The organism is Kitasatospora sp. NPDC048715, assembly GCF_043198905.1.
Taxonomy (GTDB): Bacteria; Actinomycetota; Actinomycetes; order Streptomycetales; family Streptomycetaceae; genus Kitasatospora; species Kitasatospora lactacystinica.
The window spans coordinates 518,591-576,261 of the sequence record NZ_JBICVH010000002.1 but is presented as its reverse complement, the minus strand read 5'-3'; the positions used below and the strand labels follow the sequence as shown (position 1 = coordinate 576,261).

General features: G+C 75.0%; 34 protein-coding genes and 1 pseudogene (2 of these 35 running past the window's edge). 19 read left to right on the top strand and 16 right to left on the bottom strand.

All coding sequences use genetic code 11. The features are described from left to right. Positions 1–1,057, bottom strand: partial view of a radical SAM protein gene (locus ACGFSC_RS06220; protein WP_359898409.1) — the 5' portion only. It extends 62 nt beyond the left edge of the window; only the first 1,057 of its 1,119 coding nucleotides appear in the window; its start codon is at positions 1,055–1,057; the stop codon falls past the left edge of the window. Positions 1,058–1,105: 48 nt separating this feature from the next. After that, a complete protein-coding gene (locus tag ACGFSC_RS06215; RefSeq protein WP_359898408.1) occupies positions 1,106–1,825 on the bottom strand; it encodes a Phenylacetic acid catabolic protein in 720 nt (239 codons plus the stop codon). 397 nt (positions 1,826–2,222) lie between these two features. Between ACGFSC_RS06215 and ACGFSC_RS06210 the strand changes: the two genes are divergently transcribed. The 5 genes from ACGFSC_RS06210 (at position 2,223) to ACGFSC_RS06190 (ending at position 19,523) form a co-directional block, all read left to right on the top strand. Then, positions 2,223–2,681, top strand: a complete 459-nt coding sequence (locus ACGFSC_RS06210) for a PaaI family thioesterase (protein ID WP_359898407.1) — start codon at positions 2,223–2,225, stop codon at positions 2,679–2,681. 229 nt (positions 2,682–2,910) lie between these two features. Next, complete coding sequence (locus ACGFSC_RS06205) at positions 2,911–3,078, top strand: hypothetical protein (protein WP_359898406.1); 168 nt, start codon at positions 2,911–2,913, stop codon at positions 3,076–3,078. A gap of 216 nt (positions 3,079–3,294) precedes the next feature. After that, positions 3,295–4,545 (top strand): MFS transporter, encoded by a 1,251-nt coding sequence (locus ACGFSC_RS06200; RefSeq protein ID WP_359898405.1) that lies wholly within the window; start codon positions 3,295–3,297, stop codon positions 4,543–4,545. A gap of 270 nt (positions 4,546–4,815) precedes the next feature. Further along, on the top strand, positions 4,816–18,021 hold the full coding sequence (locus ACGFSC_RS06195) for a non-ribosomal peptide synthetase/type I polyketide synthase (protein ID WP_359898404.1): 13,206 nt from the start codon (positions 4,816–4,818) through the stop codon (positions 18,019–18,021). Beyond that, a complete protein-coding gene (locus tag ACGFSC_RS06190; RefSeq protein ID WP_359898403.1) occupies positions 18,018–19,523 on the top strand; it encodes a condensation domain-containing protein in 1,506 nt (501 codons plus the stop codon). The genes ACGFSC_RS06195 and ACGFSC_RS06190 overlap by 4 nt, the downstream gene beginning before the upstream one ends. 78 nt (positions 19,524–19,601) lie before the next feature. Here the strand turns inward: ACGFSC_RS06190 and ACGFSC_RS06185 are convergent, their stop codons facing one another. From ACGFSC_RS06185 to ACGFSC_RS06175, 3 genes are all read right to left on the bottom strand, one after another. Then, on the bottom strand, positions 19,602–19,730 hold the full coding sequence (locus tag ACGFSC_RS06185) for a hypothetical protein (protein ID WP_359898402.1): 129 nt from the start codon (positions 19,728–19,730) through the stop codon (positions 19,602–19,604). 341 nt (positions 19,731–20,071) lie between these two features. Continuing rightward, positions 20,072–20,455 carry a hypothetical protein gene (locus ACGFSC_RS06180; RefSeq protein WP_359898401.1) on the bottom strand — a complete coding sequence of 128 codons (384 nt, stop codon included), beginning with the start codon at positions 20,453–20,455 and terminating at the stop codon, positions 20,072–20,074. A 134-nt stretch (positions 20,456–20,589) separates the two neighbouring features. Then, positions 20,590–20,895, bottom strand: coding sequence for a hypothetical protein (locus ACGFSC_RS06175; protein ID WP_359898400.1), 306 nt, complete (start codon positions 20,893–20,895; stop codon positions 20,590–20,592). A 176-nt stretch (positions 20,896–21,071) separates the two neighbouring features. Here ACGFSC_RS06175 and ACGFSC_RS06170 point away from each other — a divergent pair, with 176 nt between their 5' ends. Then, entirely contained in the window at positions 21,072–21,410 is a 339-nt protein-coding gene (locus tag ACGFSC_RS06170; RefSeq protein WP_359898399.1) for a hypothetical protein, read from the top strand. Between the two features lie 172 nt (positions 21,411–21,582). Here the strand turns inward: ACGFSC_RS06170 and ACGFSC_RS06165 are convergent, their stop codons facing one another. Then, a complete protein-coding gene (locus ACGFSC_RS06165) occupies positions 21,583–22,800 on the bottom strand; it encodes a hypothetical protein (protein WP_359898398.1) in 1,218 nt (405 codons plus the stop codon). A 268-nt stretch (positions 22,801–23,068) separates the two neighbouring features. On the opposite strand from ACGFSC_RS06165, the gene ACGFSC_RS06160 reads away from it, so the two are divergent. The 3 genes from ACGFSC_RS06160 (at position 23,069) to ACGFSC_RS06150 (ending at position 27,567) form a co-directional block, all read left to right on the top strand. Next, positions 23,069–23,599, top strand: coding sequence for a GNAT family protein (locus ACGFSC_RS06160; RefSeq protein WP_359898397.1), 531 nt, complete (start codon positions 23,069–23,071; stop codon positions 23,597–23,599). Then, positions 23,596–24,306 (top strand): phosphotransferase, encoded by a 711-nt coding sequence (locus ACGFSC_RS06155; RefSeq protein ID WP_359898396.1) that lies wholly within the window; start codon positions 23,596–23,598, stop codon positions 24,304–24,306. The genes ACGFSC_RS06160 and ACGFSC_RS06155 overlap by 4 nt, the downstream gene beginning before the upstream one ends. Before the next feature lie 99 nt (positions 24,307–24,405). Continuing rightward, a complete protein-coding gene (locus tag ACGFSC_RS06150; RefSeq protein ID WP_392862611.1) occupies positions 24,406–27,567 on the top strand; it encodes an AMP-binding protein in 3,162 nt (1,053 codons plus the stop codon). Positions 27,568–27,664: 97 nt separating this feature from the next. On the opposite strand, the gene ACGFSC_RS06145 is transcribed toward ACGFSC_RS06150, so the two are convergent. The 4 genes from ACGFSC_RS06145 to ACGFSC_RS06130 form a co-directional block, all read right to left on the bottom strand. Next, positions 27,665–30,817, bottom strand: a complete 3,153-nt coding sequence (locus ACGFSC_RS06145; RefSeq protein ID WP_359898395.1) for an amino acid adenylation domain-containing protein — start codon at positions 30,815–30,817, stop codon at positions 27,665–27,667. Continuing rightward, positions 30,814–36,381, bottom strand: coding sequence for an amino acid adenylation domain-containing protein (locus ACGFSC_RS06140; RefSeq protein ID WP_359898394.1), 5,568 nt, complete (start codon positions 36,379–36,381; stop codon positions 30,814–30,816). Before ACGFSC_RS06140 ends, ACGFSC_RS06145 begins: the two co-directional genes overlap by 4 nt. 55 nt (positions 36,382–36,436) lie before the next feature. Next, positions 36,437–39,481: an amino acid adenylation domain-containing protein gene (locus ACGFSC_RS06135; protein ID WP_359898393.1), complete on the bottom strand. Its 3,045-nt coding sequence runs from the start codon at positions 39,479–39,481 to the stop codon at positions 36,437–36,439. A 511-nt stretch (positions 39,482–39,992) separates the two neighbouring features. After that, a complete protein-coding gene (locus ACGFSC_RS06130; protein ID WP_359898392.1) occupies positions 39,993–41,903 on the bottom strand; it encodes a cellulase family glycosylhydrolase in 1,911 nt (636 codons plus the stop codon). Positions 41,904–42,378: 475 nt separating this feature from the next. Between ACGFSC_RS06130 and ACGFSC_RS06125 the strand changes: the two genes are divergently transcribed. Next, entirely contained in the window at positions 42,379–43,926 is a 1,548-nt protein-coding gene (locus tag ACGFSC_RS06125; RefSeq protein WP_359898391.1) for a hypothetical protein, read from the top strand. A 32-nt stretch (positions 43,927–43,958) separates the two neighbouring features. Here ACGFSC_RS06125 and ACGFSC_RS06120 read toward each other — a convergent pair whose 3' ends face one another. Both ACGFSC_RS06120 and ACGFSC_RS06115 read right to left on the bottom strand, forming a co-directional pair. After that, the gene (locus ACGFSC_RS06120; protein WP_359898443.1) at positions 43,959–44,759 is read right to left on the bottom strand and encodes a siderophore-interacting protein; all 801 of its coding nucleotides are present in this window, start codon (positions 44,757–44,759) and stop codon (positions 43,959–43,961) included. Between the two features lie 180 nt (positions 44,760–44,939). After that, entirely contained in the window at positions 44,940–46,913 is a 1,974-nt protein-coding gene (locus ACGFSC_RS06115; protein WP_359898390.1) for a heavy metal translocating P-type ATPase, read from the bottom strand. Between the two features lie 107 nt (positions 46,914–47,020). On the opposite strand from ACGFSC_RS06115, the gene ACGFSC_RS06110 reads away from it, so the two are divergent. Continuing rightward, positions 47,021–47,434, top strand: a complete 414-nt coding sequence (locus ACGFSC_RS06110; RefSeq protein ID WP_359898389.1) for a metalloregulator ArsR/SmtB family transcription factor — start codon at positions 47,021–47,023, stop codon at positions 47,432–47,434. Positions 47,435–47,490: 56 nt separating this feature from the next. Here the strand turns inward: ACGFSC_RS06110 and ACGFSC_RS06105 are convergent, their stop codons facing one another. Continuing rightward, entirely contained in the window at positions 47,491–48,423 is a 933-nt protein-coding gene (locus ACGFSC_RS06105; RefSeq protein WP_359898388.1) for a LysR family transcriptional regulator, read from the bottom strand. A 130-nt stretch (positions 48,424–48,553) separates the two neighbouring features. On the opposite strand from ACGFSC_RS06105, the gene ACGFSC_RS06100 reads away from it, so the two are divergent. After that, positions 48,554–49,279, top strand: a complete 726-nt coding sequence (locus ACGFSC_RS06100) for an SDR family oxidoreductase (RefSeq protein ID WP_359898387.1) — start codon at positions 48,554–48,556, stop codon at positions 49,277–49,279. A 154-nt stretch (positions 49,280–49,433) separates the two neighbouring features. After that, positions 49,434–50,042, top strand: a complete 609-nt coding sequence (locus ACGFSC_RS06095) for an ester cyclase (RefSeq protein ID WP_359898386.1) — start codon at positions 49,434–49,436, stop codon at positions 50,040–50,042. Between the two features lie 310 nt (positions 50,043–50,352). Here ACGFSC_RS06095 and ACGFSC_RS06090 read toward each other — a convergent pair. Next, positions 50,353–50,529: pseudogene (locus ACGFSC_RS06090) on the bottom strand (putative quinol monooxygenase); the annotation flags it as partial. 36 nt (positions 50,530–50,565) lie between these two features. Next, positions 50,566–51,141 (bottom strand): AraC family transcriptional regulator, encoded by a 576-nt coding sequence (locus ACGFSC_RS06085; RefSeq protein ID WP_359898385.1) that lies wholly within the window; start codon positions 51,139–51,141, stop codon positions 50,566–50,568. A gap of 430 nt (positions 51,142–51,571) precedes the next feature. On the opposite strand from ACGFSC_RS06085, the gene ACGFSC_RS06080 reads away from it, so the two are divergent. The 4 genes from ACGFSC_RS06080 (at position 51,572) to ACGFSC_RS06065 (ending at position 54,600) form a co-directional block, all read left to right on the top strand. Further along, positions 51,572–52,009 (top strand): universal stress protein, encoded by a 438-nt coding sequence (locus ACGFSC_RS06080; RefSeq protein ID WP_359898384.1) that lies wholly within the window; start codon positions 51,572–51,574, stop codon positions 52,007–52,009. Between the two features lie 20 nt (positions 52,010–52,029). Beyond that, entirely contained in the window at positions 52,030–52,866 is an 837-nt protein-coding gene (locus tag ACGFSC_RS06075) for an alpha/beta hydrolase (protein ID WP_359898383.1), read from the top strand. Positions 52,867–52,965: 99 nt separating this feature from the next. Beyond that, positions 52,966–53,439, top strand: coding sequence for a nucleoside deaminase (locus tag ACGFSC_RS06070; protein WP_359898382.1), 474 nt, complete (start codon positions 52,966–52,968; stop codon positions 53,437–53,439). A 120-nt stretch (positions 53,440–53,559) separates the two neighbouring features. Continuing rightward, complete coding sequence (locus tag ACGFSC_RS06065) at positions 53,560–54,600, top strand: zinc-binding alcohol dehydrogenase family protein (RefSeq protein ID WP_359898381.1); 1,041 nt, start codon at positions 53,560–53,562, stop codon at positions 54,598–54,600. A gap of 97 nt (positions 54,601–54,697) precedes the next feature. Here the strand turns inward: ACGFSC_RS06065 and ACGFSC_RS06060 are convergent, their stop codons facing one another. Further along, positions 54,698–56,488 carry a S8 family serine peptidase gene (locus tag ACGFSC_RS06060; RefSeq protein ID WP_392862608.1) on the bottom strand — a complete coding sequence of 597 codons (1,791 nt, stop codon included), beginning with the start codon at positions 56,486–56,488 and terminating at the stop codon, positions 54,698–54,700. Positions 56,489–56,926: 438 nt separating this feature from the next. Here ACGFSC_RS06060 and ACGFSC_RS06055 point away from each other — a divergent pair, with 438 nt between their 5' ends. Both ACGFSC_RS06055 and ACGFSC_RS06050 read left to right on the top strand, forming a co-directional pair. Beyond that, positions 56,927–57,178: a hypothetical protein gene (locus tag ACGFSC_RS06055; RefSeq protein WP_359898379.1), complete on the top strand. Its 252-nt coding sequence runs from the start codon at positions 56,927–56,929 to the stop codon at positions 57,176–57,178. A 337-nt stretch (positions 57,179–57,515) separates the two neighbouring features. After that, positions 57,516–57,671: the start of an Ig-like domain repeat protein gene (locus ACGFSC_RS06050; protein ID WP_359898378.1), read on the top strand. It continues 1,035 nt past the right edge of the window; the window shows 156 of its 1,191 coding nt (coding positions 1–156); its start codon is at positions 57,516–57,518; its stop codon lies beyond the right edge, outside the window.

The following is a 57,671-nucleotide window of genomic DNA, read 5'->3' as shown; positions in this document are numbered from 1 at the left end:
TCTCGGCGATGTCCAGCCACTGCTCCAGCCGGGCCGCGTCGTCCAGGAAGCGGTTGGCGCTGACCACCAGCCAGCTGTAGACGGCCTGGCTGTCCCGGCAGCCGCCGCAGTCGCCGGAGGTGCAGCAGAACTGGAGCGACTCGTAGTCGGCGCCCCAGACGTTGAAGCCGGGGATGACCGGGTTGCCGTTGGCGACGCGGTCCTCGTGCTCGGGGGCGTCGACGCTGAGGCTGGGGCAGACGTCGTAGCCGAAGCGGCCGCCCCAGTGCGTCCGGCCGGTCACCAGGGTCCGGATGAAGTACGGGTGGCTCACCACCGCGTGCGGGTAGAGGTCCTTGACCCGCTGCGCCTCGTCCAGCACCCGCTGCTCGTTGGCGATCTTCAGCGGGGTCTCGGTGCCGTGCTCGCTGTAGAAGTTGAAGGTGACGATGTTGCCGTTCTCGGCGATCTTCCGCACGGTGGGCTCGATGTGCTCGACCCCGGCCTCGGAGAGCGCGTAGATGAACAGCACCCGCTGGTCCTCGCGGTAGTGCTTGAGCGCGGTGTCGAACAGGCCGGTGAACTTGGAGCCGTTGACCCGGATCGCGCGCAGGTCGTCGTCGAGCGGGCCGCCGCCGAAGATGCTGACCGCGATGGCGATCTTCTCGAAGCCCTGCTTGGGCATCGGGCGCAGGCCGTTGGTGGAGATGGTGATGTACGGCAGCTGTTCGACGAAGGCCTCGACCCGGCGCGGGACGAGGGTGGGCTCGCCGCCGATCAGGGTGGCCTGGTTGACGCCGTCGTCGGCCAGCTTGCGGGCGAAGGCCCGGATGCGGTCCAGGTCGGAGAGTTCCTTGACGGCCGTGTCGAAGCCGCCCTCGAAGTACCAGCAGCCCTTGCAGCGGATGTTGCAGGTGTTGGTGAGGTGGACCTCGCAGGACCGGACCTCGCGCCCCAGCCGGCGCAGCCGGTGCAGGCGTTCGGCCAGGTCGGGCCGGTCGGCGAGGAGTTCGGCGGTTCGCGCCTTGGCCTCGCGCCGGCTCAGCGGGCGCTGTTCGATGGTGACGGGTGTTGCCATGGCGGTGGGCTCCTCGGGAGTCGCGGGATCGGCGTGCTGCTGCGACTGCTACTCCGGGAGGCGCAGACCCAGGTTCTTGATGCGCGGGGTGACCTTCTCCCGCCACAGGTCGCAGGCCTGGCCGTTGGTGGTCTGTCGCAGGCCGAAGCGGACGGCCAGCCTGGCGCGCTCGGAGCGCGGGCTGCCGAAGATCCGGACGAAGGTCGGCCACAGCCGGTCCAGGGCCTGCTGGAGCTGCTCGCGGCCGTCGTCGGTGGCGGCGAGGTTGCGGCACACCCGGGCGCCGTGGGCGATGTGCACCTTCTCGTCGAGGATGATGGTGCGCACCGCGTCGGCCCAGGGGCGGTAGCTGCTCTGCGCGAACTCGGAGATCATCACCATGGCCGTCTCCTCCCCGATGTAGGAGAAGATCCCGCGCTCGGCCCAGGTGGTGCAGTTGTGGAACTCCTGGGCCCGGAACAGGTTGCGCTCGGCCAGGGTCTGCTTCTCCATGTAGCCGGTGTCCACGCCGATCTCGGCGAGGACCCGCTTGCCGATCTTGTAGTGGTCGTACTCCTCGGCGGCGCGCTCGGCGCAGACCTGCCGCTCCTCCGCGTCGGGGGCCAGCGGCAGGAAGACCTGCACGTAGTCGTCGCCGCCGGAGAGCTCGCCCTCGGTGTTGACCACCATGCCGCGGATCGCGATCTCCCGGTACTCCTCCGGCATCGCGAGGAACTCGTCGGGCGTGCGGACCACCACCGCCTCGTCGTCCAGAATGGAAATCCCCATGGCACAACACCCCGTCTCTGAAGCAGGAATCCGAAGCAGGACATGGTCGGGTGGGAGCGGCCGGGGCGGTTTCCACCGAGGCTCTCGATGACGACCACAAGGAAAAGGACGCCGCCCCCCAGCGGCCGGCGGAGCCCCGTGGCGGCTCCGCTGAACTTCCTCGGAGCGTAGGTGCTGCATTTTGGGCCGAACAAGGTCCCTCACGAATCGTGCCGAACGGATTCGGCCACCCGACACCGTCGGAGGGACTGTTCCGGCCATCGCGACACCGGCGCGACATGCGCAATTATCGTTCCCGCAACGGATCTTGGCGGTTGACCACGGAAAACGAAGCTGGCCGGAAGCAGGCCTGGACCACTCCGGGCGTACCGCCGGGCCGACGGTTACGCTGACCCCCATGACCACCGACTCGAACACGGGGGTCGCCACCGTCGACGTCCTCCTGGGCCCCGACCGGCTCAATGAGCTGATCACCGACCAGTTCCCCGACTACGCCGCCTGCCGGGTGACCGACGTGGACGGCCACGCCCTGACCATGGCGGTGGACGGCGACCGGCTGCGCACCCGCCCGGGCGGCACCGTCTCGGGCCCGGAGCAGGCCGGGCTGTGCGACCTGGCCGCGTTCCTCCTGATCAACGCCCGGCTCGGGCCCACCCTGATGGCGCTGACCAGCTCGCTGCAGATCAGCTTCCTCAACCGGCCGCACCCCGGGGCACTGCGCGTGCACGCCAGGACGGCCAAGTTCGGGCGCCGGCTGTGCGTGGTCCTGGCCGAGCTGCTGGACGCCGACGGCGTCCTGGTGGCCAGCGCCACGCTGACCTACGCGATTCCGCAGGCCCGGCCCGGGACGGCCTGACAGCCCCCTCCTCGGCGCCCCTTCTCGGCGCACTCCTTCTCCGCACGCCGGTTCCCCGCGCTCCGACCCTCCGCACTCCGACGCCCCGCCACGCCGGCTCTCCTCGCACCGGTTTCGCCCTGCCGCCGTTCCGGCCCCGGCGGCCGGACGAATCCGACATTACGAATACGGGGTGGGGTATATTGACAGGGCGGCCCCACCCCTGGGGGCCCGGAGAACGGAGAACGAGATGTGCCGACGAGTCGCCTGCCGCACCTGCGGGAAGCCGACCTTCGCCGGGTGCGGGATGCACGTGGAGCAGGTCCTGGCCGGGGTGCCCGCGTCCGCCCGCTGCGACTGCGCCGCCCGGGGCAGCGCGGGCAAGGGCTGGTTCGGCAGGCTCTTCGGCCGCCGCTGACCCCCGCGTCGACCATCCCGCCCGTCTGTCCGTACGCCAACAACTGGCCAGAGTGGCGCGAAAGATGACAGTAAGTCGGCCGAGTGCGCGATCTTTTGGACAGGAAATGATCTAAGCATTGATCTGGAACCCGTTCACCCTCTAGGTTGCGGTGCAATGTCACACTGAACCGCCATATATGGCGTGCCCGGGGGGACCACGGTGCCGGACACCGCATTGGAAGCAACGCACCAGACCGCGAGCAAGCTGCCCCGGGTCTTCTACCGGCTGGCCGCGGGCGACGCCCTGAACATGTACGGGAGCCAGCTCGACCTGGTCGCGCTGAGCCTGTTCGCCTACGAGGCCGCCGGCAACGCCCTCGGCACGGCCGGGTACCTGGTCCTGCGACTGGGCGGCGGCCTCGTCGGCGGGCTGGTCGCCGGACGGCTGGTGGCCCGGCTGGAGCGACGGCGGCTGATGACGGGCTGCGCCCTGGCCCAGGCGCTGGCACTGGTCGTCGTCGCCCTCGTCCCGGCCTCGATGCGCATCCCCGTGCTCTACCCGCTCGCCCTGGTCCTCGGCGGCGCCGCCGCGGTGGCCTCCGTCGCGCTGCGGACCAGCATCCCCGAGATGGTCGGTGCCGAGCGCCGCGCCCGGGCCAACAGCCTGATGGCGAGCTGCCGTTCGACGGCGATGGTGCTCGGCTTCGCCTCCGCGGGCGTGGTGGTGGCCTGGGCCGGATTCCGGGCCGCGCTGCTCATCGACGCGGCCAGCTTCGTCCTGTTCGGGGCGCTGGTGGTCCGGCTGCCCCTGCCCACCCGGGCCGCCCCGGCGGAGGAGCCCGAGACCCGGCCGGAGGAACCCGCCCCGGCAGCCGGGAAGCGCGGCCCCCGGTGGCAGGCACTGGTCGTCCTGCGGGCCGCTCCGGTGGTGGGTGCCATGGCGGGGATCCGACTGCTGGACGCCTTCGGCTCCGCGGCCCACAACATCAGCCTGCCGGTCTTCGCCAACCTGTCCTCCCCCGACAACCCGGCCGCACTGCTCGGCACCTTCTGGGCCACCTGGGCGATCGGCAACCTCGGCGCCCAGCAGCTGGTCTCCCGGTTCATGCTGCGCCGGGGCATCGAGCCCGGCGAGCGCGGCTTCGCGCTGGGCACCTGCCTGATGTCCGCCTGCTTCATCCTGGTCTTCACCGACCTCCCGACCCCGCTCTTCCTGCTGGTCGCGATCGGCGCCGGCCTCGGCGACGGCTTCACCGAGATCTCCTACACCACCCGGATCCAGGCCCTCGCCGACGAGCGGCGCGGCGAGGCCTTCGGCATCCTCGCGTCCGCCGAGAACGTCGGCATGGGCACCGGGATGCTGCTGAGCGGCTCACTGCTGGCGGTGGTCAGCCCGCTGACCGTGGTCGGGGTCTCGCACGCCGTCCCCATCGTGCTGGCGCTCGCCTTCCTCGTCCTGGTCGCCCGCACCCGCCGCCGCCGCTGAGCGGCCCGCCCGCCGGCCCCCGCCACCACCCCGGCGTCCCGCGCCGTACGCGACACCGGCCCGACGCACCACTTCCGCGACACCCCCACGCCGCACGCGACACCGCTCCTTCGCACCACCCTCCGGCGCCCGCGCCGTAGGCGACACCGAGCTTTCCCTCGCACTCCCCGGCGCCCCCGCGCCGTACGCGCCACCCGTCTCCGCTCCCCTCCCTGACCCGGGGCGGCCCACACCCGCGCCCCGGCACCGATCCGAAAGGTGCCGAACGTCATGAGCCCCACCGGTCCCGACCACGGCCGGCTGCGAACCCTGGAAGCCCGACTGCTGCTGCGCCCCGAGATCGCGGACTGCGCGCTGCTGCCCGTCGAGCACGGGAACGGCCGCCCAGGCCTGCGGGCCTACCTGGTGCCCGCCGTCGACGGCGATCCCGAGGCCCTGCGCCGCCGAGCCGCCGCGGCGCTGCTGGACGCCGACCCGAGCGCCGAGGTGCACCTCCTGGACGGCATCGTCCGCACCCCCGAGGGCGAACCCGACGCCGCCGCCCTGGCCGCGGCGCTCACCCGGGCGCCGGCCGCGCCCGGACCCGCCCTGCGCCACCTGCGTGAACTCACCGACCGCTGGCGGCCGTTCGGGGAGGCGTCGGCGACGGCCGGCACCGCCCCGACAGAGCCGGCCGCCTCGCCCGCGGGCCCCGGGACGGAGGCCGTCGGCGCCCCGCTGCCCGCACCCGCACCGGACGCGCCCCGGACGCTGCCCGAGGCACTGCTGCGCGCCGCCGAGCTGCACCCCGACCGGGGGCTGCACCTGGTCCGGGCGGGCGGCGAGGCGACCCGGCTGACCTACCGTCAACTCCTCACCCGGTCGCGCGAGATCCTCACCACCCTGGCCTCCGCCGGAGTGCGGGCCGGGGACCGGGTGATCCTCCAGGTCCCGGACCCGGAGCTCTACTTCCCCACCCTGTGGGCCTGCCTGCTGGGCGGGGTCCAGCCGGTGACGGTGGCACGCCCGCCGGACTACCACGAGCGCAACCCCGTCCTGGAGAAGCTCTGGCACGCCTGGCAGACCCTGGAGGAGCCGCCGGTGCTCGCCTGCGGGCCGGCGGTGGACGGCCTGGAGCGGCTCGGGGAGCTGTACCCGGCGCCGGGCCTGCGGGTGATCGCCGTCGACCGGCCCGCCGACCGGCCCGTCGACGGCGACCGGCCGGCGGCCGCCGAACACGCCCCCGCCCCCGGCGACGTCGCGATCCTCCAGCTGTCCTCCGGCAGCACCGGGCGGTCCAAGGCGGTGCAGATCACCCACCGCGGCATCCTGGAGTACACCGCCGGCGCCGTCGCGAACGGCTGCGATCCGGCCGACACCACGGTCAACTGGCTGCCCCTGGACCACGTCGCCGGACTGCTGATGTTCCACCTGCGCGACGTGGTGCTGGCCGCCGACCAGGTGCAGGTGCCCACCGAACTCGTCCTCGCCGACCCGCTGGTCTGGCTGGACGCGCTGGAGCGCTACCGGGGTGCGCACTCCTGGTCGCCCAACTTCGGCTACCGGCTGGTCGCCGAGGCCGTCCGGGCCGCCGGGCCCGGACGCCACTGGGACCTGTCCGCGGTCAAGTCGCTGATCAACGCCGGCGAGCAGTGCACCGAGGCGGTGCTGGACGAGTTCCTGGCCGCCACCGCCCCGTTCGGCGTCCGCCCCGAGCACCTGCTGCTGGGCTGGGGCATGGCCGAGACCTGCACGGTGATCACCTACAAGCGCTACCACGAGGACGGTTCCCGCCGGCTGGTGCGCACCGACTCGCTCAGCGGCCGGCTGGAGCCCGCCGACCCGGACTCGGCCGAGCGCGGCACCGGCTTCCTCAGCATGGGACGGCCCGCGCCCGGCACCCGGATGCGGGTCACCGACGACAACGGGCGGGCGCTGCCCGAGCACTGGGTCGGCCGGCTCCAGGTCCGCTCCGGCCGGGTGACGCCGGGGTACCTGAACAACCCGGCCGCCAACCAGGAGGCCTTCGTCGGCGACGACTGGTTCGACACCGGGGACCTCGCCTTCCTGACCGACGGCGAGGTGGTGCTCACCGGCCGTCGCAAGGAGATCATCATCGTCAACGGCGTGCACTACTTCTGCCACGAGCTGGAGGACGTGGTGGCCTCCGTGGCGGGGGTGCGCTCCGGCCACGTCGCGGCCTTCGGGGTGCCGGACGAACGCACCGGCACCGAGCAGTTGGTGATCGCCTACGTCCAGAGCGACCCGCAGGCCCCCGCGCCGCCCGTCGCCGCCGAGGTGCGGCAGCTGCTGGCGGCCCGCCGACAGCCCGCGCCCGCCCTGGTGCTCCCCGTCCCGGCGGCCGAGTTCCCCCGCACCACCAGCGGCAAGATCCAGCGCACCGCGCTGCGCCGCCGGCTGCTGGACGGCGAACTCGACGACCACGTCGTGGCGCTGGACCTGGCCGAGGCCAACTCCCGGACGCTGCCGGACTGCGTGCGGCGGCTCGGCTGGGAGCCCCGCCCGGTTCCGCAGGCCGTGGCCGCTCCGCTGGCGGACGAAACGATCCTGCTGCTCGGCCCGTCCGGCCCCGGCACCCTCACCGAGGCCCTGGCCGCCGCCCTGCCGAACGCCCTGGTGGTGGACCGGCCGCCTACCACCGACCCCGAGGACTGGCTGCGGGCCCTCGGGGACCGGACGGCCGACCGGCTGGTCTACCTCTGGAGCGCGACGGCCGACGGACCGGACCGGCCGGACGAGGCACTGCTCGCCCTGCTCCGGGCGCTCCCGGCCCGGCCGCCGCTCCGCGAACTGGTCTCCGTCAGCGCCGGGCTGCACGCCGTACTCCCCGGAGAACTCCCCGGGCCCGCGGCCGCGTTGACCGCGGCGCTGACCGCCGGGGCGCGGGCCGAACAACTGGTGCCCGCCGCCCGGCACCTCGACCTGCCGGGCGAGGCACCGGCCGCGGACCAGGCCGCCGCCCTGCTCGCCCTGCTCACCGATCCCCGGCCCGAACCCGAATCCGCCTGGCGCGCCGGCCGCCCCTGGGTCCCCCGGCTGGAGACGGCCGAGGCCGCCTCCGAGCCGTCCGGGGCAGGCTGCTCGCTGCTCACCCCCGGCGCCCGCTACCTCGTCACCGGCGGCCTCGGCGGGATCGCCGCCGAGCTGCTGCCCGGGCTGCTGCGCGAGTACGGCTCCCGACTGCTGATCGTCGGCCGCAGCGACCTGGACGCCCCGACCGCGGAGGCCGCCGAACGCCGGGCCGCACTGCGCCGACTGGCCGCCCAGGGCGGTCAGGTCGGCTACCGCCAGGCCGATGTGACGGACCGTCAGCAGTTGGCGGAGGCCGTCGCCGAGGCCGAACGGGAGTGGCAGGCGCCGCTGGACGGCGTGCTCCACCTGGCCGGCGGCTACCGGCTCGCGCTCCTCGCCGACACCGGCACCGAGGGCTGGCGGGAGGCCGTCCGGACCAAGGCCGAGGGCACCGACCACCTCATCGAGCTGGTCAAGGAGCGGCCCGGAGCACAGTTCGTCGCCTTCTCCTCGATGATCGGCCTCCAGGAGGCGGTCGGCTCCACCGGCTACGCCGCCGCCAACCGCTACCTGGAGAGCACCGTCGAGCGGCTGCGCCGCGAGAGCGGCACCCCGGCCTGGACGATCTCCTGGGGCCTGTGGCGCGGGATCGGCATGAACCGCGACACGGAGAACGAGCAGGCCGCCACCGGCCGGGGCATCGCCGTGCTGAGCGCCGCCCACGGGCGCCGACTGGCCGCCCTGCTGCTGGCCGGCGCCCCGGGCCACCGGTACGCCGGTCCGGACCCGAGCTCCCCCGCCGCCCGGCGCCGGCTGCGCGCCACCGCGCCCCGCCCGGTGACCGCGGCCGCCCCGGCGCCGTCCACCTCGGCCCCGGGCACCGCGGCAGCGTCCACCGCGGCAGCGGACGGCCGGCCCGCCGCACAGCCCGTCCCGGGCACCGGCCGGACCGCACCGTCCGGGCTGCGCCGACTCGTCCTGGACGCCTTCGAGTCCGTCCTGGACACCCCGCTGGACCCCGGTCGCCCGCTCGCCGAACTCGGCATCGGCTCCCTCCAGTTGATGCGGGTGCACGGCGCGCTCAGCGCCGTGCTGCCCACGCCCCCGGCGCCCACCGAGCTGTTCCGCCACCCCACCGTGGACGCCCTGATCGAGCACCTGGCCGCCGAACCGGCCGCACCCGCCGCTGCGCTCCGCTCCCCCGCCGCCGGCACCGACGCCGGGCCGGGCGACGACCGCCGGGTGGCGATCGTCGGCCTGGCGCTGCGCCTGCCGGGCGCCGACACCCCCGAGCAGTACTGGCGGAACATCGTCGAGGGCGTCCGCAGCACCACCCGGTTCACCGAGGAGGAGCTGGCGGCCGCCGGACTGCGCCCGGAGGAGTACCGCCACCCCGACTTCGTCCCGGTCACCGGGGCGCTCACCGACGTCGACCACTTCGACGCCGAGGCGTTCGGCATCAGCGGCACCGAGGCCGCGCTGATGGACCCGCAGCAGCGCCTGCTGCTGGAGATCTGCCGCCAGGCCCTGGAGGACGGCGGCTACGACGCGCCGGACCCGGAGCGCCGCGTCGGGGTCTTCGCCGGCACCGGGATGACCCTGTACGCGCTGCGCAACTACTACCAGCACACCCTGGCCGCCACCGCCGACCCGGCCGAACCGGTGGCCGCCCTGCAGACCGCGATCGGCAACCAGGCGGACTTCGCCGCCACCCGGGTCGCCTACCGGCTGGGCCTCACCGGTCCGGCGATCGGCGTGCAGACGGCCTGCTCCACCTCGCTGGTCGCGGTGCACCTGGCCGTGCAGTCCCTGCTCGCGGGCGACTGCGAGCTCGCCCTCGCCGGGGCCGCCGCCCTGCACATCCCGCAGGCCGCCGGCTACCGCTACGAGGAGGGGTCGATCCTCTCCCCCGACGGCGCCTGCCGGGCCTTCGACGCCGACGCGGGCGGCACGGTCGGCGGCAACGGCGTCGCCGCCGTCCTGCTCAAGCGCCTCGACCGGGCGCTCGCCGACGGCGACACCGTGCACGGGGTGATCCTCGGCTCGGCCGTCAACAACGACGGCGGACGGAAGGTCGGCTACACCGCGCCCAGCGTGGACGGGCAGGCGGCCGTGGTCGGCCGGGCCCTGGACCTCGCGGGCGTACCGGCCGAGAGCATCGGCTACATCGAGGCCCACGGCACCGGCACCCCGCTCGGCGACCCGATCGAGTTCCGGGCGCTGGCCCAGGCGTTCCGGGCCCGGACCGAGGCCGCCGGGTTCTGCTCGCTCGGCTCGGTCAAGCCCAACATCGGCCACCTGGACACCTGCGCCGGAATGGCGGGCCTGATCAAGGCGCTGCTGGTGCTGCGGCACGGCACCGTCCCGCCACTGGTGAACTTCACCAGCCCCAACCCCGCGCTGGAGCTGGCCGGCAGCCCGTTCCGGCTCGCCGCCGAGCGCCGGGACTGGCCGGACGGCCCCACCCCGCGCCGGGCCGGGGTCAGCGCCCTGGGCGTCGGCGGCACCAACGCCCACCTGGTGCTGGAGCAGGCCCCGCCCGCCGCCGCGGTGCCCGCGCCGCGGCCGGCCCCGACCGTGCTGCCGCTCTCGGCCCGCACCGCCCAGGGCCTCACCGAGCTGGCCGGACTGCTCCGCGACCGGCTGGACGCCGAACCCGCCCTGGCACCCGGCGACCTGCCGCTCACCCTCGGCGCCGGCCGGCGCGCGCTGCGCCACCGGCTGGCCGTCACCGGCCCCGACCCGGCCGCCCTGCGCAAGGGCCTGGACGCCTTCCTGGCCGGCCGGCCCACCGCCGGCGCGGCCCACCGCGAGACCGGGCGCGGCGAGGTCCGGCCGGTGCTGCTCTTCACCGGCCAGGGCTCCCAGTACCGGGGCATGGCCGCCGAACTGCACGCCGCCTTCCCGGTCTTCCGCGCCGTCCTGGAGGAGTGCGACCGGCTGCACCGCGCGGCCTGGGACGAGCCGCTGCTGCCGCTGCTGCTCGACCCCGCCGCGCAGGGCACCGAGGACACCTGGACCACCGAGGCGGCGCAGCCCGCGCTGTTCGCCCTCCAAGCGGCCTACCTGCGGCTCTGGCAGGAGCTCGGCGTGCGTCCCGCCGCGGTCGCCGGGCACAGCGCCGGGGAGTACGCGGCCTTCCACGCGGCCGGCGCGCTCGACCTGGCCGACGGGATGTTCCTGACGGCGCTGCGCGGCCGGCTGATGCACCGGCTGACCGAACCGGGCGCCATGACGGTGGTCTCGGCCGGCCCGGACCGGCTGGCCGGGCTCGGCGACTGGCTGCCCGGGGTGGACCTGGCCGTGGTCAACGGCAAGGGCCAGTGCGTGCTGGCCGGCCCGCCGCGCGAGATCGCCGCCGCCGAGGCCGTACTGGCCGCCGACGGGGTGACCACCGAACGCCTGGCCACCGACCGGGCGTTCCACTCCCGCCTGCTCGACCCGATGCTCGACCCGTTCCGCGACCAGCTGGCCCGGCTGCGCCTGCGGCCGCTGGCCGTCCCGCTGGTCAGCAACCTCGGCGGCGAGGTGCTGGCCCCCGGGACCGTCCCGACGCCCGAGTACTTCCTGCGGCAGACCCGGGAGACCGCCCGGTTCGACCAGGTGCTCGCCGCGCTGGACGGACTGGACCACGAGCTGTTCCTGGAGCTCGGCCCGCACCCGACGCTGACCGGCATGGGCCGCCGGGAGCTGCCGCACCGCCACTTCGTCGCCGGCGGCCGGCGCGGCGCCTCGCCGGAGCAGCAGTTCGACGCCGCCGCGGCCGCGCTGTGGTCGCACGGCGTCCCGCTCGACTGGGCCCGCTTCGCCGCCGCCCGGGACTGGCCGGACGGGCCTGCCCGCCGCGTCCCGCTGCCCACCACCGTCTTCCAACGCCGCCGCCACTGGTTCACCGCCCCTGCCCGGCCCACCATCGAGGACCCCGCCATGCACCAGGACCCACCCCAGCAGAGCGCGCCGGCCGCGACGCCGGCCGCCGCACCGACGCCGAGCCCCGAGAAGCTCGCCGAGCAGGCCGTCCTGCGCCAGGTCGTCGAGCAGACGGCCCGCCAGCTCGGCTACGACGAGGCCTCGGTCGGGACGGACGAGCCGTTCTTCGACCTGGGCGCCGACTCGCTCTCGATGATCAACATGATCCGCGACCTGGAGCGCGCGTTCCGGGTCCGGGTGTCGATGCGCGAACTCTTCGAGGCGGCCGACACCCCGGCCCGGCTGGCCGGGCTGATCGCCTCCCGGCTGGAGCCGGCGGTGCTGGCCACGCTGCTGCCGGCCGCCGAGCCGGAGCCCGTGGCGGAGCCCGAGCCCGCGCCCGTTCCGGCGGCCGCCACGGCTGCGGCGCCCGCTCCGGCCGCCGTTCCCGCTGCCGCTCCCGTTGCCGTCCAGGCCGCCCCGGTGGCCCAGGGCGCACCCGCCGTCCACCCGGCCCCGGCCGTCCAGGCACCGCCCGTCCAGGCCCCGGCCGCGGTGCCGGTTCCCCAGCCCGCGCCCGTCGCACCCGCCCCGCAGGCGGTGCCCACCGCGCTGCGGCCGGTGACCGACGGCACCGGCCTGATCGAGCGCCAGCTCGCGCTCCTCGGCCAGTTCTCCGACCTGATGCGCGACCAGCTCGGCCTGCTGGCCGGCGGCGCGCCCGCGCTCCCCCCGGCGCCCGTGCCCGCGGCCCTGCCCCCGGCGGCGGCCGTACCCGTCACCGCCCCGGTCCCGACGCCCGCCGTCGAGGCGCCCGCCCCCGCACCGGCCGCCCCCGTCGCAGCGTCCGCCGCGCCCGCCGCCGAGGCACCCGCCCCGCAGGTCCACGGCCCCCGGGTGACCGTCTCCCGCGAGTCCGGCATGGCCTCCGGCGGCCTGACCGACCAGCAGCGCGCCCACGTGGACGAGTTGGTCGCCCGCTTCACCGCCCGCACCACCGCCTCCAAGGCGATCACCCGCCGCCACCGCCGCACCCTGGCGGACAGCCGTGCCGTGGTCGGCTTCCGCTCCGGCACCAAGGAGATGCTCTACCCGCTCGCCGCCCGGCGGGCACAGGGCTCCCGGCTGGAGGACGTCGACGGCAACGCGTACGTCGACATCACCATGGGCTTCGGCGTCCTGCTCTTCGGCCACGACCCGGAGTTCGTCTCCGAGGCCGTCCGCGAGCACCTGTCCTCGGGCCTGCGGCTGGGCCCGCGCGGTCCGGAGACCGGCGAGGCCGCCGAGCTGCTGGCCGAGCTCACCGGCACCGAGCGGGTCGCCTTCGCCAACTCCGGCACCGAGGCGAACGCCGGGGCGATCCGGCTGGCCCGCGCGCACACCGGCCGGGACAAGATCGTCATGTTCGAGGGCTCCTACCACGGCCACTCCGACCAGACCCTGGGCCGGACACTGGGCCGCGGCGCCGACCGGGAGACCGTCCCCGTCTCCATCGGCATCCCCGGCAGCGCGGTCGCCGACCTGCTGGTGCTGCGGTACGGCGACCCGGAGAGCCTCAAGGTCATCGAGGAGCACGGCGACCGGATCGCCGCCGTCCTGGTCGAGCCGGTGCAGAGCCGCCACCCCGGCCGCCAGCCCGCCGACTTCGTCCGCTCGCTGCGCGAACTGACCACCCGGCTCGGCATCGTGCTGGTCTTCGACCAGATGCTCACCGGCTTCCGGCCCCACCTGCGCGGCGCCGAGGGCTTCTGGGGCGTCACCCCCGACATGTCCACCTACGGCAAGGTGCTGGGCGGCGGCTACCCGATCGGCGCGATCGCCGGGCGGGCCGACATCATGGACGGGATCGACGGCGGCCACTGGGACTACGGGGACGACAGCTACCCGCCCAAGGACACCACCTTCTTCGGCGGCACCTACATCCAGCACCCGCTGGCGATGACCGCCGCGGGCGCGGTGCTGCGCCACCTCAAGGCGGCCGGCCCCGGCCTCCAGGAGCGGCTGAACGCCCGCACCGACGAGCTGGCGGCCACCCTGAACGGCTTCTTCGAGGAGGAGGAGTTCCCGCTGCGCCTGGCCCACTTCGGCTCGCTCTTCCGCTTCGAGCCCCGGGCCGACATGGAACTGCTCTTCCCGCACCTGCTGACCCGCGGGGTCTACGTGTGGGAGTGGCGCAACTTCTTCCTCTCCACCGCCCACACCGACGGCGACCTGGAGTTCGTGATCGACTCGGTCCGCGAGTCGCTGCGCGACCTGCGGCGCGGCGGCTTCTTCCCGGCCTCGCCCGGCGTCCGCCTGCCGGCCCCCCGGCCGGCCGCCGAACTCGCCGTCCCCGCCGAGACCGTGCGCGGCCAGGCGGAGCCGATCCCGTACCGGCCGGTCAGCGACCCGCAGCGGCCGGTGGACTTCAGCCTCTACTTCTTCGGCGACTACCCCCTGGACTCCCCGGAGGACGAGAAGTACCGCATCGTCCTGGAGAGCGCCCGCTTCGCCGACCGGCACGACTTCCACTCGGTCTGGCTGCCGGAGCGCCACTTCCACTCCTTCGGCGGCATCTTCCCCAACCCCTCGGTGCTGGCCGCCGCCCTCGCCCGGGAGACCAGCCGGATCCGGCTGAACGCGGGCTGCGCCGTGCTGCCGCTGCACCACCCGGTGCGGGTGGCCGAGGAGTGGTCGGTGGTCGACAACCTGTCCGGCGGCCGGGTCGGCCTGGGCTGCGCCAGCGGCTGGCACCCCAACGACTTCCTGTTCTTCCCCGAGAACTACGGCAGCCACAAGGAGCTGATGCACCGGCAGATCGACACCGTCCGGGCGCTGTGGCGCGGCGAGCCGTACCAGGGCCGCAACGGCAACGGCGAGCCGATCGAAGTGACCCTGCACCCGCGCCCGCTGCAGGACCTGCCGCCCATGTTCACCGCGATCGTCGGCAACCCGGACAGCTTCCGCGAGGCCGCCCGGCACGACCTCGGCGTCATCACCAACCTGATGACCCAGGACATCTCCCAGCTGGCCGAGAACATCGAGGTCTACCGGCGCACCCGGGCCGAGCACGGGCTCGACCCGGAGGCCGGCCGGGTGGTCGTGCTGGTCCACACCTACCTGGGCACCGACCTGGCCACCGCCCGCGAGCAGGCCTACCGGCCGTTCTGCAACTACCTGCGCTCCTCGCTCTCGCTGTTCGGGCAGATGGCCAACAGCCTGGGCCTGACCCTGGACTACGAGAGCGCCCGCGATGACGACCTGGAGTTCGTGCTGGAGCGAGCGTACGAGCGCTACTGCGCCTCCCGCGCGCTGATCGGCACCCCGGAGAGCGTCCAGGGGGTGCTGTCCGAGCTGCGGGCGGCCGGCGCCGACGAGATCGCCGCCTTCGTGGACTTCGGGCTCTCCCCCGACCTGGTGGCGGCCGGCCTGCCCCAGCTCGACGTCCTGCGCCGGGACACCCTGCGCGGCGCGCCGCTGTCCTACGCCCAGCAGCGGATGTGGTTCCTGCACCGGATGCTGCCCGACGGCGGGCAGTACAACGAGGTCAAGGCGATCGCCCTGGACGGCCCGCTCGACCCGCAGGCCCTGGACACCGCGCTGCGCCGACTGGTCGAACGCCACGTCGCGCTGCGCACCGTCTTCCGGGAGCAGGACGGCGAACCGTTCCAGCAGGTGCTGGCGCCGCCCGCCGGCCCGGTGCTGCAGCGGCTCACGGCCGACGGCGGCAGCCCGGACCCGGTGGCCGACCTGGTCGCCGCCGAGGGCGCCCACCGCTTCGACCTCGCCGAGGGCCCGCTGTTCCGGGCCCTGCTGCTGGAGCAGGACGCCGACCGGCACGTCCTGGTCCTCTCGATGCACCACATCGTGATCGACACCCTGTCCACCGTGGTGATCACCCGCGAGCTGGGCGAGCTCTACCTGGCCGCCCGGGAGGACCGGGCCGCCCGGCTCCCGGTGCTCACCACCGGCCCGGCCACCGAGGCCGTCCGCGAGCGGGCCCGGGTGGCCGCCGGCGAGTACGAGGAGAGCCTCGCCCACTGGCGCAAGGTGTTCGGCGGCGGTGACCTGCCGGTGCTGTCCCTGCCCACCGACCGGCCGCGCCCGGCGGTGCCGGACGGCCGCGGCCGCTCCTTCGTCCACCACCTGCCCGCCGAACTCGCCGACGACTTGCGGGAGTTGGCCCGGTCCAAGCGCTCCACCCTGTTCATGGTGCTGCTGACCGGCTTCGCCGGCGTCCTGCAGCGGTACGCCGGCCAGGACGAGATCGTGCTGGGCACCCCGGTGGCCAACCGGGCCGACGGCACCGAGGACCTGGTCGGGTTCTTCGTCAACACCCTGGCGCTGCGCCTGGACCTCGCCGGCGAGCCGGCCTTCGCCGAGGCGCTCGGCCGGGTCCGCTCCACCGCGCTCGACGCCTACGAGCACCAGCAGCTGCCCTTCGAGGTGCTGGTGCAGGAGCTGAACCCGCAGCGCGACACCAGCCGCAACCCGCTGTTCCAGGTCATGGTCGAGTTCGAGAACCACATGGTCTTCGAACTGGACCTGCCCGGAGTGACGGCCCGTCCGCTGGACCACGTCGCGGACCGCGCCGCCTTCGACCTGACGCTCTTCCTGACCAGCCTGCCCGACGGCATCCGCTGCCACGTCGAGTACGCCGAGACCCTCTTCGACCGGGCCACCGTCGACCGGCTGCTCGGCGCCTTCGAGCGGCTGCTCACCGCCGCGGTCGCCGACCCGGAGCGCCCCCTCGTCGAACTCACCGCCGTGTCCGCCACCGAGGCCGACACCGCCCTGGAGTGCGGCCCCCCGGCCGTCCGGGAACCCGAACACCCGCTGGCCACCATCGCCGCGACCGCGGCCGGACGGCCCGAGCAGACCGCGGTGGTCGCCGCCGACGGCACCGGGACGGACTACCGGACGCTGCTGGCCCGGGCGGACGACCTGGCCGGCCGGCTGCTGGCGGCCGGCGTCCGCGAGGGCAGCCGGGTGGGCGTCCTGCTGCCCCGCTCGGTCGACCTGGTGGCCGCTCTGCTGGCCATCCTGCGCCTCGGCGCCGTCCACGTACCCGTCGACGTGCTGCAGGGCCCCGAGCGCTGCCGGCTGATCGTCGAGGACAGCGCGCCGGTCGTCCTGCTCACCACCACGGACGACGCCCCGGCGGAACTCGGCCTGACCGTCCCGACGGTGCTCACCGCCACCGCCCCGGCCGACGCCGCCGCCGAACTGCCCCCGCTGCCCGCCCCCTCGGCGCAGGCCCCCGCGTACCTGCTCTACACCTCCGGCTCCACCGGCCGCCCCAAGGGCGTGCTGATGCACTCCCTCGCCCTGGCCCACTTCGTGGCCTGGAACGTCGCCGACCACCCCGCGGCCCGTACCCTCCAGTACGCCTCCTGCGGCTTCGACGTCAGCGTCCAGGAGATCCTCACCACGCTGGCCGGCGGCGGCACCCTGCTGCTGATCGAGGAGGAGACCCGCTACGACGTGACGGCGCTGGCCGCCGTGGTCCGCTCCACCCGGGCCGAGCGGCTCCACCTGCCGTACACGCCGCTGGCCGCCCTGGCCGACGCGCTCGGCGAGGAGCCCGTGCCGCACCTGCGGGAGCTGATCTCGGGCGGCGAGCAGGTGCTGGTCACCCCCGGGCTGCGGGCCTTCCTCGGCCGCAACCCCGGCTGCCGGCTGATCAACCACTACGGCCCGACCGAGACCCACGCACTGACGGCCGGCGAGATCGACCCGGACGGCCCGGAGTACGCGCCGATCGGCCGCCCGACCCCGGGCAGCCGGATCGTGCTGCGCGACCCCGCCGGACGCCGGGTGCCGGCCGGAGCGGTCGGCGAGATCCACGCCCTCGGCATCCAGGTCGGCATCGGCTACATCGGCCGCGACGAGGAGAGCGCCGCCGTCTTCACCGACACCCCCGACGGCCCGAGCTACCGCACCGGCGACCTCGGCCGCTGGCGCCCGGACGGCCGGCTGGAGTACCTCGGCCGGGCCGACCGCCAGGTCAAGGTGCGCGGCTACCGGGTCGAGCCGGGCGAGATCGAGACCGTGCTGCGCGGCGTTCCCGGCGTGCACGCCGCCGCCGTGACGGCGCGCCGCACCGCGGCGGGCACCGTGCTCGCCGGGTACGTCGGATGCTCGGCCGCCGACCTGCCCCGGGTCGCCGACCGGCTGGCCGACCTGCTGCCCGACTACATGGTGCCCGGACTCTGGGCCACCGTCGACGCCCTGCCGTTCAACGCCCACGGCAAGCTCGACACCGCCGCCCTGCCGGAGCCGCGCCCGCTCGGCGCGGACGAGCCCCAGGCCGCGCCGGCCACCGAGCTGGAGCGGACCGTGCAACGGCTCTGGGAGGAGGAGCTCGGCCGCCCCGTCGGGGTGGAGACCTCCTTCTTCGACCTGGGCGGGCACTCGCTGGCCGCCACCCGGCTGCTGAACCGGGTCCGCGAGGAGACCGGGCTGCGGATCGGCGTGCTGGACTTCTTCCGCCGCCCGACCGTCCGCGCGATGGCCGCCCACGAGCCGGCCGCCGAGCAGCACCCGGCCCCGGCCTTCGAGGAGGGGACCCTGTGAGCACGGCGGAGGACGTTCGAGGAGAGGACGCGGCGAGCACGGCGGAGGACGGCTGGGCGCGGCTGCTGCGCCTGCTCGACGAACGCGAGATCGTGCTGCGCACCACCGGCGAGCGGCTCGGCTACCTGGCCCCCGCCGGAGCGATGGACGAGGAGGTCACCGGCCTCGTCCGGGCCCACCGCGACCGGCTGCTGACCATCCTGACCGGCGCCGGGAAGGCGCTGTCCGCCGCGCCGGCCGGGGTGACCCAGTGGCGGCTGCACAAGGCCCACGGCGACGCGGCCGACCCCGCGGTGTGGAACATCCTCCAGCGGATCACCCTGCGCGGCCCGCTGGAGCCCGGGCGGCTGGCCGCCGCACTGACGGCGGTCACCGAGCGGCACGAGAGCCTGCGGACCCGGTTCGTGGACACCGAGCTCGGCGGGCTCCAGCAGGTGCTGCCGAACACCCCGCTGGACGTCCCGGTCGAGGACCTGCGCGGGCTCGCCCCCGCCGAACGGGACGCGGCCCTCGCCGCGGCCCTGGAGGCCGAGGTCGGCCGCCCGTTCGACCTCACGGCGCCCCCGCTGCTGCGCGCCCGACTGCTGCGCCCGGCGGCGCAGGAGTGGGTGCTGCTGCTGACCATCCACCACATCGCGCTCGACGGCTGGTCGCTGGCCACCGTGCTGGCCGACCTGAGTGCGCTCTACCGCACGGGCGGGCCGCTGCCGGGAGAGGCCGGCCGGATGACCGACCACGCCTGCTGGGAGCGGACGGTCGTCAACCGGGCGTCCATGGCGGCGGCCGCCGACCACTGGGCCAAGACCCTCGGCGGCGCCTCGCTCTCGGTGGACGTGCCCACCGACCGGCCCCGTCCCGAACGGCGCTCCGGGCACGGTGAGACGGCCGAGTTCCGGATCCCGGCGGCGGTGGCCGAGGAGATCGGGCGCTACGCAGCCGCGCGCTCCACCACCGCCTCGGCCGTCGTGGTCGCCGCGTTCGCCCGACTGCTCGGCTCGCTCAGCGGCTCGCCGGAGGTGCTGATCCTGCTCTCCAACGCCAACCGCCGGCGGCCGGTCGACGAGCAGGTGGTCGGCCTGCTCACCAGCAGCATGCCGATCCTGGTGCCGACCCGGGGCGAGAGCGGCTTCGCGGGCCTGGTGGACCGCGCCGCCGAGGCGATCGCCTCCGCCCTCGACCACTCCCTGATGCCGTTCGGCCTGCTGGTCGAACCGCTGCGGGAGCGCGGCGTCCCCATGCCCGTCGGGTACCCGCAGATCGTGCTCGCCGTCCAGAGCACCCCGCCCATCACCCTCGACCTCCCCGGCCTGACCGTCGAGATCGAGGACATCCCCGGCCACTCCGCCCGCGCCGACTGCGCGTTCTCGCTCACCCCGGACGCCGACGGCTACCTGGGGCAGGTCGAGTACGACGCCGACCTGTTCGACCCGGGCACCGTCCGGGGCTGGCTGGACGCCCTGGTCGCGGACCTGGCCCGGCAGTTGGAGGTCCCGCTCGCGTGACACCCGGTGGGCCCCGGTGGACGGTACGCCGTCCACCGGGGCCCACCCGTCCGGGACTCCCGGGAACCCGGTGGCGGATCAACCGCCGTCCGGGGCGCCGGTGAACCGGAGGACGCCGTCCTCGATCGGGTCGGAGAGCAGGACCTTCCTGTCGTGCCGGTAGTCCATGACCATCCGCCACGGGAAGTCCCGTCCCTGGCGCGGCATCGCGTCCTTCGCGCGCCGGATGTAGCCCGACGAGAGCTCGTCGACGACACCGTCCCCGGTCGCGTTGGCCGCACGGTCGACGGGCCCTTCTTCCCCGCGTGGTCGAAATCCTGGGGCCAGCGCTGCGGGTGGATCCGCACGCCCTCGAACCGCCCGACGCCGGGGAACTCGGGCAGGTGGCCCCGGTCGTATTCGTAGTAACCGGTGCAGGTGACGAGGAACGAGCAGGTCCAGGTCTGCCGTTCGCCGGTCGCCTCGTGCAGCGCGGTCATGGCTCCACTGTCGCCCACCGCGCGGGCGCGGGTACCGTCTTTCCCCGGCAGTGTCCGTTCAACGGCCTGTCAGGGAGCCGTTTCCGCTGCTGCCGAGTTCTCGGCGGCCACGCTCGCCCGCCACTCGTCGAGCAGCTGAAAGAACGCCTCCAGCGGCGGAACCGCACCAGCGTTCCGCTCGATGAACTGGTACCAGCTGAGGCTCATCGGCCAACCGCGCGTCCAGCACAGCCATTGCTGGAACGGGCCGACCGGATCGAAATCGAACCGCTCGTCGACCCCGTGAATCCGCAGGGCAAGGCTGTACCCCGAGAAAATCAGGCCCAAGTCGTCCAGCGAGCCGTTGCGCACGAACATGCCGGGCCGCTGCCGCACCTGTTCAAGGACGTCATAGATGTCCCGCCACTCATCGAACGGCTTCGGCTTCGGTCGGTCTCCAAGATCAGCTGACACCCGCCCACTCTACGCCGACGGGCCCGGACGAGCGACAACTTGCCATACCGGACAGGGAGATCACCTGTCCGCCCACAGGTCGTCGGCGCGCCGGCGCGGGCCGGGCGACAGCTCCGGGGCCGCCGCGGGCCCGGTCAGCCCCGGAAGACCTGCCACGCCGTCGACGAGGCGTCCTCACGCGTCGCCCAGTGATTCAGCGGCAGCGCCGGCAGGCCGGCCATCGAGGGGTCGCTCTCCAGCAGGTGCGCGGCATGGACCAGCCTGGGGCCGCCCTTCCACCAGCGCGGCTCGGTCGCCGAGAACGCCTGCCAGTCACCGTCCTCGTCGAGGTGGACACTCACGACGGGCTGCCCGCGACGCACGCGCTTCGACACGAACATCGGCTCGTCCGGGCTGAGGGTGTACACCGGACCGCAGTCCTCGTGCGACTCGACGGTCACGACGTCCTCCTTGGCTGATCGGACCCCCATCACAGCACAGGTCCGCCCGCCCGCCTCGGTCGGGGGCGAGCTCCGCCGAGCGCAGCCTCCTGGCCCCACCAGGTGACATCCGGTTCGACGGCCCGACTTGAGCGACGGGGTCGAGCCGCCCTGGACGTAAGCCGTAGGGTTGCCGTGTGACGGATGAGCTGTTGTTCGATACGGCGCAGGCCGGCGGAGGCGGCGGGACGGGCTGCCCGCGGTGCGAGGAGACGACAGAGCTGACCGTGTTCCGCGAGCGGTATCGGCCCGTGCTCCGGGGCCGGGGTGTCGTGCGGTTCCTGGCGGCGGTGGTGCTCCTCGTCCTGGCCGCGAAACCGCTGCTCAGTGGGGACGCTGCGGGCGTGGTGCTGCTCGCCCTCGGCGTGCTGTCCGCCGTGTCGTGTGCGCGGGCCGTGGCACGGGCCCGCTCCGGTGGGCCGGTCGATGTCGTGTACTGCCACCATTGCACCGCCCGGTCCACGAGGATGCCGTGATGGGCGAGGCGAACACGTGACGAGGCCACAGGCGTCGGCCGACTCGCTGGCTCCGGGGACCTGAGGCGACGGGCGCGGAGGACCGCGATCGGCACAAGGAGCTTCCGCTGCACGGGAAGTCGGACCGGCCGACTTCCCGTGCAGCGGGTGGGCTCCGTGGGCCACGCCGCCGTCAGGAGCGCCGGCGACCGTTCCGGCGGGCGAGACGGAACACGGCGGCACCGACGCCCACGCAGAGCAGGGCACTCATCAGGAGGGCCGGTGTGCTGCTCCCGGTCTCGGGAAGCTGGCCCCCACCGTGGCCGGGCACCGGACCGGGCGAGTGGTGGTGGCTCGGGCCCCCCGTGGGCGACGGGCCGCCGGACGCCGTGTGGCTCGGGCCGGTGGTCGGGGACTGCGAGTGGGTGGGAGAAACCGTCGGGGACGGCGAGTGGGTGGGAGAGGAGGTCGCGGTGGAGGACGGGGACGGGGACGGCGAGGGGGTGGCGCAGGCGACCTCCTCGATCACGACCTGCCCGTTGCCGCTGCGCGCTCCGGTGGTGAAGGTCGCGGAGGCCGGACCGAGGCTGGAGCCGCCGCCTCCCCCGCCGCCGTCGAGCGTGCCCTCCGTGGAGGAGCCGCCCGCGCCGCCCCCGTGGGCCCCGCCGCCGCCTCCGCCGCCGGTCCCCATGTGGGGGTCGCCGACGTTGATGGCCGCGTCGCCGCCCTTGGTGCCGGTGGCGCTGCCGCCCGCGAAGCCGTCGCGGTCGGACTCGGTGGTGGCGGTTCCGCCCGCGCCACCCGCTCCCCCGCTGCCGCCGGACTTGCCGCCCTTGCCCGCCGCGCTCTGCCCGGTGTCGGCCCCGTCGGTTCCGGCCTGCCCGCCGTCGCCGCCGCGCGCGGTTCCGTCGTTGGTGAAACTGCCGGCGCCTCCGCCGCCGCCACCCGCGATGATCAGCGCGCTGCCACCCGTCGTCACGGTGGTGGCGCCTCCGCCGCCGGCACCGATGGCGCCGTTGCCGGGCCGGTGCTCGGCGTTGTAGGAGCCGCCCTGGCCGCCACCGCCGTACCCGCCGTAGGCCGTGCTGCCGGGGACGGAGAGGTCGCCTCCGCTGCCCGCCTGCCCCACGTCGACGGTCAGCACCTGACCGCTCGTGACCTGGACCGTGGCTCGGACCTGACCGCCCTTCCCGCCGGGCGACCCGTAGACGGCGTCCCCTCCCGCACCGCCGGAGGCCCGCACCACCAGCTCGCAGATCCCGTCGGGGACCGCGTACTGCTCGGGCGCGCCCTTGAAGTCGAATGTGTGGATTCCGGGGGCCGCCGACGCCTGTTGCGGGGCGCAGACGAGAAGGGCCGCCAAGGCGGCCGAGGCGGCGATTCCACCGGCTCCGTAGTGGATGTTTCTCATGCGAACCTTGTAATCGAGCCGCGTTCCCCCGAGGGGTCAACACACGGTGCCGTCCGGGTGAACCGTGCGGGGAGCGGGCACGCCACCGTCGAGCGACGAGCATCAACCAACCCCGGGAGCACGGGAGTTGACGGCCCCCGTCACTCGGACCACCTGGCCGGCCGTCGGCCCGGCGCCGCGACCCGGGAGCGATTGTCGTCCCCGGAACGCCGGTCGGCACCGGAAAACCCGTTGGTCACGGCAGCCCCACCAGTGGTAAATATGTGACATGTTACAAGGCACTCGCATCACCCTCCGGGCCCGTCACGACGCCGACCTCCCGGTGCTCCTGGCCGAGCTGTACGACGACGTGGCGACCCGCTCGCGGGCCGACTCCCGCCCCTGGCGGCCCATCCCCCCGGGCTCGGCGGACTCCCCGTACGTGGTCGCCGGGCCGTCCGACGAGGCGGCGTGCTTCTCCGTGGTCGAGACGGCCTCCGGGGAGCTGGCCGGCGAGGCGCTGCTGTGGGGCATCGACGCCCACAACCGCAGCGCCCACGTGGGCCTCGCCCTGCTGCCGGGACACCGGGGCCGCGGGCTCGCACCGGACGTCCTGCGGGTGCTCTGCGACTACGCCTTCCCGGTGCTCGGCCTGCGCCGCCTGCAGCTGGAGACGCTGGCGGACAACGCCCCGATGCTCCGGGCCGCCACCGGCGTCGGCTTCACCGTCGAGGGGCGGCTGCGCCAAGCCGCCTGGGCGTACGGGGAGTTCGTGGACCAGATGGTGCTCGGACTGCTGGCCGAGGAGTGGCGGGGGTGAGCGAGGACCCGTCCGGGCTTCGGCCCTTCCCGCACGGCTGGACCAACCGCACCGCGGGCGACGGCACCGTCGTGGTGAAACGCTACGAAGGGCCGGACGCCGAGGAGCGGCGCCGGCGCGAGCACCGGCTGCTGACCCTGCTGCACGGGCTGTTGCCGGTTCCCCCGGTGCTCGGCACCGAGCCGGGCGCCATCACACTCGGCCACCTGCCCGGAGTGCCCGCGCAGGACCTGCTGGACGCCGGGCACGGCGCGCAGGTCCTGGCCGCCTGCGGGCGGGTGCTGCGACGGCTCCAGGCCGTCGACCCCGGCGTGGCCGGCGACGGTCCGGCGCCCCCGGGGTCGGTACTGGTGCACGGGGACTTCGGGCCCAACAACCTGCTGCTGGACCCGGCGACCTTCGCCGTCACCGGCCTGCTGGACTGGGAGTTCGCCCACCTCGGCGAGCCGGTGGAGGACCTGGCCTGGTGCGAGTGGATCGTCCGCATGCACCACCCGGCCCGGGCGGGCGCCCTGCACCACCTCTTCGACGCCTACGGGCAGCCGGTGCCGCCCTGGCCGCGGCGCCGGGCCGCCATGCTCGCCCGGTGCGCCCGGCTGGAGGAGTTCTGCCGCCGGGGTGCCCCGGACGGGCCGGGGGTACGGCAGTGGCAGGAGCGCGGGCGCCTGACGGCGGGCTGGCCGGAGCAGCCGGGGCCGCCCTCCTGACCCCGGCGGGGCGGCGCTCCGGGCCCGCGCGCCAAGGGTCGTGACGAACTGTGAACGGATCTGGCGCCCGCCTTCACCGTTCCGATACGGTCTGGACCAATCAGCGGCCGATCTTCCTCCGGCATCGGTCCGCCGCGCTCCGAAAGCCCCCCGGGAGTCGTCATCAGCGCCCAGCCCGTCCCCGTCCCGCTCACGCTTCCGGCACTCCTGGACCACCGGGCCGCGCTCCATCCGGAACGCACCGCGCTGCTCGTGCCCGGCGGTGGGAGCCTCACCTACGGCCGGTGGCGCGAGCGGGCGGTGCGGGCCGCGCACGGGCTGGCCCGGGCGGGCGTGCGCCCCGGGGACACGGTGGCGCTGCTGTTCACCAACCGGGAGTGGGACGCGTACGCCGTGGCGTTCCTGGCCGCCCACTACGCGGGCGCGGCCGGGCTGGTGATCCGCGAGGACCTGGCCCCGGCCGATGTGGAGCGGCTCGTCGAGGCGGCCGGGGCGCGCTGGGCGGTCGCCGGGAACGGCCCGCGCACCACGCTGCCCACCTTCGCGCTCGACGGCCTCGACGCTCCGCTCGACTCCCCGGACGGCGCTCCGCTCGACCCACCGCTCGACGGTCCGGACGGGATCGAGCCGCCGCACCGGGTCGCCCCCGGCGACCTGGCCCAGATCATCGGGACCTCCGGCACCACCGGCACCCCGAAGGGCGTCCGGGCCGCGCACGCGAGCCTGACCGCCGGCCTGGTCCTCACCCCCCGGCCCCGCCCGTACGCGCACTCACGGCACGCGGTGCACGCCTTCCCGATCGGCACCAACGCCGCCCAGGCGGTTCTGGTGAACGCGCTGACCGCGCAGCCCACGACGATCTGTCTGCCGCGCTTCGACGCGGAGGAATTCGGGCGGGTGGTCGAGGAGTTCGGCGCGGGCACGGTCTTCCTGGTGCCGTCGATGGCGGTGGAACTGCTGAACTCCGGGACGGCCGGCCGCCGGGACCTCGGCAGCGTCCTGCTGGTCGGTTCCACCGCCGCCGCGCTCCCGCCGGCCGTCGCCGCCGGGCTGAGCGCCGCGCTGCCGAAGGCGACGGTCGTCAACACCTACACCTCGGCCGAGGCCTCCCCCGCCCAGATCTCCGCGATCGTGGATCCCGGCCGCCCCGGCTCGGTGGGCCGCCCGACCGACCCGGCCGACCTGCGGATCCTGGACGAGGCCGGGGAGCCGGTGCCGCCCGGCGGGACAGGCGAGATCTGGCTGCGCCAGCCCGGGCCGCCGCGCGGATACGCCGGGGCGGCCTCCGACAGCGTCTTCCGCGACGGCTGGGTGCGCATGGGCGACCTCGGCAGGCTGGACGGGGACGGCTTCCTCCATCTGGTCGACCGGGAGAGCGACATCGTCAAGTCCGGTGCGCTGAAGGTCTCGACGCTGCGGATCGAGGCCGTGCTGCACGAGCACCCGCAGGTCGCCGACGCGGCCGCGCTCGGCCTGCCGCATCCGGTGATGGGCCAGGTGCCGGTTGCCGCGGTGGTCCCGCTGCCGGGCGGAATCGATGCCGACGGTCTGCGGCTGTTCCTGAGCGAGCGGCTCGCCAGGCCCGAACTGCCGGTACGCATCCTGGTGTTGGACTCCCTGCCGCGCAATCCGAGCGGCAAGGTGGTCAAGCACGAACTGCGGACCGCGTTCGAGGAGCCCGCCCCGGTGACGGGAAGGGCCCCGGAGACGGAGCGGGAGCTCGCCCTGGCCGGCCTGTGGCGGACGGTGCTGGGACGCCCGGTCCGGGCGGTGGAGGAGGAGTTCTTCGCCCTCGGCGGGGACTCGTTCCGCGCGGTCCAGCTGGCCGCCGCGATCTCCGCCGAGTTCGGCGTGGCGGCTCGCACGGCGCTGGTCTTCGAACGCCCCTCGCTCCGCGCCCAGGCGGCCTGGCTGGAGCGGGCCGAAGCCTCGGCGGCCGGGACGGCTGAGCGGTCCGGGGCCGAGGTGTCGGACTTCCTCCGCTCGCTGCGCGCCCAGCCGCACGACCTGCCGCTCACCTCCCAGCAGGAGAACTTCCTGCGCTGGATGGCCGAGGCCCCGGGCCGCAACGTCGGCTCGGTGGCGGTGATGTTCCGGGTGACGGAGGGCCTGCGGACGGACGTCCTGGCCGACGCCCTGCACGAGGCGATCCGCCGCCATCCCGCGCTGCGGACCAGGTTCGTCCCGGTGCCCGGCGCCGAACCGGGGGTGCTGCGGGCCGTCCTGGACGACGAACCGCACGCGGACGTGGTGCTGGTGGAGGCGCCCGGCGCGAGCGACGACGAGGTGTCGGCGCGGCTGGTCGCCGTGCGCGACCGGCTGACGGACGTCGCCGCGGGGCCGATGACCAGGCTGGCCGTGGTGAGCCGCGGGCCGGAGGACCACGTCGTCCTGCTGGCGGTCCACCACCTCGTCAGCGACGGCTGGTCGCTGGGAGTGCTCCTGCGCGAGCTGGGGGTGGCGTACTCGGCGCTGCGCCACGGGCGCCGGGTGCCGGCCGCCCGGCCCGGCCCGGAGTACCGCGAGCTGGCGGAGTGGTCGAACGCCCACTGGCCGGCGTCCCGGACGCACTTCGCGACGGCACTCGCGGACGCGCCCGCCGCGATCGACCCCTTCCCGGGGCGCCACCACACCGAGGTGGTGCTGAGCGCCGCCCACGCGTTCACGGTGCCCCCGGAGGCGGCGGAGGCACTGCGGGCCAGGGCGGCGGAGCTGGGGGCCACGCCGTTCCTCGCGGTGGCGGCGGTCTGGAGCGGCCTGCTGGCCGCCCGCAGCGGACAGCCGGACCTCGTCCTCATGACGCCGGTGCCCGGCCGGACCAGGCCGGAGGCGGAGCGGGCGGTCGGCTGCTTCGTGCAGTCGCTGCTGGTGCGGGTGGACGTGTCGGGCGCGCCGGGCTTCGCCGAACTGCTCGACCGGGTCCGGTCCGCCGCCACCGCCGCGCTCGACCACCAGCTCTACCCGTTCGCGGAGTTCAGCCCGCTGGTGCCGTTCGCGGCCTGGCTGAGGTACGAGAGCTGGAGTGCGCCGGCCCAGCTGCCGGGGGTGGCCTGCGCGGCCTGGGAGCTGCCCCGCAACGCCACCGTGCCGTACCCGCTGCCGGGCGGTGACCGGCACGTCCCGGAGCTGGCGGTCACCGAGCAGCCGGACGGCTCGCTGCGGTGCTGGCTGCGGTACAACGAGCACGCCTTCGAGGCGGCGACGGTGTCGGCGCTGGCCGACGACCTCGCCGCGGCGCTGGCCGGGGCGGCCGGTATCTGACACGAGGAAAGCGGGGGTGCGGCCATCACCGGCCGCACCCCCGGCCGCGCCCCCGGAACGCCGCCGGAGCGCCCTCGGAACGCCCCCCCGGGCCCGCTCAGCCGGAGAGGCGCCCGGCCGCCTCCTCCTCGGTGAGCGCGTCGATCTCCGCGATCAGCAGCGCCTCGATCCGGGCCGCGAGCGCGGCCGGTGTGCTGCTCTCGAACACGTCGCGGATGGGGATGTCGAGTCCGATCCCGGCCCGGATCCGCGCGGCGACCCGGGTGACCAGGAGGGAGTCCCCGCCGAGCGCGAGGAAGTCGTCGAACACCCCGACCCGCGGGACTCCGAGGACCTCCTGCCACAGGTCGGTGACCAGTTGCTCGGCGTCGGTGCGCGGCGCGACGTAGCCCGCCCCGGCGGCCGGCCCGGGGTCGGGCAGGGCCGCGAGGTCGGGTTTGCCGTTCGGGGTCAGCGGCAGCCGGGCCAGGGTGAGCACGGTGTCCGGGACCATGTAGGCGGGAAGCCGCAGGGCGAGGTGCTCGCGCAGCTCGGCCGGTCCGGGCTCGGCACCCGGGCACGGGACGGCGTACGCCAGCAGTCTCCGGCCGTCGCGGACCAGCACGGCGGCCTGCGCGACGGCCGGGTGCGCGGTCAGCGCGGACTCGATCTCCGCGGGCTCGATCCGGTAGCCGCGCAGCTTCAGCTGGGCGTCTCCGCGCCCCAGGAACTCCAGCCGGCCGTCCGCCCGCCACCGGGCGCGGTCCCCGGTGCGGTACATCACGCCGCCGAGGAACGGATCGGGCACGAAGGCGGTCGCGGTCAGGTCGGGCCGGCCCAGGTAGCCCCGGGCCAGGCCGCTGCCGCCGATGTACAGCTCGCCCTCGGCTCCCCGGGGCAGCAGCCCGCCGCGCTCGTCCAGCACGTGCAGCCCGACCCCGGGCAGCGGGCGGCCCAGCGAGGGCCGGCGCTCGGTGTCGGCGGCCGTCAGCTCGGCCGCGGTGACGATCACGGTGGCCTCGGTGGGGCCGTAGGTGTTCACGAGCCGGACGGCGTCCCCGTGCCGTCGGCGCCACCGGGCGACCGTGTCGGCGCGCGCCTCGGAGCCGCCGATGACCACCAGCCGCAGTGCCTCCGGCCAGCGGGTCTGCTCGCCGAGGCCGACGAGTTCCTCCCAGTAGGCGGTCGGCAGGTCGAGCACGGTGACGGACCGGCCGGACGGGCCGTCCAGCAGGTCGGGCAGGGTCCGGCCGCCGCCGGGCAGCAGTACGACGCACGCCCCGGCCGCCAGGGCCGGCCAGAGCTCCTCCACGTGGGTGTCGAAGCCGAGGGAGGCGAACTGGACGATCCGGTCGGCGGGGCCCAGCGCGTAGCCGTCCGGGCCCGTCATCCAGTCGACCCGGGCGGACACCGCCGGGTGGTCGACGGCGACGGCCTTCGGCGTGCCGGTGGACCCGGAGGTGTAGAGGACGTAGGCCAGGCCCCGCGGGTCGGGCGGGGCGAGGTCGGCGGTCCCGGCGCCGGGCAGGTCGGCGGTTCCGGCGCCGGGCAGGTCCGCGCCGGTGAGGGTGAGGACGGCGTCGGCCTCGCGGACCATCAGGGCGCGGCGGTCCTCGGGGTGGGCCGGGTCGAGCGGGAGGTAGGCGGCGCCGGCCTTCCAGACCGCGGTCAGGGCGACGACCAGGTCGAAGGAGGGCGCCATCGACACCGCGACCACCCGGCCGGCCACCGGGCCGAGCCGGTGCGCCAGTTCGGTGGACCGCCGGTCGAGTTCGGCGTAGGACAGCGTCCGGCCGTCGCAGTCCAGGGCGGGCGCGTCCGGCCGCGCGGCGACCTGGTCCGCGAACCGCTCCAGCACCGTTCGCACGGTGGCGGGAGCCGTCGGCCCCGCGCCCAGGGCGAGCAGCGCCGCCCGCTCCCGCGCTCCGACGAACCAGTCGCCGTGCAGGGGGAGTTCCGGGTCCTCGACGATCCGCGCGTACAGCTCGCGGCACCGGCCGCCGAGCGCCTCGACGGTCTCCCGGTCGAAGAGCTCGCGGTCGTAGCAGAAGGAGAGCGTGATGCCGCCGTCGGCGGTGCGCCAGCTGTCGAGCAGCAGGTCGGTCTTGGCCTGTTCGAAGCCGGAGTCCATGCTCGTGGTGCGGACGCCCGCGGGCAGCGCGGGTTCGCCGGAGCCGTCCGCGAGGTCGTTCTGGCTCTGGTGGACGAAGACGGCCTGGTAGAGCGGTCCGGCTCCGGTGTCCGCGGGCAGGCCGAGGTGGGCGGCGAGCCGCTCGGCCGGGGCGTCGGGACGGCTCAGGGCGGCGAGCACGGCGGACCTGGTCCGCTTCAGCACCCCGCGGAAGTCGGGGTCCCCGGTCAGGTCCGACCTGATCACCGCGGTGCGGTTGAAGTAGCCGAGCAGCGCTTCGTGCGCCGCCTCGGTGCGGCCCGCCAGCGGGGTGCCGACCACGAAGTCCCGGCAGCCGGTCCAGCGGGCGAGGACGCACTGGTAGCCGGTGAGCAGCACCATGAACGGGGTGCACCGCTCCTGGCGGGCCAGCCGGTCGAGGGCGGCGGTCAGCTCGGGGCCGAGGTCGACGGTGACGAAGCCGGCGGGTCTGGTGGGGTCCGACGGTCTCGGCCGGTCGAACGGGAGGCGCAGCGCTCCGGTGCCGGCGAGCCGGTCCGCCCAGAACCGGAACGCCTCCTCGCCCGCCTCCCCGCCGGTCCTGGCCTGTTCGGCGCGGGCGAAGTCGCCGTACTGCAAGCGGAGTTCGGGCAGCTCGGCCGGTGCCTCGCCGATCGCCTCGCGGTAGAGGGCCAGCAGTTCGCGCCACATCGTGCGGAAGGACCAGCCGTCGGCGACGATGTGGTGGACGACGACGCTGACCGCGTGCTCCCGCTCCCCCGCGCTGATCAGGGTCGCGCGCAGGGGCGGCGCGGCGGCGAGGTCGAACGGCGCGTTGACGTACGGGCGGCAGGCGTCGGTGAAGTCCGCCTCGGTGGCTCCCTCGGGCAGGCGGAGGGTGACCAGGTCGATCGCGGCGGGGGGCTGGACCAGTTGGACGGGCTCCGCGGCCCCGGGGTCGTCGTACCCGAAGCGGGTGCGGAGGATCTCGTGCCGTTCGGCCAGCCGGCCGAGGGCGGTGCGCAGGGCCCGCGGGTCGAGCGGCCCGGTCCAGCGCCGGTTGAGGTACATGTTGAAGCCGGCGTCGTCCGGGTGGAGCTGCTGGAGGAACCAGAGCCGGCGCTGTTCGGCGGTCAACGGGTGGGTGGCGGTGGTGGTCACCGGACGGTCACCTCGGTCTCGGAGCGGTGCGGGAGGGTGGGCGCGACGGCGTCGGCGTCGGCGTCACTGGACGGCCGGGCGGTGCCGGCGGCCCGGTCCTGGATGGCCTTCAGGCCGACCAGGTCGTCGGGCTCGGCGTCGGGGACGTCCCGGTCGAAGTGCCGCAGCACCGGGACGGCCAGGCAGACCAGGGCGAGGGCGGCCATGGCGAGGCCGAACAGCAGGTAGAGCAGTCCGATGCCGCGGCCCTCGCCGGTGCCGATGAGCCGGCCGACGGTGGAGGCGAGGGCGCCGCCGCGGTCCACCAGCGGCTGGAGGAGTCCGGGGCCGAAGGGGGCGACGACGGCGAACCCGACCGGCAGGGTCGACCAGGCGACCATGGTGTTGACCGCGATCACCCGGCCGTGGAAGCGCAGCGGCACCTTGGTCTGCACGATGGTCGCGTAGGCGCCGTTGAGCAGGGCGAGCGCGAAGGTCATGCCGAACGCGCCGAGGGCGACCGTCCAGATCGACGGGCGCAGCCCGGTGAGCAGGCAGGCCCCGGCGACCGCCAGGGTGGCGAGCAGCACCCCGCGCAGCTTCCGTCGGCGCGGTCCGCCCCAGGCCACCAGGGTGATCCCGCCGAGCACGGCGCCGAGGCCGGCCGCCGTGGACACCCAGCCGGCCGCGGAGAGCGGGGCGAAGGAGAGCACGAGCGGGGTGGTGAGCAGGAACAGCGGGGAGAGGAAGACGTTCAGGACCGCGAAGTACAGCAGCATCGCGCGGAAGTGGCTGCTGCCGAGGGCCCGTCGGAAGCCTTCGCGGATCTCGGCGGGAATGCTCTCCCGCCGGGTGGAGCCCATCACGTCCGGGAAGCGCACGGCCAGGGTGACGCCGATGGCGACCGCGTAGCCGGCCACGTCGAGGGCGAGGATGCCGCCGAGTCCGATGGCGGCGAGCAGGCCGACGGCGAACAGCGGGACGAGGAACTGGGCGAGGCCGAAGGCCATCTGGACCACGCCGTTGGCGCGGCCGAGGTAGCGCTTGGGGACGAGCTGCGGCACGGACGCGTTCCAGGCGAGCCGTTGGAAGGAGAGGGCGGCGGACAGCACGGCGACGAGCGCGTAGGCGTGCCAGACCTCCAGTCCGCCGGTGGCGTACAGCAGGAGCAGGACGACCTGGGTGAGGCCGGCGGCGAGGTCGCCGAGGAGCATGGTCCGGCGCCGGTCGCCCCGGTCGACGATCGCTCCGGCGATCGGGGCGGCGAGGATGCCGGGCACCAGGCCGCAGGCGGCCAGCAGCCCGAACTGGGCGAGGGAGCCGGTGCGCAGGTAGATCCAGACCGGGAGGGCGAACTCGGTGAGCGCCGATCCGATCATCGACACCTGCTGCCCGGAGGCGACGGTGAGGAAGCGGCGCATGGTCGGGCGGACCGGCGCCTGCGCGTCCTGCGTGACCGGCCGTTGGGCGTCCCGGGAGAGCCCGGCCAGCCACCAGGTGGCGCCGTCCGTCCGGCGGTGGCGGTCCTCCTGCCCCGCGGCGATCGACCGGTGGACGCCGGTGACGACGGCCGCGAGTTCGGCGGCCCGGTACTTGAGGTAGAAGTGGCCGGCCTCGTCGAGGACCACCACGGCGGTGGTGTCGGCGATCCGGTGCCACTCGCGGAAGCGCTCCTGGTAGAACTCGGTGGCCGGGTCGCGGTCGCCGCAGACCGCGATCACGGGGGCCTTGATCCGTCCGCCCTCGGTCCCGAACATCCGGGTGAAGTACCGTTCGACGTCCTTGGTGCCGGTGCGGCGGTTGCGGACGATCAGCCGCAGCTGCTCCGGGTCCAGGTCGTCGGTGTCCATCCCGGCGGCGGCCAGACCGTTGATCATGTCCTGGTCGCTGCGCATCCGGTCGAGGAGTTCGGCCCACCGCTCGCCGACGGCCGCGCCGCGTCCCCTGGGGCGGGCGAAGGGGAAGATGCCGCCGAGGTGGACGGCGTCGATCTCCCGGCCGGCGGCCTCGACCCGGCGGGCGATCTCGACGGCGAGGCGCACGCCGACCCCGCAGTGCCCGTACAGCACGATCCGGCCCTCGACGCCCTCGACGATCTCGCGCGCGCACCGGTCGGCGACCTCGTCGACGTCCATCGGTTCCTCGCCGAGTTCGTGGCCGGGGACGGCGATGGAGTGCAGCGCCCAGTCCTCGGGCAGGGCGTCGGCGAGCGGCTTGTAGATCAGCGCGCTGCCGCCGCCGTAGGGGGCGCAGACCACGCTCGCGGTGGTGCGGCGGCGTTCGGGGGTGAGCCGGTGCAGCAGCCCCCGCGGTCCGCGGTCGGCGCCCGGGTCGGCGACGAGCCCGGCGAGCTGCCGGACGGTCGGGAAGCGGAAGAGGTCCATCACGCCGACCGGGGTCGGCAGGTCGGGGAAGGTGCGGCGCAGCCGGGCGACGACCTGGGTGGCGAGCAGCGAGTGCCCGCCGATCTCGAAGAAGTCGTCCAGGGCGCCGACCTTCGCGACGTCGAGCACCTCGGCCCAGATCGCGGCGATCAGTGTCTCGGTGTCGCCCTCGGGTTCGACGTGTCCGGCGGCCGGGGCGGTGTCCTCGGGTTCGGGCAGCGCCTTGCGGTCGACCTTGCCGTGGGCCAGCAGCGGCAGGCGGTCCAGGACGACGTACCGGGCGGGGACCATGTAGTCCGGCAGGACCTCGCCGAGCGTCAACCGCAGTTCGGCCGCGGCGGGGACGGCCGCGTCGGCCGCGCGTTCGAGGTAGGCGACGAGGTTCTGCCGGATCCCCTCGCCCCGGACGGTGACGAAGGCCTGGGTGACGCCGGGCAGCGCGGTGAGCGCGGCCTCGATCTCGCCGGGCTCGACCCGGTAGCCGCGGACCTTGATCTGGTCGTCGGCGCGGCCCAGGTACTCCAGCACGCCTGCCCCGGCCTCCGGCCGCCAGCGGGCCAGGTCGCCGGTGCGGTACATCCGGCCGCCGGCGAACGGGTCCTCGACGAAACGTTCCGCCGTCAGCTCGGGGCGGCCCAGGTAGCCGCGGGCCAGCCGGTCCCCGCCGAGGTACAGCTCGCCGGTCACGCCGGGCGGCACCGGCCGCCCGGCGCCGTCCAGGACGTAGCAGCGCGCGCCGGCGAGCGGGGTGCCGATCGGGGTGTTGCCCGGGCCGTGCTCCCCCGGCAGGACCTCGTGGACGGTGACGCCGACCGTCGCCTCGGTGGGGCCGTAGTGGTTGAACACCGCGCAGCCGCCCCGGCCGGCCAGGTCGGCGGCCCAGGCCCAGGACGAGGCCTCCCCGCCGAGCACCAGGGCGCGGCGCGGCAGCAGGCGTTCGAGCGGGGCGTCGGCGGACAGCGCGGCCAGGTGGGAGGGCGTCATCTTGAGGTAGTCGAGCGCCGACGCCTCGATGTGTGCGGCGAGTTCGGCGCCGGCGATGCGCCGCGGCAGCAGGTGCACCCGGCCGCCGGTGGTGAGCGCCAGGTAGAGCATCGTGATGCTGAAGTCGAACGACAGGGACTGCAGCAGCCCGTAGCGGGCGCCGGGCTCGATCCGCAGCCGTTCCCGCACGCCGGCCAGGTAGTTGAGGATCTCGCGGTGCTGCACCGCGACGCCCTTGGGCTGCCCGGTGGAGCCGGAGGTGTAGATGACGTACGCGAGGTCGTCCGGTCCGGACGCCTCGGCGAGCGGCGCGTCGTCCGACACCCGGTCCGGCGTGGGGTCGGCGCGGTCCACCAGCAGCTCCGCGCCCCCGTACGCGGGGAACCGCTCCCGCAGCTCCGAGTCCGTCACCAGCACCCGCACGTCCGCGTCGGCCACCAGGTGGGAGAGCCGCGCGGGCGGCTGCTCCGGGTCCAGCGGCAGGTAGCAGCCGCCGGCCTTCAGCACGGCGATCAGGGCGACCGCCAGGTCCGGGGACTGTTCCAGGCACACCGCCACCCGGTCGTCCCGGCCGACGCCCAGCGCCCGCAGCCGCCGGGCCAGGACGGTCGCCCGTGCGTCGAGTTCGCGGTGGGTGACGGTGGCGTCCTCGAAGACCAGCGCGGGGCGGTCGCCCGCCTGCCGGGCCGCCGCCGCGAGCAGCGCGGTCAGCGTTCCGGGCCCGTCCTCGGGGAGCGCCGGGCCGGCCGCCCATCCTTCGACCAGGTCGCGGTGCTCGGTGCCGGTCGTCACCGGCAGGTCCTCGACGGCCCGGTCCGGATCGGCCGTCGCCGCCGCCATCAGGACCTCGAAGCGCTCGGTGAGCCGTCGCACGGTGTCGGCGTCGAAGAGGTCGGTCCGGTAGGTGATCAGCCCGAAGAGCCCGCCGTCCTTCTTCTCCCGCAGGTAGAAGGCGAGGTCGGAGTGGCTCGTGGTGGCGGCGTGCCCGAATCCCTCCGCGGTGGCGGCGGGTGCGGTGGGGGCGGCGCGGTCGCCGTAGTTCTGGAACGCGAAGGTGGCCTGGAACACCGCCGAGCGGCTGACGTCCCGCTCGATGTCCAGGTCGGCGACCATCTGCTCGAAGGGCACCTCCTGGTGGGTGTAGGCGTTCAGCGTGGTCTCCCGGACCCGGCCGACCAGCTGTCCGAAGGTGAGTCCCTCCTCCAGCCGGGCGCGGATCGGCAGCATGTTGACGAAGGCCCCGACCACCGCCTCCAGTTCCCGGTGGAGACGGCCGGCCACGGCCGAGCCGATCGCGAAGTCCCGCTGGCCGGTGTGCCGGCCGAGCAGCACCTGGAGCCCGGCCATCAGCACCATGTACGTCGACGCGCCGCGGGCGCGGGCGCACTCGGCGACGGCGCGGGCGAGTTCCGGGCTCCAGTGCAGTTCCACGGCGGCGCCGTCGAAGGTGAGCAGCGGCGGCCGGGGGCGGTCGACGGGCAGTTCCAGGGCGGGGACGTCGGCGAGTTCGGTGCGCCAGTAGTCGCGGGAGGCGGCCAGGGCGCCGCTGTCCAGCCGGTCCCGCTGCCAGCACGCGTAGTCCCCGAACTGGACGGGGACGGGCGGGAGTTCGTGCTCCGTGCCGTGGGCGTACCGGGTGTGGAGCAGGTCCAGTTCGCGGTTGAGGATGTCGATCGACCAGCCGTCGCCGACGATGTGGTGCATGACCAGGGCGAGGACGTGGTCCTCGGCGGAGAGCCGGACGAGCAGGGCGCGCAGCAGCGGCCCGGTGGCGAGGTCGAAGGGTCTGGCGACCAGCGCCCCGATCTCGTCGGCGGCTCTTCGGTCGGGGTCGGGATCGTCCGAGGCGTCCACGAACGCGGCGGCGAAGGGGCCCGGTTCGGCGATCAGGACCTCGGCCCTGCCGTCCTCCGTGACCGGGAAGGTCATCCGCAGGCCCTCGTGCCGTGCCACCAGGGCGGCCAGGGCGGTGTCCAGCGCCGAGCGGTCCAGCGGGCCGCGCAGCCGCCGGGCCGGGGCGAGCGTGTAGGCCGTCCCGCCGGGCGAGAACTGGTCCATGAACCAGAGCCGTTCCTGTCCGCTGGACAGGGGCGGGGCGCTGCCCTCGGGGCGGGGCTCGACCACCCGCACCGGGGCCGCGGCGCCGCGCAGGCGCTGGGCGAGGAGGGATCGTTTGGTGGCGGACCAGCCTGCGGGCAGGTCCTGGGTGTCGGTCATCGGCAGTCCGTTCGGGCGTGGAGCGGGGAGGACGCGCAGGGGCGGTCGGCGGCGGTCAACGCCGCTCTCGCACGACGGCGGCCAGGGCGGCCGGGGTGGAGGCGTCGAAGAACAGGTCGAAGGCGAGCTCGACCCCGAAGGCGGCGCGGATCCGGGCGGTGATCTGGATGATCGTCAGCGAGTGTCCGCCGTGGTCGAAGAGGTCGTCCTCGGGGCCGAGGCCGGAGACACCCAGGACCTCCTCCCAGATCGCCAGGACGCCCGCCGTGACGTCGTCGGCCTCCGCCGCTGCCGCGGCCCGCTCGCGCGGCGGGTCGGGCAGCGCGCGCCGGTCGAGCTTGCCGCTCTGGGTGAGCGGCAGGCGGTCGAGGGTGACGAACTGCCGGGGCACCATGATCGCGGGCAGGGTGCGCAGCAGGTGGTCCCGCAGGTCCGCGTCGGGCAGCGGTGCGCTGCCGGGAGCGGGCACCCGGTAGCCGACGAGGGCGGGTTCCCCCTCGGCCTGCTCGCGGACGGCGACGGCCGCCGCGGCGACGGCCGGGTGGTCGAGCAGCGCGGCCTCGATCTCGCCGAGTTCGATCCGGTGGCCGCGGATCTTCACCTGGTCGTCGATCCGGCCGTGGAACTCCAGTTCGCCGTCCCGCGTCCACGCCACGAGGTCGCCTGTGCGGTACATCCGGCCGCCGGCGAACGGGTCCCCGACGAAACGTTCCGCCGTCAGTTCGGGCCGCCCCCGGTAGCCGTCCGCGAGGCCGTCGCCGCCCAGGTGGAGCTCTCCGGGGATCCCGATCGGCACCGGGAGGCCGTCGGCGTCCAGGACGTACGCCCTGGTGTTGGCGACCGGCCGGCCGATCACCACGGCGTCCGGCTCCACGGGGACGTCGGCGCAGGTGGCGTAGATCGTCGCCTCGGTCGGGCCGTACCCGTTGATCAGCCGGCCGAGGGAGCCCCGGAGCTCGCGGGCCAGCGGGAGCGGCAGCGCCTCCCCGCCCACGATCCCGGTCAGCCCGGCCGGCAGGGGCCCGGCGCTGAGCAGCACGCGCCAGCCCGAGGGGGTCGCCTGCAGATGGGTCACGCCTTCCCGCCGGATCAGCCCGACGGTGCCCGGCGCGTCCAGGGCGGCGCCGTCCGGCGCGAGGACCAGCCGGCCGCCGGTGACCAGCGGCAGCAGGATCTCCAGCCCGGATATGTCGAAGGAGAGCGAGGTCAGGCCGAGCCAGACGTCCTGCGGTCCCGAGCCCAGCCGGTCCGCGAAGGAGGTCAGGAGGTTCACCAGGGCCCGGTGCCCGATCTCCACGCCCTTGGGCCGCCCGGTCGAGCCGGAGGTGTACAGCACGTAGGCGAGGTCGCCGGGCGGGGCCGGCTCCGCCCCCGGGGCCGTCGGTTCCGTGCGGCCGCCGCCGAGGCGCAGGACGGCCGGTGCCGCCGCCACCACGTCGGCGGCGGGCTCCCGGTCGGCGACCAGCAGGGCGGCGCCCGAGTCGGCGAGCAGGAACGCGAGCCGTTCGGCGGGGTGGCCGGGGTCGAGCGGCAGGTAGGCGGCCCCGGCGGCGTGCACCGCGAGCAGGACGGCGGGCAGGTCGGCGGAGCGCTCCAGGTGCAGGGCCACGACGTCACCGCTGCGGACCCCGGCCCCGCTCAGGACGGCGGCCAGTTCGTCGATCCGCTCCACCAGCGCGCGGTAGGTCAGCCGCTCGGTGCCCGCGCCGACGGCGACGGCGTCCGGCGTCTCGGCGGCCCGCTCCCGCACCAGGTCCAGCGCCGTGCGCCCGCGCGGGTAGGCGCGGGCGGTGGCGTTCCACTCCTCGGTCACCAGGCGCCGCTCGCACTCGCCCAGCAGCGGCAGGGCGCTCAGCGGCGTGTCGGGCGCGGCCGTCGCGGCCTCCAGCAGGGCCGTCCAGTGCCCGGCGATCCGGTCCACGGCGTCCGGCGACAGGACCGCCGGAGCGTACTGGAGCGAGAAGGCGAGCCCGTCGGCGGTGTCGACCGCCTGGAGGTGCAGGGTGTTGCGGGCGGCGCCGTTGAACACCGCGCGGTCCACCCGGACGGTGCTTCCCGGGAACACCGGGTCCGCGGCCGCGCCGCGCCGGTAGCCGAACGACACGGGGGCCAGCCCGGCGCGCGGCGTGAGGCCGCCGACCGCCGCGCCGAAGGGCACCGGACGGAACGGGTACCCGCCGCGGGCCTCGGCCCGCACGGCCCGGGCGAAGGCGGCGAAGGACGTCCGGGCGGTCACCCCGGCCGGTGCGTGCACCGGCAGCTCGTTGACGAACAGCCCGATCTCCCCGGCCTGTTCGGGGGTCCGGACGGACAGCGGCACGGCGACCGGGACGGCCTCGCCGCCGTAGCGCAGCAGCAGGGCGTGCAGGGCGGCGAGCAGGAACTCGAAGACGGTGACGCCGCAGCGCTCGGCGGCCTCGGCCAGGTCCGCCCGGCCCCGCGCGTCGATCCGCCACGCGTCGGACTCGCCGGACGCCGGGGCCGTGACGGCGTGCGGCAGTCCCGGGAGGACGGGCTCGGTCGCCGCGGCCCACCGCGGGCCGTACCAGTCGGCGGCCCGGCGGACGAGGTCGGGGTCGGGCGGGGAGAGGGGCGCGGACGGGATCCGGTCGGCGGCCGGGGCGGCCTCGCCCAGGGCCTGCCCGTAGGCCGCGGCGAGTTCCGCCACCAGGACGTCCTTCGACTCCCCGTCGAAGACCGCGTGGTGCACGACGGCCAGCAGTTCCGCCGCCTCACCGCTGCCGCGGTAGAGGGTGAACCGGGCCAAGGGGCCCGCCTGCAGGTCGAAGAGTCGTGCCGTCTCCTCGGCCAGCCGCTTCTCCCGGCCCCGCGCGCACTCCTCGGAGGCGTCGACCACGTCGAGGACCGGGGCGGGGCCGGGCTCCAGCACGAGGCCGCCGTCGCGTTCCACGAACACCCGGGACAGGGCGGGGTGACGTGCCGTCACCGTCGAGACGGCCCGGGCGAGGGCCTCGGCGTCGACCCGGTCGAAGGAGAGCAGGACGGGCATGTGGAACACCCCGTGCGCCTGGCCGAGGCGCTCGGTGAACCAGACGCCCCGCTGGAAGGGCGAGGCGGGCAGGGGGAGGGAGTGTGGCATGTGCGGCTCGATTCGGCAGTCGGTGAATGGCGCGTTCCCCGTGGCCGGGCGCCGACGTGGCCGGCACCGCGGATGCTCTGGCGACCCGGCCTCCGGGTGGCGTCCGACCGGCCCCCGGCCGGCCGACGGGCCGCTCCGGCCTCGACCCTCCCGGCCCGCAGATCCCCCCTGCGCACGACCGGTTCGGAGCCGGTCCTCTCCCCCGATGAAAAAGACCGATCTTGGTCCAGACCTGCCGAGAGGTTGGCAGAGATGCCCACCGCCGTCAAGGGTCGTCCACCCCGCTGACAAAGGCGTCATGAACGCGTCCAGCCTGCGGGAATGCCGTCCCGGGAGGCCTTCTGATCGTTCGTCATCGTCGTACCGCCCGCCGACCGGACCACGGGGCACCGACGGGCCCCGCGCCCTCGCCCGGCCGTGCCCCGCCCGGGGCGCGCCGCCCCGGCACTACCCCGGCGCTACCCCGGCGGGTCCGCGTGGCGGCGCGGAACCGCCCCGGGCCGGCGCCGGATCAGGCGAGCGGGCGGCAGAGCAGGGCGGCCGGGGCCCCGTACTGGAGGCGCTGCCAGGTGGAGGCGACACCGGCCAGGTACTCGCCGTCCGCGCACTGGCCCTTGTAGCGGCCCGGCGCCCAGTCGCTCGCCACCGAGCCGCCGGTCGCGGGCCGGTTGTCGCCCCGGTCGAACCAGAGGGTGCGGCCGTTCAGCGGCAGCGGGGCGGCCGCGGGTGCGCACAGCAGGGCGGCCATGCCGTTGCCGTGCACGCCGTAGCCGACCGCGAAGGTGCGGTCGGGGCACTGGAGCTTGTCGTAGCCGGACGCCCAGTCGCCCCCGGTGACGTAGCGCTCGTCGGTGACGGTGGTCCAGTCGCCGCTGCCGGCGGCCGGTTCGCCCGCGTCGGTGCACAGCGCCCGGCTGTCGCCGCGGGCGAGGGCGGTCAGCCGCTGGCCGTCCGGGCAGTTGCCCTTGCGGTTGCCCGGGCTCCAGTCCGCGCGGGCGAGCATCCGCCGGGAGAGGTCCTGGTCGCCGTGGTCGAGGGCGAGCATGTTCCAGTGGGTCACCGCGGGCACCGGGCCGCTCGCCGCCGGGGCGTCGATCAGCCTCGTCCAGTCGGCGGCCCGCCAGTCGCCGGGGTCGGTGAGGCCGGTGCGCCTGCCGTCGGGGCCGTAGGAGAGCAGCGCCCAGGTGTCCAGCGGGCGGCCGGCGGTGTCGGCCCAGCCGACCAGCGGCCAGACGGCGAAGTCGGTGTCCTCGCGGACCAGGATGTCGGTGAACGCGTGCAGCCAGGCCTGCTCCTTGGCGTCGGTCGAGCCCCGGCCGCCCGCGCCGAACTCGCTGATCCACACCGGGGCGGTGAAGTGCTGCCCGGCCCCGGTGACGAACAGCGCCTCGTCGTCCACCACCCGGGCGAGCTGCTCCGGGGTGAAGTCCTGGTAGCGCGGGTCGGCGGTGGATCCCGGGCCGCTGCCCGCACCGGTGTTGGCCGGGCCGGTGTAGGCGTAGAAGTGCGCGGAGTAGACCAGCTTGCCGGAGTCGATCAGGGTGTTGGAGAGGTTGCGCACCGGGGTGAGCATCGGGCGGCCGTGGCTGAACCCCGCGGCGGGGACGCCGTACCAGTTGATGCCCTCCATGACGACCAGCAGGTCCGGGTCGGCCTGGAGGATGCGGTTGCCCGCCTCCTCGAAGGCGGCGTACTCGTCGTGGGCGTCGCCGAGGCCCCAGTTGGGGTCGTCCCAGACGTCCCGGCGGACCTCGTTGCGCAGGTCGGCGCCGACCACCCGCTTGTCGGCCTTGTAGCGGTTCACCATGAACAGCCAGTCGTCCTCCCACTGCGCGGTCGACTGGCCGCTGTTCCAGCGCTCGTTGCCGTCCAGGCCGCAGCAGAAGCGGTAGCTCGTGGTGTGGTTGTTGAGGATCACCGCGAAGCCGTCGGCGGTGAGCGCGGCCACCACGGCGTCGAAGACCTGGAGCGGGGTCCGGCCGCGCAGCTCGGGGTTGGCGGCGACGGCGGAGTCCGGGACGGGGACGGTGTCGTGGATCATCGCGTTGGCGAACGGCAGCCGGATGCTGTTGACGCCGAGCCCGTGGAAGTCGGCCAGCAGCCGGGCCACCGGCACCCGGTCCAGACCCAGCGGGATGTTGTGCGACACCTGCCCGGCCTGGTTGTTCGCCGGATCGTCGGCGCTGCCGCTGCCCTGCCAGGTGCCCTGCGCACCGGCCCAGTTGGCGGACTTCAGCTTGAAGCGCTCACCGTTGGCGTCCACCACGTAGCGCCCGCGGGTGCTCAGCGGTCCGGTCCAGGACGCGGCCGGCCGGGCCTCCGGGCCGTCGTCCGGCGCCGCGACCCCGGGGCCCGCCACCAGGACGGCGAGCACCGGCAGGGCCGCGGCCAGGGCGAGCAGACGCGCCGCAAGACTCTTCATGATCGTCCCCGCTGTGGTGAGGTGGCTCGGGCCGTGACCGGGCGCACCGGCGCCGTCGACGGGGGACGACGATATGACGGAACCCCAGGCGCGGGAAGGGCGCGTGCCGTCCTCCCGGGGAAATCCGGGTGAACGTCAGCGGACGCGCCGCAGGGCGCGCCGCACCCGGGGGCCGCCGCGACGCGGCGGCGAGGACGCCGGCAAGCCGTCAGCAGCCGGGCACCCGCCGCGATCCACAGCAGCACCCGGCCGGGCGGGCGCAGCCAACCGGCGTCCGGCCGAGCGGGCCCAGCCAACCGGCGTCCGGCCGGGCGGGCGCAGCCAACCGGCGTCCGGCCGGGCGGGCGCAGCCAACCGGCGTCCGGCCGGACGTCGGCGGGCCCGGGCCGGCCGAAATCCCCCAACGGGCTCCGGACCGCCGGCGGGCTCCGTACCATCGACCCCACGCCCGTACGGCGACACCACTGGGGGGATCGTGCCGCCCACCGCACTGCGCGCCCCGGCACGGCTGATCGACCGCACGTTCGCCCGGGTCGCCGCCGCCGCCGTCGACGCCCGTACCTTCGACCGGGCCCTGATCGCCCGGGAGACGAGGTTCTGGAGCGATGTCGAACCCGCCGTCGCCGCCCTCGCCGCCCGCCCCGGGACGGGACGGGCACTGCTCGCCCGGCGGACGCTGCGGTGGATCGCCGACCACGACGCGGACCGCCACGACTGGGCGGCGGAGGACCCGGGCACGGCGGGGCTGCTGCTTCCCCCGCGGCCCGACGATCCGAGCCTGCCTTCCTGGGACGTCCGGGGCCACATCGCGCCGCCCTGGAGCCGGCCCCTCGGCGAGGACGCCCGAGCCGCCCTCTCCCCGTACGATCCGACGGACTGCCGGTTCCTCGGCCTCGAAGCGGAGTTCCGCCGGGACCGGCTCGACGCGGCCCTGACGGTTCAGCTGCCGCGCCGGTACGACGCCGGCGAACGCGTCCGTGCCGGGGCCCGGCTGGGCATCGAACTCGAAGCCGTCTCCGAGCTCTCCTTCACCAGCGGCAGCGGCCCCACCGGCGCCCTCACCTGGCACACCGGGAACGGCCGGGTCGAGGTGCTGGCCGGCGAGCACGGCCGGCTGGTCGCCGAACGCGCCGTCCTGAGGATCGGTGACGCCTGCTGGCACCTCAGCGAACCCGGCCGGGCCGCCCCCGCCGTGACACCCCGCCACCGCGACGAGCGCCGCCCTGAGGAGTGGCCGCTCGGCCCGGCCTTCGCCCTCGCCTTCCCCCACCACGCGAGCAGCCGGCTGGCCTCCGCGCTGGTACGGCAGGCGCTGGCCGGCATCTCCCGCGCCCGCCGGGTGGAACGGGTCGACCAGCGGCACATCCTCACGCTCTGCCGTGTCTTCGAGGGCGCCGGAACGGAACTGCTCGCCGCCGGCGCGCACGGCGGGCGGGCGTTCCGCCGGCTGATCCTGCGCTGGGTGGAACGCGGCGGGGAGCCGCTGACGGACTGGTTCGCCGGGATCCTCCACGTGAACAGCCGCGGCGGCCCCACCGGTGCCTGGGCCAGGAAGCTGGCCGTCGAGCTGGCCCTGCGTTCCGGCCCGCGACCGCCCGGGCCCTGGACCCCATCACCGGAGCTGCCCCGGGCGGCCGTCCTGCGGCTGCTGTCGGTCGACTTCGACGAGCGCCGGCACGAGCGCTCGGCCGCCGGGGCCACCGTCCAGTTCGCCGTACCGCCCACCGACGGCGGCGGACGCGAGGACGGCTGGGACCTGAGCTCGGTCGGCATCGACGGCCTCGACCGGCTCCGCCTCTCCCCCGGAGCCTTCGCCGGCCCCGACCGCCTCGAACCGCTCCGCCGACGGAAGCTGTCGCTGGAGTCGGGCTCCGCGCTCGCCCTGTCCTGGCACGACGGACGGGTTCCGGTGGCGTGGACGGGGTGGCCGACGGCGGTCGGACGGATCCGCGCGGTCGGCCCGGAACCGGTCGTCCCGATCGTGCCGCTGCCGGAGGAGCGGCGGCGCGGCACCACCGGCTGACGCCTCCGGACCGCTCCCCTGCCGAACCGGCCCTACGCCTCCTCCTCCGGGCCGTCCTCGCCACGCTGGTCCTCGGTGCGCCCGGCCCGCCAGTAGCCCATGAAGCAGACCGCGCGCCGGTCCATCCCCCGCTCGCCGACCAGGTGGCGGCGCAGCTCGCGGACCCCGGCCGCCTCCCCGGCGATCCAGGCGTACGGCCGGCCGCCCGGCAGTTCGGCGGCGCGCACCGCCTCGGTCAGGCCCGGCGCGCCGTCCCGGCGGTGGATCCAGACGGTCTCGACGCCGGCCCGGCCGGGCGACAGGTAGGCCTCCTCCCCCGGTCCGTCCACCTCGGCGAAGACCCGAACGGGAAGGTCCTCGGGCAGTTCCTCCAGGATGGCGGCGATGGCCGGCAGCGCCGACTCGTCCCCGGCCAGCAGCACCCAGCCGGGGTCAGCGGGCAGGGTGAACTCCACCCCGCCGGCCTGCTCGACGGCCGGCCCGTACACCACCACCCGGTCGCCCGGAGCGGCCCTGACGGCCCATCGGGAGCCCGGGCCGGCGTCCCCGTGCACGGCGATGTCGATGTCGATCTCGTCGGGCTCGCGGCGCCGGCCGCGGACGGTGTAGGTGCGCAGCACCGGGCGCACCTCCGGGGACATCTCCCGCCAGCTGTGGTACCAGCCGAAGTCGCCGTCGCCGGGCGGGATCAGCGGCTCGGTCTGGCCGGCGAGCGGCAGCAGCAGCTTGATCCGCTGGTCGAGGCCGCCGTTGACGAACCCGGTGAGGCTCGCCCCGGTGAGCGTGATCCGGACCAGGTGCGGCGTGAGGCTCGTGGTGCGGGCGACGCGCAGGGGGAAGAGCGCGAAGCGGGCGGGAGCGGTGACGGTGGACAGGGCGGGCTCCTTCCATCGGAACGGGCGGACGCCGCGGCCGCGCCGGTTCGCACTCTCCCGACGCCCACCGCAGCTTAGGTGAGGCTAACCTAATATTCCTGCCGCGAACACCCGCCCCGGGGACCCTCCCCGCCCCTTCTAGGCCTTCGTCCAGGCGCTCTCGCGCAGCAGCCGCAGGCCGTTGAGGCCGACGATGACGGTCGAGCCCTCGTGGCCGAGCACGCCCAGCGGCAGCGGGAGGGTGGCGACCAGGTCCCAGACCACCAGGACGGTGATGAACGCCGAGGCGATCACCAGGTTCTGCACCACGAAGGAGCGGGCCCGCCGGGAGAGCGCCACCACGGCCGGGACGGTGGCGAGTTCGTCGCGGACGATCACCGCGTCGGCGGTCTCCAGGGCGAGGTCGGAGCCGGCCCGGCCCATCGCGACGCCGGTGTGGGCGGCGGCCAGCGCGGGCGCGTCGTTGACGCCGTCGCCGATCACCAGCACCTTGCGTCCGGCCGCCTCCCGCTCCCGGACGGCGGCGACCTTGTCCTGCGGCAGCAGTCCGGCCCGGACGTCGGCGATGCCGACCTCGGCGGCCAAGTGGGCGGCGGCGCGCGGGTTGTCGCCGGTGAGCAGCATCGGCGCGGTGCCGGTCATCGCCCTGAGGGACGCGACGGTGGCGGCGGCGTCCGGGCGCAGCCGGTCGGCGAGGCCGAGCACGCCGACCGGTACGCCGTCCGCCTCGACCAGGACGGCGGTGCGCCCGCCCTCCTCCAACTCCGCGGCCAGCGCGGCGGCTTCGACGGAGGCGGCGTCGGTTCGCTCCAGGATCAGCCGGGCCGGCGCGCCGACCGCCAGGACCCGGCCGTCGACGGTGGCGGTGACCCCGACGCCGGGGGTGGAGGTGAAGTCCTCGGCGGCGGCCGGGGTCAGGCCGCGGGTGCGGGCGGCGTCGACGACGGCGCGGGCCAGCGGGTGCTCGCTGGGGTGCTCGGCCGCGGCCGCCAGCGCCAGCAGCCGTTCCTCGGAGAGGCCGGAGCCGGTGAGCGGCCGGAGGTCGGTGAGGCGCGGAGTGCCCTCGGTGAGGGTGCCGGTCTTGTCCAGTGCGACGGCGTCGACCTGGCCCAGACGCTCCATCACGACGGCGGACTTGATCAGGACGCCGTGCCGTCCGGCGTTGGCGATGGCGGAGAGCAAGGGCGGCATGGTGGCCAGCACCACCGCGCACGGGGAGGCGACGATCATGAAGGTCATCGCCCGGAGCAGCGAGCCGGTGAAGGCCGCGCCGAAGGCCAGCGGGACCGCGAAGACCGCGAGGGTGGCGGCCACCATGCCGAGCGAGTAGCGCTGCTCGACCTTCTCGATGAACAGCTGGGTGGGCGCCTTGGTCCCGGAGGCCTCCTCGACCAGCTGGACGATCCGGGCGATCACGGTGTCCGAGGCGTCCCGCTCGACCCGCAGCCGCAGCGCCCCGGTGCCGTTGAGGGTCCCGGCGAACACCTCGTCCCCGGTCTCCTTGACGACGGGCAGCGGCTCGCCGGTGATGGTGGCCTGGTCCACCTCGCTCGCGCCGTCGAGCACCCGCCCGTCGGCACCGATCCGCTCACCGGGCCGCACCAGCACGGTGTCGCCGACGGCGAGCTCCTCCGTGGGCACGGTCTCCTCGCCGCCGTCGGGCAGCAGCCGGGTGGCGGTGGCCGGGGCGAGGTCGAGCAGTCCGCGCACCGAGTCGGCGGTACGGGCGGTGGCCAGCGCCTCCAGGGCGCCGGAGGTGGCGAAGATGACGATCAGCAGCGCGCCGTCCATGACCTGCCCGACGGCGGCGGCGCCGAGCGCGGCCACGATCATCAGCAGGTCGACGTCGAGGGTCTTCTCCCGCAGTGCCTGGAGCCCGGCCCAGGCGGGCTCCCAGCCGCCGGTGGCGTACGCGAGGGCGTACAGCGGGCCCCAGGCCCAGGCGGGGGCGCCGGTCAGCTGGAGCGGCAGTGCGATCAGGAAGAGCACCGTCGCGGCGGCGGCCCAGCGGGCCTCGGGCAGCGACAGCACCCGGGTGCGCCGTCTCGGCGCGGTGTCCGGGCGTGGCGCGGCCGGGGGCGCGGAACGCCCGGTCAGGGTGGTGGTGGACATGGCGGGGGGACCCTTCGGGCAGGCCTGGGCAGGGCGGGGCCGTTGACTCGTTCACGATACATGAACATATGAAGGCTCGTTCATCTATGAGTTGTAGGATGGCCCGCATGGGTCATGGAGCCACCCCCGCCACCCCCGCCACCGCCGTCCCGCACACGCGCCTGGACGCGACCAGCGCTGCCCGGGTGGCCACCACCCTGCAAGCCCTCGCCACGCCCTCCCGGCTGCTGATCCTCTCCCGACTGCGCGAAGGCCCCTGCGCGGCCACCGAACTCGCCGCCGAGGTCGGCCTGGAGCAGTCCGCCTGCTCCCACCAGCTGCGCCTGCTGCGCAACCTCGGCCTGGTCATCGGCCGCCGCAACGGCCGGCAGGTCGTCTACGCGCTCTACGACAACCACGTCGCCGCGCTGCTCGACCAGGCCGTCTACCACATCGAGCACCTGCGCCAGGGGCTCAGCGACGCCGTCGACGCGCAGGACGCGGACGACGAGCACGAGCCGGTCGGCGGCGCCGCGCGCTGACGCGCGACGGCGCCCGATCGGACCTCAGGCGCGCGTTCCACCGCCGGGGTCGGGCCTCAGGTGCGCGCCCCGTCGGCCTCGGCCGACCGGCCGGAGACCACGGGGCCGACCCGGGCCTGACGGGCCAGCAGGTCGGCGAAGGCCACGGTGAGCGGATCGGGGCGGGTGCGGGTGTAGGCGGTGAGGGTCCGCAGGATCGGCGGGTCCGGGCGCAGCAGGGCGCCCTCGAACTGGGCCGGGACGATGTTGGCGGGCACCAGGGCGGGGCCGAGCCCGGCCGCGGCCAGCAGCGGGGCGGCCGAGGTCTGTTCGGCGCGGACCGCCGCCCGGGGGTGGAAGCCCGCCCGGGCGCAGACCTGGTCGAGCAGGTCGGCGAGGCCGTTGTCGGGGGCGTAGTGGACCCAGTCGCGGTCGGCGAGTTCGGTGAGGGCGACGGTCCCGGCGGGGCGTTCGGCCAGCGGGTCGTCGGCGGGCAGGACGACGGTGAACTCCTCGACGCCGAGCTCCCGGATCGGCCCCTCCCAGCCGCTCGGCACCGGGCCGATGGCGAGGTCGGCGCGGCCCGCGGCCATGGCCTCCCGGAGCGCGTCGGTGTGGGGGTACTCGCGCAGCCGGATCCGCACGCCGGGGTGGCGGCGGCGCCACTCCCGCAGCACGGGCGGCAGGATGCCGAGGCTGACGGAGTAGACGACGGCGACCTCCAGTTCGCCCTCCTCCAGGCCGGCCGAACGGCGGGCCGCCGCCTGCAGCCGCTCGGCCTCGGCGAGTGCGGCGCGGGCGTGCGGCAGGACCGCCCGGCCCATCGGGGTGAGCCGCACCGAGCGCGGCAGGCGCTCCAGCAGCGGGCCGCCGAGGGCGCCCTCCAGGGCGCGGATCTGGTGGGACAGCGCGGGCTGGGTGACGTGCAGCTGTTCCGCCGCACGGGTGAACGATCCGGTGTCGACCACGGTGGCCAGGTATTCGAGCTGTCTGAGCGTCGGCGTTGCCATGAACGGATTTTATCGCCGAGGTAGAAAACAAGCCTTGGACTCATCATTGCTGGTCGGGAGAGGGTCGTGCTGCGGCCGCCGCGGGAAGCAGCGAGCGGCCCGTTCCCCGATCATCCGAAGGAGTTCCACCATGTCCGACACCACCTCCCTCCGGGGGCAGCGGCTCGTCGTGGTCGGTGCCGGTTCGCGCACCGGGCAGGCCGTCGCCAAGTCCGCCTCGGCGGCCGGCGCCTCCCTGGTGCTGGCCGGCCCCGACCCCCGCAAGCTGGAGTGGACGGCCGGCGAGCTGTCCGGACCGTCCGAGGTGATCGCCCTGGACATCGCCGACGAGGCGTCGATCGCCGCCTTCGCCGCCCGGGCCGGCCGCTTCGACCACCTGGTCTCGACCGCCGCGATGCCGGCCAACGGCCCGCTGCGGGAGCTCGAAGCGGCCGACGTGCAGCGGGCGTTCGCGGCGAAGGTGATCGGCCCGCTGCTGCTGGCCAAGCACCTGGTCGGGCAGGTCTCCGAGAGCGGCTCGTTCACCTTCTTCTCCGGTGTGGCCGCGTGGCGCCCGGCGCCCGCGCGCACGGTGATGGCCACCACCAACGGCGCGCTGGCCTTCCTGGTGCAGGCGCTGGCGGTGGAGATCGCTCCGGTCCGGGTCAACGCCGTCTCCCCCGGCATCGTCGACACCGGCTCCTGGGACGGCCTGGGCGCCGACAAGGACGCGTTCCTGCGCGGGGTCGCCGAGCGCAACCCGGCCCGGCGCGTCGGCACCCCGGAGGACCTGGTCAAGGCCGTCCGCTACGCCATCGACAACCCGTACGTCACCGGCACGGTGCTGCACGTCGACGGCGGCGGCCGACTCGCCTGACCCGCCGGGCCGCCTGGCTACCGGGCTACCGGACCGCCGGACCGCCGTCGGCGGCATGACTCCCCCACCCCGGCCGGCCGGAGCTCCCGACCGGCCGACCACCCCCGCACGCCCCGAACCGCCGGCGTGCCCCCCGAACCGAGGAGCTGTTCCCATGCGCTCGCGCACCCTGATCCGTACCGCCGCCGTCCTCGCGGCGGTGGCCGGCCTGGCGGGCGGCACCGCCGCGGCCGCCCCCGTCCACGACAGCGGCCACCACGACTCCGCACGCGACTGGCCGCAGCGCCTGATCGACCGTTCGCCCGGCCTCGTCCAGCCGAAGGCGCTCACCGCGGACCGCTCGATCGGCGCCCGGCGCGCCGCCCAGGAGGTCCACCTGGCACAGCAGTTGTACACGTTCTGGAACACCGGGCAGCAGCGGTACCTGGACGCGGCGATCAGCCGGCAGTTCCGGGACAACACGCTGCCGCCGGGCCGCCCGCAGGGCCCCGCCGGGCCGGCCTTCGCCTCGAAGAACTTCCGCGCCGCGGTGCCGGACCTGACCTGCGAGCTGTCCGACCTCCTGATCAGCGGTGACAGGATCACCGCCCGACTGGTCTTCCGCGGCCACTTCACCGGCACCTTCGACGGCGTGCGGGGGCAGGGCCAGGACATCGAGTTCAACGCCATCGACATCCAGCACGTCGGGACCGACCGGATCACCGAGGACTGGCACATCGAGGACAACGCGACCCTGCTGGCCCAGCTGGGTGTCCGGGCCTGAGGCCGTACCGGGCCCGCGCGGGCCTGCGGGCGGTCACCTGGCGAAGGCCGTCACCACGTCGGTGAACTCGACCTGCGGCTCGTCCGCCAGGAGTTCCGGGAAGCGCGCCAGCAGGTCGGTCACGTAGGAGGAGGCGAGGCCCTCTCTTTCGGATCACGTCGGACCAGTGGGCGTCGTTGGAGTGCGTGCATCGGCGGTGCGGAGGAGGGAGTCCATGCGGAGCATCGGCGACCGACGACAAGCCGGCGAGGTGCGTGCTCCGGCGGCGACCGCCTGGCGTGATCCGAAAGAGAGGGCCTAAGTGGGCCTCGCGCGCCCGGCGGTCGGCGTACCGCTCCGTGACCAGGAACCGGCCGCCGCCCTCCTGGCGGCCCACCGCGTAGGCGAGCGCCCCCGGTTCCTCCCGGGTGCGCTCCGCAACCTCGCGCAGGGCGGCCGCGAGGGCCTCCTCCCGTCCGGTCCTGGCCTGCAGGATCGCCACCACCATGGTCATCGCACGTCCGCTCTCCGTCGGTTCCTCCGGTCAGGGCCCAGCCTGACGGGGAGCGGGCAGCCGCTCATAGTAGAAATGCGACAGGCCCTGCCCCAGCAGGGCCGTCGGGGGCCGGCCGGTGAAGTGCCGGAACTCCCGGACGACATGCGCCTGGTCGTAGTAGCCCGCCGCCAACGCTCCTGGCAGGTAACGGCGTTCGCCGGACAGCAGCAGCGTACGGGTGAGCCGCTGGAACCGGGCCACCCGCTGGAACGCCTTCGGACCCGCGCCCACCGCCGCCGGGAACGCCCGCTGCAACCGGCGAACGGTGACCCCGAGGTGCTCGGCCAGCGCGTCCACCCGCACCTCGCCGGGACGCCGGTGGACGAGCCGCACCGCGGCGTCCAGCCACGGGTCGGCCCGGTGGTGGGCGGCGAGCAGCTCGGCGAGCGCCCGGTCGAGGACCGCCGCCTGCTCCGCCGGCCCGGACGCCAGACACACCTGCTCGGCCATCCGCCGGGCCGGCGGCCCCCAGACCTCGGCGGCACTCACCACCCGGTCGGCCACCTCGTCGACCCCCGGCGCCAGGAAGTGCCGCAGGGCGCCGGCCCGGAACCGCACCGCCACGAAGCCGCCCCCGCCTCCCGCGAGACCGGCTCCCAGCGGGCCCCGCGGAGGCAGACCAGGTGCGCGGCGGGCAGCGGCACCGGCCCGGCCCCGTCGTCCAGGTGGACCCCGCCGGCCCAGTGGATCCACAGCTCGGCACCCGTTCCGGGCAGCAGCCGGGGCAGGTCGACGGGGCCTGCCCGGTACCACCAGTAACGGTCGATCCAGGGCCTCAGCGCCGGGCCCGGCACCGCGTGTTCGACTCGCACCCGTCCTCCCCCGCTCCCACCGCGGCCGCGCCCCGGTCACGGGCGCTCGGCGGCCACCGACGGTACCCGCCCGGCCGTCGGCCGTCACCCGGGTGCCGGGCCGTGGTGGCGGCGCCGTCCGGCGGCCAGCACCGTGGTCGGGGGGCGACGATCCGCAGGACGGCCGGCCAGGGACGGTGCAGATGAACGCGAACGACTCCGCTCCCCGCGTCGTGGTCGGCGTCGACGGCTCGCCGTCGTCGTACGCCGCGCTGCGCTGGGCGGCCCGGCACGCCACGCTGATCGGCGGCGTGGTGGACGCGGTCGGCGCCTGGGAACCCCCGAGCCACTTCGGCTGGTCGGCGCCCGTGGTCGACAGCGCCTTCGACCGGGAGCTGGCCGAGCGGCGGTTCGCCGAGGAGCTGCACGCCGTGCTCGGCGAGGACTCCCGGGTGCGGGTCCGCCAGACGATGGTCATGGGCGACCCCTCCGACGTCCTCCTGGACGCGGCCCGGGGCGCCGAGCTGCTGGTGGTCGGCAGCCACGGCCGCGGCGGCTTCACCCGTACCCTGCTCGGCTCGGTGAGCACCCACTGCGCGCAGCACGCCGCCTGCCCCGTGGTCATCGTCCGGGCCCCATGACGAGAGGAACACCGGACACCATGCCGTACATCACCGTCGGCCAGGAGAACTCCACCCCCATCGACCTCTACTACGAGGACCACGGCTCCGGGCAGCCGGTCGTCCTCATCCACGGGTTCCCGCTCGACGGGCACTCCTGGGAGCGGCAGAGCGCCGCGCTGCTGGACGCCGGGCACCGGGTGATCACCTACGACCGGCGCGGCTTCGGACAGTCCTCCCAGCCCACCACCGGCTACGACTACGACACCTTCGCCGCCGACCTCCACACCGTGCTGGAGACCCTCGACCTGCGGGACGCCGTGCTGGTCGGCTTCTCGATGGGCACCGGGGAGGTCGCCCGCTACGTGTCCCGGTACGGCTCCGGCCGCATCGCCAAGGTCGCCTTCCTGGGCTCCCTGGAGCCCTGCCTGCTGAAGACCGACGACAACCCTGAGGGGGCCGGTCCGAAGGACTTCTTCGACGGCATCGTCGCCGCCGTGAAGGCCGACCGGTACGCCTACTACACCGCCTTCTACCGGGACTTCTACAACCTCGACGAGAACCTCGGGAGCAGGATCAGCGCGGAGGCCGTCCGCAACAGCTGGAACGTCGCGACGAGCGGCGGCTTCTTCGCCGCCGCCGCCGCGCCGTCCACCTGGTACACGGACTTCCGGGCCGACATCCCGCGCATCGACGTGCCGGCCCTGATCCTGCACGGGACCGCCGACCGCATCCTGCCGATCGACAGCACCGGGCGCCCCTTCCACCGGGCGCTGCCCTCCGCCGAGTACGTGGAGGTCGAGGGCGCGCCGCACGGCCTGCTCTGGACCCATGCCGAGGAGGTCAACGCGGCGCTGCTCGCCTTCCTGGCGAAGTAGTGGCACCGCACGGACCGCCACCGCGCGCACCGCCACCGCGTGCACCCCGTACGCCCCGTCCCTGTCACCCCGTCCGGTCCGCCCCCGAGGAGTACGCCGATGACCGACCTCACCCGCCCGCACCTGCTCGCGGCCATCGAACTCGCCGCCTCCGCCCGCGCCCACGGCAACCACCCCTTCGGCGCGCTGCTGACCGACGCGTCCGGAGGCGTCCTGCTCACGGCCGAGAACAGCGTGCTGACCGACCACGACGTCACGGCGCACGCGGAGACCAACCTGGTCCGCCAGGCCTGCCGCACCCTGGCCCCGCACCAGCTCTCCGCGACCGTCCTCTACAGCAGCGCCGAGCCGTGCGCGATGTGCGCCGGCGCGATCCACTGGAGCGGCATCCGGAAGGTCGTCTACGCGCTCGCCGCCACCGAGCTGAACGCCATCGCGGGAGTGGACCCGGACGAGCCGGTGCTCGACCTGCCCTGCCGCCAGGTCTTCGCAGCCGGCGGCGGCACCGTGGAGGTCTCCGGCCCGCACCTCTTCGAGGAGGCCACCGCCGTGCACACGGGGTACTGGGGCTGACCGGATCGCCACCTTCCCCGGACGGCTTCTCCGCCGTCGAGCACGCGGCGGCCGCCGCGGAGCGGGAAACTTGACCCCGGACGCGCACCGACCCCGCAAGCCGAGCGGCAGGAGACGGCGATGAGCAGCACGCAACCCCTACCGGCGGAGACCTGGGCCTGGGCGGTGGAGCGCCCCGGGCCGGTCGGCGGGCCGGGACCGGGCCCACTGGTCCGGGAGCGGCGGCCGCTGGACGCGCCCGGCCCGCAGGAGGTCCTGGTCGAGGTGGAGGCCTGCGGGGTGTGCCGCACCGACCTGCACCTCGCGGAGGGGCACCTCTCCCCCAGGCTGGCCCGGTGCACGCCCGGGCACGAGGTGGTCGGGCGCGTGCTCGCGGCGGGGGCCGGGGTCGAGGGCTTCGCCGTCGGGGACCGGGCCGGGGTGGCCTGGCTGGCCCGGACCTGCGGCAGCTGCGGGTACTGCCGCAGCGGGCGGGAGAACCTCTGCCCCGCGTCGCGCTACACCGGCTGGGATCGGCACGGCGGCTACGCCGGGCACCTCACCGCGGACGCCCGCTTCGCCTACCGGCTGCCCGAGGGCCCGCCCGCCGAGGAGCTGGCCCCGCTGCTGTGCGCCGGGATCATCGGCTACCGGGCCCTGGAGCGGGCCGAACTCCCGGCGGGCGGGCTGCTCGGCATCTACGGCTTCGGCGCGTCCGCGCACCTGACCGCCCAGGTCGCCCTCGCCCGGGGCGCCCGGGTGGCCGTGTTCACCCGGGCCGCGGCGGCCCGGAGGCTGGCGCTGGACCTCGGCGCCGTCTTCGCCGGCGACTCCTACGACCCGCCCCCGCAACCGCTGGACGCCGCGATCCTGTTCGCACCGGTCGGCGAACTCGTGCCCGTCGCCCTCACCGCGCTGGACCGCGGCGGCACGCTCGCCGTGGCCGGCATCCACCTCACCGACATCCCGGCGCTGAACTACCAGCGGCACCTGTTCCAGGAGCGCTCCCTGCGCAGCGTCACCGCCAACACCCGGGCCGACGGGCTGGCCTTCCTGGCGGAGGCGGCCCGTGCCCGCCCGGTGGTCCACGTCAGCCGCTACCCCCTGCGCCGTGCGGACGCGGCGCTCGCGGACCTCGCCGCGGACCGGGTGACGGGGGTCGCGGTGCTCGTCGCGGAGTAGCGCACGGTGGTCGGCGTCCCGCACGCGATCCGGCCGCCCGACGCGCTCGGGCGTCGGGCGGCCTGGGGGAACGGCGGGGCCAAAGGGTTCAGAAGGTTCAGAAGGTGAGGTTCCAGGCGTCGATCGTGCCGGTGTCGCCGGAGGCGCCGTCCTTCACCCGGAGCTTCCAGGTGCCGTTCGCCGCACTCGCGGCGGCGTTGACGGTGTAGGTCTTGGCGACGTTGTCGGTGCTGTCGCTGTTCGGGAAGTCCTCCAGGAGGTAGACCGTGCCGTCGGGCGCGACCAGGGAGAGGACGAGGTCGCCGCGGTAGGTGTGCTTGATGTCCACGCCGACCTTGAGCGCCGCCGGGGCGTTGCCGCTGACGCCGGTGACGGTGATCGGGCTCTCCACCGTGGTGTTGTCGGGGATCGCCACGTCGGCGGTGTTCTCGAAGTACGTGCCGGTGGGCTGGGTGGCGCCGCCGACCGCCTTCAGCGCGTCGACCTGGCCCTCGCCGAAGAAGCCGTTGACGGCGGTGGTGCCGGTGCAGCGGCTGTCGGAGGCGGGGCAGGCCAGGTCGTTGGCCTGGCTCGCCAGCCGGGCCCGGATGTCCGCCGGGGTGAGCGACGGGTTGGTGCTCGCGATCAGCGCGGCCACCCCGGTGACGTGCGGGGAGGCCATCGAGGTGCCGCTCTTGGTGCCGTACTTGCCGCCGGGCAGGGTCGAGTAGACGCCGGTGGCGCCGTCGCCGCCGGGCGCCGCGACGTCGATGACGCCCTGGCCGAAGTTGGAGTAGGAGGCCTTGCCGCTGCCGCTGCCCGTGGCAGCGACGGTCACCACGCCGGGGAGTTCGGTGGGGATGTCGAGGCAGGCGTTGCTGATGGTCCGGGTGACCTTGGTGGAGTCGTTCGGGCTCTCGCTGTCGGTGGTCTTGTTGGCCAGGTCGTAGTCGGAGTTGCCGGCCGCCGCGACCTGCAGCGAGCCCTTGCCCTCGGCGTACTCCTGGGCGCGCTTGACGCCCTCGATGATGGCCGCCTGGTCGAGGTCGTTCGGGCAGTTGAACTGCCAGGGGTCGGTGTAGTAGCTGTTGTTGGTGACCTTGAAGCCGTGGTCGCCGGCCCAGACGAAGCCGCAGACGGTGTTCTCGGCGTAGAAGAGGGTGCTGGTCGGCTCGGCGATCCGGACCGAGGCGATCTTCACGCCCGGTGCGACGCCGATGACGCCCTTGCCGTTCTTCGCGGCCGCGATGGTGCCGGCGACGTGGGTGCCGTGGGTGTCCACGTCGCGCCAGGCGCCGGTGCGGGTGTCGGGCTTGCCGTAGGCGCAGGAGGCCGAGTCGGCGGCGTCGAAGTTCGGTGCGAGGTCCTGGTGCTGGTCGTCCACGCCGGTGTCGAGCACGCCGACCTTGACGGTCGGGGAGCCGGTGGTGACCTTCCAGGCCTGGTCGGCCTTGACCTGGGTCATGTCCCAGCGGTTGGACTCGGTGAGCGTGGTGGCCGCCTGGGCGGGGTTGGCGGGCAGGGCCGGGTTGTAGGCGTCGGCCGGCACGTCGGAAGTGCGGGTCGCGCCGACCTGCTGGATGCCGGTGACGGTCCGCAGCGCGGCGGCGAAGCCGGTGCTGGTGGAGTGGGCGACGATGACGCCGATCGCGTCGTAACTCGCGAAGACCGTACCGCCCTTGGCGGCGACGGCGGTCTTGGCGGCGGCGATGTCGGCGGGGGCGCTGATCACCAGGTAGGCGCGGGTGCCGGCGGCCCAGCCGGCCGCGGTGCCCGCGACGGCGGGGGCCTGGGCGGCGGAGGCCTGGGCGGCGGGCGCGGAGACGGCACCGGGGACGGTGGGGGTGGTGGTCGTGGTGGCGGCGGTCGCGAACGCGGTGGGGGTGGCGAGCGCCATGGCCGAGAGCACGGCGAGGGCTGCGGCCGGGCGGCCGAGCCGCCGGGATATCAGGGGTGACACGTGTCCTCCTAATCGGCCCGTGCGTGAGGGGGATCGCACGGGAATTGAAGGAAACATGCCAGATTGGGCTGGACTTGGGGAAGACTTTACGCCCGACGACTTCTCACGGAGACGTTACGTTTTGATGTCGCGGGGTCCGCGGCGCCCCAGGTCGGGGGTGCGCGGCCAGCCGCGGGGCACCCGGCAGGGCCTCCCTCGCGATGGGTCCGGCGGGGCCGATGAACGGCCGGGCGGCGTCCGTCGGTTCACGAAGCACTTCCGCGTCGGCACAGGGCTCGCCGGCGATGAAACAGACCCTGAACTCCAAGCCGTACAGCCGCACTCGGACCTTCGTCCTGATCCAGAGCGAGAACAGGTCCGCGTCGCCGCGGCTGGAGCGGTTCTGCGGTGTGCGCCGCAGGGCTGTTCACCCTCGGCGGCGGCGCCCTGGCTGCCTACCGCACCGTGTGCTCCACCGAGAACCGGGCCGGCCAAGCCGTCCTCGAACGCCTGCAGCGCGAACCCGATCTCACCCCCGAGGCGCTCGCCGCCGACCTCGGCCTGCGCCCGGCCGCCGTCCGGCTCAGCCTTCACCGACCGGCCACCGCCCGCCAGCTCCCCCAACAGCCCTTCCCGATTCGGGATGCTGACCAGATGTGACCGAGTGCCCCGGTTGGCGGGGCTGAGCGCTTGGTGACGAGTCCGTGCCCGGCACCCGTGCGCTTCCTTCGGGGCTGTGATCGCACTTTCGGGCTCGGGTGCTGCCGAACGGTTAGCCAGGGGCCGCCGGTGTGAACCGGCGGTGTGTCAGCTCGGTGGGCAACCGCGACCCCGCCCGTGTGACCGACAGTGACGGAAGGCGATCCCTCGCCGAGAGAACCTCTTCCCTTTTCTGGAGTTGATCGTGACATTCCCACTGTCGGAGGTCGCCGACCGGCCGAGCTCAACGCACGGACACCATGCCGGTTCGTCCGGGCGTCGGAGCCGGGTGGCGGCCGTGGCGGCCGCCGTGTTCTGCGCTACGGCCGTCGCCCCGCTGGCGCTGCCCGCGCCCGCCCACGCACAGGGCACCTGCACCGTGTCCGGCCCCACCACCACCTGTACGTTCGCCTCCACCGGCGCCGAGCAGACGTTCACCGTGCCCGGCGGTGTC

Bases quoted from the DNA above. Each gene is read 5' to 3' on its own strand.
- ACGFSC_RS06215 (WP_359898408.1), bottom strand. From the start codon at position 1,825: ATGGGGATTTCCATTCTGGACGACGAGGCGGTGGTGGTCCGCACGCCC.
- ACGFSC_RS06210 (WP_359898407.1), top strand. From the start codon at position 2,223: ATGACCACCGACTCGAACACGGGGGTCGCCACCGTCGACGTCCTCCTG.
- ACGFSC_RS06205 (WP_359898406.1), top strand. From the start codon at position 2,911: ATGTGCCGACGAGTCGCCTGCCGCACCTGCGGGAAGCCGACCTTCGCC.
- ACGFSC_RS06195 (WP_359898404.1), top strand. From the start codon at position 4,816: ATGAGCCCCACCGGTCCCGACCACGGCCGGCTGCGAACCCTGGAAGCC.
- ACGFSC_RS06185 (WP_359898402.1), bottom strand. From the start codon at position 19,730: ATGCCGCGCCAGGGACGGGACTTCCCGTGGCGGATGGTCATGGACTAC.
- ACGFSC_RS06165 (WP_359898398.1), bottom strand. From the start codon at position 22,800: ATGAGAAACATCCACTACGGAGCCGGTGGAATCGCCGCCTCGGCCGCC.
- ACGFSC_RS06160 (WP_359898397.1), top strand. From the start codon at position 23,069: ATGTTACAAGGCACTCGCATCACCCTCCGGGCCCGTCACGACGCCGAC.
- ACGFSC_RS06140 (WP_359898394.1), bottom strand. From the start codon at position 36,381: ATGACCGACACCCAGGACCTGCCCGCAGGCTGGTCCGCCACCAAACGA.
- ACGFSC_RS06135 (WP_359898393.1), bottom strand. From the start codon at position 39,481: ATGCCACACTCCCTCCCCCTGCCCGCCTCGCCCTTCCAGCGGGGCGTC.
- ACGFSC_RS06130 (WP_359898392.1), bottom strand. From the start codon at position 41,903: ATGAAGAGTCTTGCGGCGCGTCTGCTCGCCCTGGCCGCGGCCCTGCCG.
- ACGFSC_RS06115 (WP_359898390.1), bottom strand. From the start codon at position 46,913: ATGTCCACCACCACCCTGACCGGGCGTTCCGCGCCCCCGGCCGCGCCA.
- ACGFSC_RS06110 (WP_359898389.1), top strand. From the start codon at position 47,021: ATGGGTCATGGAGCCACCCCCGCCACCCCCGCCACCGCCGTCCCGCAC.
- ACGFSC_RS06105 (WP_359898388.1), bottom strand. From the start codon at position 48,423: ATGGCAACGCCGACGCTCAGACAGCTCGAATACCTGGCCACCGTGGTC.
- ACGFSC_RS06100 (WP_359898387.1), top strand. From the start codon at position 48,554: ATGTCCGACACCACCTCCCTCCGGGGGCAGCGGCTCGTCGTGGTCGGT.
- ACGFSC_RS06095 (WP_359898386.1), top strand. From the start codon at position 49,434: ATGCGCTCGCGCACCCTGATCCGTACCGCCGCCGTCCTCGCGGCGGTG.
- ACGFSC_RS06080 (WP_359898384.1), top strand. From the start codon at position 51,572: ATGAACGCGAACGACTCCGCTCCCCGCGTCGTGGTCGGCGTCGACGGC.
- ACGFSC_RS06075 (WP_359898383.1), top strand. From the start codon at position 52,030: ATGCCGTACATCACCGTCGGCCAGGAGAACTCCACCCCCATCGACCTC.
- ACGFSC_RS06070 (WP_359898382.1), top strand. From the start codon at position 52,966: ATGACCGACCTCACCCGCCCGCACCTGCTCGCGGCCATCGAACTCGCC.
- ACGFSC_RS06065 (WP_359898381.1), top strand. From the start codon at position 53,560: ATGAGCAGCACGCAACCCCTACCGGCGGAGACCTGGGCCTGGGCGGTG.